Annotated in this window: 44 protein-coding genes, 2 tRNA genes and 2 rRNA genes (2 of these 48 only partly in view); 20 read left to right on the top strand and 28 right to left on the bottom strand. The window is 65.7% G+C overall.

The features are described 5' to 3' along the window. The 5 genes from LFT46_RS03480 to LFT46_RS03460 all read right to left on the bottom strand — a co-directional run. A 23S ribosomal RNA gene (locus LFT46_RS03480) occupies window positions 1–933 on the bottom strand; it reaches 2,197 nt to the left of the window's first position. Between the two features lie 505 nt (window positions 934–1,438). Further along, a 16S ribosomal RNA gene (locus tag LFT46_RS03475) occupies window positions 1,439–2,961 on the bottom strand. The 16S and 23S rRNA genes sit together here, the layout of an rRNA operon. Window positions 2,962–3,435: 474 nt before the next feature. Beyond that, window positions 3,436–7,128 (bottom strand): 1,4-alpha-glucan branching enzyme, encoded by a 3,693-nt coding sequence (locus LFT46_RS03470; RefSeq protein WP_236821253.1) that lies wholly within the window; start codon window positions 7,126–7,128, stop codon window positions 3,436–3,438. Between the two features lies 1 nt (window position 7,129). Continuing rightward, window positions 7,130–8,923: a maltose alpha-D-glucosyltransferase gene (gene treS, locus LFT46_RS03465; RefSeq protein WP_236801115.1), complete on the bottom strand. Its 1,794-nt coding sequence runs from the start codon at window positions 8,921–8,923 to the stop codon at window positions 7,130–7,132. Then, window positions 8,920–10,962, bottom strand: a complete 2,043-nt coding sequence (locus LFT46_RS03460) for an alpha-1,4-glucan--maltose-1-phosphate maltosyltransferase (protein WP_236821981.1) — start codon at window positions 10,960–10,962, stop codon at window positions 8,920–8,922. The genes treS and LFT46_RS03460 overlap by 4 nt, the downstream gene beginning before the upstream one ends. Window positions 10,963–11,152: 190 nt before the next feature. Here LFT46_RS03460 and glgP point away from each other — a divergent pair, with 190 nt between their 5' ends. Beyond that, the gene (glgP, locus tag LFT46_RS03455; protein ID WP_236821252.1) at window positions 11,153–13,771 is read left to right on the top strand and encodes an alpha-glucan family phosphorylase; all 2,619 of its coding nucleotides are present in this window, start codon (window positions 11,153–11,155) and stop codon (window positions 13,769–13,771) included. A 62-nt stretch (window positions 13,772–13,833) separates the two neighbouring features. Then, entirely contained in the window at window positions 13,834–15,621 is a 1,788-nt protein-coding gene (locus LFT46_RS03450) for a thiamine pyrophosphate-requiring protein (RefSeq protein ID WP_236821251.1), read from the top strand. A gap of 36 nt (window positions 15,622–15,657) precedes the next feature. Here LFT46_RS03450 and LFT46_RS03445 read toward each other — a convergent pair whose 3' ends face one another. The 8 genes from LFT46_RS03445 to LFT46_RS03410 all read right to left on the bottom strand — a co-directional run bounded on the left by LFT46_RS03445 (window position 15,658) and on the right by LFT46_RS03410 (window position 23,221). Further along, complete coding sequence (locus LFT46_RS03445) at window positions 15,658–16,014, bottom strand: barstar family protein (RefSeq protein ID WP_236801112.1); 357 nt, start codon at window positions 16,012–16,014, stop codon at window positions 15,658–15,660. 7 nt (window positions 16,015–16,021) lie between these two features. After that, the gene (locus LFT46_RS03440; protein ID WP_236821250.1) at window positions 16,022–16,510 is read right to left on the bottom strand and encodes a ribonuclease domain-containing protein; all 489 of its coding nucleotides are present in this window, start codon (window positions 16,508–16,510) and stop codon (window positions 16,022–16,024) included. A 52-nt stretch (window positions 16,511–16,562) separates the two neighbouring features. Next, entirely contained in the window at window positions 16,563–18,668 is a 2,106-nt protein-coding gene (gene glgX / locus LFT46_RS03435) for a glycogen debranching protein GlgX (RefSeq protein ID WP_236821249.1), read from the bottom strand. A gap of 102 nt (window positions 18,669–18,770) precedes the next feature. Then, a complete protein-coding gene (rlmB, locus tag LFT46_RS03430; RefSeq protein WP_236801106.1) occupies window positions 18,771–19,760 on the bottom strand; it encodes a 23S rRNA (guanosine(2251)-2'-O)-methyltransferase RlmB in 990 nt (329 codons plus the stop codon). Window positions 19,761–19,868: 108 nt separating this feature from the next. Further along, window positions 19,869–21,332: a cysteine--tRNA ligase gene (gene cysS, locus LFT46_RS03425; RefSeq protein WP_236821248.1), complete on the bottom strand. Its 1,464-nt coding sequence runs from the start codon at window positions 21,330–21,332 to the stop codon at window positions 19,869–19,871. A 21-nt stretch (window positions 21,333–21,353) separates the two neighbouring features. Continuing rightward, window positions 21,354–21,854, bottom strand: a complete 501-nt coding sequence (ispF, locus tag LFT46_RS03420; protein ID WP_236821247.1) for a 2-C-methyl-D-erythritol 2,4-cyclodiphosphate synthase — start codon at window positions 21,852–21,854, stop codon at window positions 21,354–21,356. Further along, window positions 21,851–22,633, bottom strand: a complete 783-nt coding sequence (gene ispD, locus LFT46_RS03415; protein WP_236821246.1) for a 2-C-methyl-D-erythritol 4-phosphate cytidylyltransferase — start codon at window positions 22,631–22,633, stop codon at window positions 21,851–21,853. The genes ispF and ispD overlap by 4 nt, the downstream gene beginning before the upstream one ends. A 105-nt stretch (window positions 22,634–22,738) precedes the next feature. After that, window positions 22,739–23,221: a CarD family transcriptional regulator gene (locus tag LFT46_RS03410; protein WP_011690592.1), complete on the bottom strand. Its 483-nt coding sequence runs from the start codon at window positions 23,219–23,221 to the stop codon at window positions 22,739–22,741. Between the two features lie 271 nt (window positions 23,222–23,492). Here LFT46_RS03410 and LFT46_RS03405 point away from each other — a divergent pair, with 271 nt between their 5' ends. Next, window positions 23,493–24,104 (top strand): hypothetical protein, encoded by a 612-nt coding sequence (locus LFT46_RS03405; RefSeq protein ID WP_236821980.1) that lies wholly within the window; start codon window positions 23,493–23,495, stop codon window positions 24,102–24,104. An 89-nt stretch (window positions 24,105–24,193) separates the two neighbouring features. Here LFT46_RS03405 and LFT46_RS03400 read toward each other — a convergent pair whose 3' ends face one another. Together LFT46_RS03400 and LFT46_RS03395 are read right to left on the bottom strand one after the other, a co-directional pair. Next, on the bottom strand, window positions 24,194–24,874 hold the full coding sequence (locus LFT46_RS03400; RefSeq protein WP_056330255.1) for a response regulator transcription factor: 681 nt from the start codon (window positions 24,872–24,874) through the stop codon (window positions 24,194–24,196). Beyond that, window positions 24,871–26,139: a sensor histidine kinase gene (locus LFT46_RS03395; protein ID WP_236821979.1), complete on the bottom strand. Its 1,269-nt coding sequence runs from the start codon at window positions 26,137–26,139 to the stop codon at window positions 24,871–24,873. Before LFT46_RS03395 ends, LFT46_RS03400 begins: the two co-directional genes overlap by 4 nt. A gap of 205 nt (window positions 26,140–26,344) precedes the next feature. On the opposite strand from LFT46_RS03395, the gene phoU reads away from it, so the two are divergent. Beyond that, window positions 26,345–27,007 carry a phosphate signaling complex protein PhoU gene (gene phoU, locus LFT46_RS03390; RefSeq protein ID WP_236801100.1) on the top strand — a complete coding sequence of 221 codons (663 nt, stop codon included), beginning with the start codon at window positions 26,345–26,347 and terminating at the stop codon, window positions 27,005–27,007. A 140-nt stretch (window positions 27,008–27,147) separates the two neighbouring features. On the opposite strand, the gene LFT46_RS03385 is transcribed toward phoU, so the two are convergent. Continuing rightward, a complete protein-coding gene (locus tag LFT46_RS03385) occupies window positions 27,148–27,894 on the bottom strand; it encodes a phosphoglyceromutase (protein WP_236801099.1) in 747 nt (248 codons plus the stop codon). Between the two features lie 101 nt (window positions 27,895–27,995). Between LFT46_RS03385 and LFT46_RS03380 the strand changes: the two genes are divergently transcribed. After that, window positions 27,996–28,856, top strand: a complete 861-nt coding sequence (locus tag LFT46_RS03380) for a class I SAM-dependent methyltransferase (RefSeq protein ID WP_236821245.1) — start codon at window positions 27,996–27,998, stop codon at window positions 28,854–28,856. Window positions 28,857–28,876: 20 nt separating this feature from the next. Here the strand turns inward: LFT46_RS03380 and LFT46_RS03375 are convergent, their stop codons facing one another. Further along, window positions 28,877–29,230: a DUF2516 family protein gene (locus LFT46_RS03375; protein WP_236821244.1), complete on the bottom strand. Its 354-nt coding sequence runs from the start codon at window positions 29,228–29,230 to the stop codon at window positions 28,877–28,879. Window positions 29,231–29,239: 9 nt separating this feature from the next. Next, window positions 29,240–30,430, bottom strand: coding sequence for a trans-sulfuration enzyme family protein (locus tag LFT46_RS03370; RefSeq protein ID WP_236821243.1), 1,191 nt, complete (start codon window positions 30,428–30,430; stop codon window positions 29,240–29,242). Between the two features lie 134 nt (window positions 30,431–30,564). Between LFT46_RS03370 and tmk the strand changes: the two genes are divergently transcribed. From tmk to LFT46_RS03335, 7 genes are all read left to right on the top strand, one after another. Next, window positions 30,565–31,272 carry a dTMP kinase gene (gene tmk, locus LFT46_RS03365; RefSeq protein WP_236821242.1) on the top strand — a complete coding sequence of 236 codons (708 nt, stop codon included), beginning with the start codon at window positions 30,565–30,567 and terminating at the stop codon, window positions 31,270–31,272. Further along, on the top strand, window positions 31,269–32,432 hold the full coding sequence (locus LFT46_RS03360; RefSeq protein ID WP_236821241.1) for a DNA polymerase III subunit delta': 1,164 nt from the start codon (window positions 31,269–31,271) through the stop codon (window positions 32,430–32,432). Before tmk ends, LFT46_RS03360 begins: the two co-directional genes overlap by 4 nt. Further along, complete coding sequence (locus tag LFT46_RS03355; protein WP_236821240.1) at window positions 32,429–33,997, top strand: alpha/beta hydrolase; 1,569 nt, start codon at window positions 32,429–32,431, stop codon at window positions 33,995–33,997. The genes LFT46_RS03360 and LFT46_RS03355 overlap by 4 nt, the downstream gene beginning before the upstream one ends. 105 nt (window positions 33,998–34,102) lie before the next feature. Further along, window positions 34,103–34,175 (top strand) — tRNA-Thr (locus LFT46_RS03350). Between the two features lie 595 nt (window positions 34,176–34,770). Then, entirely contained in the window at window positions 34,771–36,753 is a 1,983-nt protein-coding gene (locus LFT46_RS03345) for an amino acid transporter (RefSeq protein WP_236821239.1), read from the top strand. Window positions 36,754–37,008: 255 nt separating this feature from the next. Next, window positions 37,009–37,953 (top strand): polysaccharide deacetylase family protein, encoded by a 945-nt coding sequence (locus LFT46_RS03340; RefSeq protein WP_236821238.1) that lies wholly within the window; start codon window positions 37,009–37,011, stop codon window positions 37,951–37,953. Between the two features lie 119 nt (window positions 37,954–38,072). Next, on the top strand, window positions 38,073–38,711 hold the full coding sequence (locus LFT46_RS03335; RefSeq protein ID WP_236821237.1) for a hypothetical protein: 639 nt from the start codon (window positions 38,073–38,075) through the stop codon (window positions 38,709–38,711). Window positions 38,712–38,776: 65 nt separating this feature from the next. On the opposite strand, the gene LFT46_RS03330 is transcribed toward LFT46_RS03335, so the two are convergent. Beyond that, complete coding sequence (locus tag LFT46_RS03330) at window positions 38,777–40,018, bottom strand: NAD(P)/FAD-dependent oxidoreductase (protein ID WP_236801089.1); 1,242 nt, start codon at window positions 40,016–40,018, stop codon at window positions 38,777–38,779. Window positions 40,019–40,148: 130 nt separating this feature from the next. On the opposite strand from LFT46_RS03330, the gene LFT46_RS03325 reads away from it, so the two are divergent. The 6 genes from LFT46_RS03325 (at window position 40,149) to LFT46_RS03300 (ending at window position 45,628) form a co-directional block, all read left to right on the top strand. Beyond that, window positions 40,149–41,126: a hypothetical protein gene (locus LFT46_RS03325; RefSeq protein ID WP_236821236.1), complete on the top strand. Its 978-nt coding sequence runs from the start codon at window positions 40,149–40,151 to the stop codon at window positions 41,124–41,126. 65 nt (window positions 41,127–41,191) lie between these two features. Beyond that, window positions 41,192–42,277, top strand: coding sequence for a hypothetical protein (locus tag LFT46_RS03320; RefSeq protein WP_236821235.1), 1,086 nt, complete (start codon window positions 41,192–41,194; stop codon window positions 42,275–42,277). Between the two features lie 133 nt (window positions 42,278–42,410). After that, window positions 42,411–43,556: an SPOR domain-containing protein gene (locus LFT46_RS03315; protein ID WP_236821234.1), complete on the top strand. Its 1,146-nt coding sequence runs from the start codon at window positions 42,411–42,413 to the stop codon at window positions 43,554–43,556. After that, window positions 43,463–44,110 (top strand): phosphodiester glycosidase family protein, encoded by a 648-nt coding sequence (locus LFT46_RS03310; RefSeq protein ID WP_336885558.1) that lies wholly within the window; start codon window positions 43,463–43,465, stop codon window positions 44,108–44,110. The genes LFT46_RS03315 and LFT46_RS03310 overlap by 94 nt, the downstream gene beginning before the upstream one ends. Window positions 44,111–44,154: 44 nt before the next feature. Further along, the gene (locus LFT46_RS03305; protein WP_236821233.1) at window positions 44,155–45,237 is read left to right on the top strand and encodes a glycerophosphodiester phosphodiesterase; all 1,083 of its coding nucleotides are present in this window, start codon (window positions 44,155–44,157) and stop codon (window positions 45,235–45,237) included. Window positions 45,238–45,442: 205 nt separating this feature from the next. Further along, a complete protein-coding gene (locus tag LFT46_RS03300) occupies window positions 45,443–45,628 on the top strand; it encodes a hypothetical protein (RefSeq protein WP_236821232.1) in 186 nt (61 codons plus the stop codon). 234 nt (window positions 45,629–45,862) lie between these two features. Here the strand turns inward: LFT46_RS03300 and LFT46_RS03295 are convergent, their stop codons facing one another. The 9 genes from LFT46_RS03295 to LFT46_RS03255 all read right to left on the bottom strand — a co-directional run bounded on the left by LFT46_RS03295 (window position 45,863) and on the right by LFT46_RS03255 (window position 55,930). Beyond that, window positions 45,863–46,708, bottom strand: a complete 846-nt coding sequence (locus tag LFT46_RS03295; protein WP_236801083.1) for an aldo/keto reductase — start codon at window positions 46,706–46,708, stop codon at window positions 45,863–45,865. A 127-nt stretch (window positions 46,709–46,835) separates the two neighbouring features. Then, window positions 46,836–47,279 carry a hypothetical protein gene (locus LFT46_RS03290; RefSeq protein ID WP_236801082.1) on the bottom strand — a complete coding sequence of 148 codons (444 nt, stop codon included), beginning with the start codon at window positions 47,277–47,279 and terminating at the stop codon, window positions 46,836–46,838. Between the two features lie 8 nt (window positions 47,280–47,287). Further along, window positions 47,288–47,911 (bottom strand): bacterial proteasome activator family protein, encoded by a 624-nt coding sequence (locus LFT46_RS03285; RefSeq protein WP_236821231.1) that lies wholly within the window; start codon window positions 47,909–47,911, stop codon window positions 47,288–47,290. Window positions 47,912–47,988: 77 nt separating this feature from the next. Then, a complete protein-coding gene (locus tag LFT46_RS03280) occupies window positions 47,989–48,192 on the bottom strand; it encodes a YbdD/YjiX family protein (protein ID WP_236801080.1) in 204 nt (67 codons plus the stop codon). Then, on the bottom strand, window positions 48,192–50,489 hold the full coding sequence (locus LFT46_RS03275) for a carbon starvation CstA family protein (protein WP_236821230.1): 2,298 nt from the start codon (window positions 50,487–50,489) through the stop codon (window positions 48,192–48,194). The genes LFT46_RS03280 and LFT46_RS03275 overlap by 1 nt, the downstream gene beginning before the upstream one ends. A 140-nt stretch (window positions 50,490–50,629) precedes the next feature. Further along, window positions 50,630–53,479, bottom strand: coding sequence for a hypothetical protein (locus LFT46_RS03270; protein WP_236821229.1), 2,850 nt, complete (start codon window positions 53,477–53,479; stop codon window positions 50,630–50,632). Between the two features lie 5 nt (window positions 53,480–53,484). Next, window positions 53,485–54,222, bottom strand: coding sequence for an ABC transporter ATP-binding protein (locus tag LFT46_RS03265; protein WP_236821228.1), 738 nt, complete (start codon window positions 54,220–54,222; stop codon window positions 53,485–53,487). Further along, a complete protein-coding gene (locus LFT46_RS03260) occupies window positions 54,219–54,824 on the bottom strand; it encodes a PadR family transcriptional regulator (RefSeq protein ID WP_236821227.1) in 606 nt (201 codons plus the stop codon). Before LFT46_RS03260 ends, LFT46_RS03265 begins: the two co-directional genes overlap by 4 nt. A gap of 122 nt (window positions 54,825–54,946) precedes the next feature. Beyond that, the gene (locus tag LFT46_RS03255) at window positions 54,947–55,930 is read right to left on the bottom strand and encodes an NAD(P)H-quinone oxidoreductase (RefSeq protein ID WP_236801072.1); all 984 of its coding nucleotides are present in this window, start codon (window positions 55,928–55,930) and stop codon (window positions 54,947–54,949) included. Window positions 55,931–56,039: 109 nt separating this feature from the next. Between LFT46_RS03255 and LFT46_RS03250 the strand changes: the two genes are divergently transcribed. Further along, window positions 56,040–56,127: transfer RNA gene (locus tag LFT46_RS03250), tRNA-Ser, on the top strand. 443 nt (window positions 56,128–56,570) lie between these two features. Then, on the top strand, window positions 56,571–57,671 hold the start of the coding sequence (locus LFT46_RS03245; protein ID WP_236821226.1) for an ExeM/NucH family extracellular endonuclease. It continues 3,423 nt past the right edge of the window; only the first 1,101 of its 4,524 coding nucleotides appear in the window; its start codon is at window positions 56,571–56,573; its stop codon lies beyond the right edge, outside the window.

Below are 57,671 nucleotides of genomic sequence, written 5' to 3'. Positions count from 1 at the left end.
CGCTGCACCTAAATGCATTTCGGGGAGAACCAGCTATCACGAAGTTTGATTGGCCTTTCACCCCTACCCACAGCTCATCCCCTCCATTTTCAACTGAAGTGGGTTCGGTCCTCCACGACGTCTTACCGTCGCTTCAACCTGGCCATGGGTAGATCACTTCGCTTCGGGTCTAGATCACGCCACTCACACGCCCTATTCAGACTCGCTTTCGCTACGGCTGCCCCACACGGGTTAACCTCGCGACGTAACACTAACTCGCAGGCTCATTCTTCAAAAGGCACGCCGTCACCAGAATCAGACTGGCTCCGACGGATTGTAAGCACACGGTTTCAGGTACTGTTTCACTCCCCTCCCGGGGTACTTTTCACCTTTCCCTCACGGTACTGGTCCGCTATCGGTCATTAGGGAGTATTTAGGCTTATCAGGTGGTCCTGACAGATTCGCACGGGATTTCTCGGGCCCCGTACTACTTGGGATACTCTCACAGGCGGTACAAACACATTACGGTTACGGGACTAACACCCTCTCTGGCCGGCCTTTCAAAACCGTTCACCTATGCGCGCACATCACACCCCACCAGCCCGGCAGAACTGGTATGGAAAGTCCCACAACCCCGACCATGCAACGCCCGCCGGCTATCACACATGGAACGGTTTAGCCTGATCCGCGTTCGCTCGCCACTACTAACGGAATCACTATTGTTTTCTCTTCCTGCGGGTACTGAGATGTTTCACTTCCCCGCGTTCCCCCCACGCACCCTATGTGTTCAGATGCGGGTCACCAGGCAACTCACGCCCCTGGCGGGGTTTCCCCATTCGGACACCCTGGGATCACAGTCCGGTTATCGACTCCCCCAGGCTTATCGCAGATTCCTACGTCCTTCTTCGGCTCCTAATGCCAAGGCATCCACCGTGTGCTCTTAAAAACTTGACCACAAAGATCAAAAACATTTTCGAGAGAACCACAGAAACTGTCCCGCGCACCCAAAGGCACACGAACCAGATCCAGGTTCATAATCTTGGAAATTGCTTCTTATACAAGATGCTCGCGTCCACTATGTAGTTCTCAAACAACAACCCCACACCACACACCCCACACACAACCCCCCAAAAAAGGAGTCAAACACGTGCAGAAACGTCATGGCAGGGAAACCAGAAACAAACAAACCCGGCAAGACCCGAAAGCCTCCCCGGTCCTGTTGTCTCAGGACCCAACAGTGTGCCAAACACTAAACCACCCGGAAAACCCCCGGCCCACCGTTCCAGAACCACCAGGGTTCGTACTAAAGAAGACCACAAGACCAGACAGCCGCTATTTGTTGATATTCCACCCTTGAGCACCCGCCACGGAACAGTCGTCCGTGCAACGGGCCTTTACTCCTGACAACACACCCACCACCAACATGCATTGGCGACGGATCATTGTAGGTGCTCCTTAGAAAGGAGGTGATCCAGCCGCACCTTCCGGTACGGCTACCTTGTTACGACTTAGTCCCAATCGCCAGTCCCACCTTCGACAGCTCCCTCCCACAAGGGGTTAGGCCACCGGCTTCGGGTGTTACCAACTTTCGTGACTTGACGGGCGGTGTGTACAAGGCCCGGGAACGTATTCACCGCAGCGTTGCTGATCTGCGATTACTAGCGACTCCGACTTCATGGGGTCGAGTTGCAGACCCCAATCCGAACTGAGACCGGCTTTTTGGGATTAGCTCCACCTCACAGTATCGCAACCCTTTGTACCGGCCATTGTAGCATGCGTGAAGCCCAAGACATAAGGGGCATGATGATTTGACGTCGTCCCCACCTTCCTCCGAGTTGACCCCGGCAGTCTCCCATGAGTCCCCGGCACTACCCGCTGGCAACATGGAACGAGGGTTGCGCTCGTTGCGGGACTTAACCCAACATCTCACGACACGAGCTGACGACAACCATGCACCACCTGTAAACCAACCCCAAAGGGGAAGGACTGTTTCCAGCCCGGTCTGGTTCATGTCAAGCCTTGGTAAGGTTCTTCGCGTTGCATCGAATTAATCCGCATGCTCCGCCGCTTGTGCGGGCCCCCGTCAATTCCTTTGAGTTTTAGCCTTGCGGCCGTACTCCCCAGGCGGGGCACTTAATGCGTTAGCTACGGCGCGGAAAACGTGGAATGTCCCCCACACCTAGTGCCCAACGTTTACGGCATGGACTACCAGGGTATCTAATCCTGTTCGCTCCCCATGCTTTCGCTCCTCAGCGTCAGTTAATGCCCAGAGACCTGCCTTCGCCATCGGTGTTCCTCCTGATATCTGCGCATTTCACCGCTACACCAGGAATTCCAGTCTCCCCTACATCACTCTAGTCTGCCCGTACCCACCGCAGATCCGGAGTTGAGCCCCGGACTTTCACGGCAGACGCGACAAACCGCCTACGAGCTCTTTACGCCCAATAATTCCGGATAACGCTTGCGCCCTACGTATTACCGCGGCTGCTGGCACGTAGTTAGCCGGCGCTTCTTCTGCAGGTACCGTCACTTACGCTTCTTCCCTACTGAAAGAGGTTTACAACCCGAAGGCCGTCATCCCTCACGCGGCGTCGCTGCATCAGGCTTTCGCCCATTGTGCAATATTCCCCACTGCTGCCTCCCGTAGGAGTCTGGGCCGTGTCTCAGTCCCAGTGTGGCCGGTCACCCTCTCAGGCCGGCTACCCGTCGTCGCCTTGGTAGGCCATTACCCCACCAACAAGCTGATAGGCCGCGAGTCCATCCAAAACCACAAAAGCTTTCCACCAACCACCATGCGATGATCAGTCATATCCGGTATTAGACCCAGTTTCCCAGGCTTATCCCAGAGTCAAGGGCAGGTTACTCACGTGTTACTCACCCGTTCGCCACTAATCCACCAGCAAGCTGGCATCATCGTTCGACTTGCATGTGTTAAGCACGCCGCCAGCGTTCATCCTGAGCCAGGATCAAACTCTCCGTTGAAAACAAACAGACACAACCACAACCACCGGAAATAACGGCGACCACGGCTGCACAAAATTTGAAACCAGCCAAAAACACCATGCACACCACGGCGTGGCGGCACAGCACAATCAACCAATCACATTACATAATCGGTATCAACAAACTTGGCACACTATTGAGTTCTCAAACAACAGACACACCCGGCACCACCCAAACCAACGTTCAGGATCGCTCCGGAGCAACTTTTCAAACTTACCCGCTGGCATCCTGCGTGTCAAACCGGCGTCCGCGACCATCCTCAGCATAAGCTTTAGGGGATCGTGTTTTCCGTCTGACTCCGTGGAGCAGCGCGGAAATAAACTGTACCACCACTCTTCCGGGATTGCCACTCCACCCTGGACGGACGTCCTCCAAGCAGCTGAAAGGCCCGGAATCACGCGGATTCCGGGCCTTTCGCTCACTCAGAACCGGCTTGTTCAACGCCGGGCGGGATCACTCAGCCGATGCTGCTCCCGGCTTGAAGTAGGACGCACCAAGCGGCGGCAGCGTAACGGTCAAGGTGGCCGGCTGGCCGTCCTGTCCATGGTCGGTTGCCTTCAGTTCGCCTTCGTTCAGGACGCCCGATCCGCCGTACGTGGTGTGGTCCGTGTTGAGGACCTCGGTCCAGGCGCCGGCCGACGGGACGCCGAGGGTGTAGCCAACATGTGGGGCGCCGGAGAAGTTGATAGCGCACACGACCGGGTTGCCGTCGGCATCCCACCGGATGAAGGACAGGACGTTCCGGTCTGCATCGCCGCCGTTGATCCACTGGAACCCGGCGGGAACGTTGTCCTGCGTGTAGAGGGCCGGAGTGGATGCGTACAACTCGTTCAGGTCCTTGGTCAGCAACTGCAGTCCCCTGTGTGCAGGAATGTCCGCGAGCCACCAGTCCAGGCCGTGCTGCTCAGACCATTCGGCCTCCTGGCCAAATTCGGTGCCCATGAAAATGAGCTGCTTGCCGGGGTGCGCCCACTGGTAGGCAAAGAAGGCGCGGAGGTTGGCCAACTGCTGCCAGCGGTCGCCGGGCATCTTGCGGAGCATGGAGCCCTTGCCGTGCACTACCTCGTCGTGGCTGATCGGCAGCAGGAAGTTCTCCGTGAAGGCATATACCAGGGAGAAGGTCACCGTGCCGTGGTGCCACCTGCGGTTGTAGGGGTCCTCGGAGATGTACTTGAGCGAATCGTGCATCCAGCCCATGTTCCACTTCAGGCCGAAGCCCAGGCCGCCGTGGCTGGTGGGCGCGGTAACGCCGGGGAACGCAGTGGATTCCTCCGCGATCATGACAGCGCCCGGGTGGGTCTTGTACACGGTGGCGTTGACTTCCTGCAGGAAGGAGATGGCTTCCAGGTTCTCCCTGCCGCCGAAGCGGTTGGGCCGCCACTGGCCTTCCTGCCGGGAGTAGTCCAGGTAGAGCATGGAGGCCACCGCGTCCACGCGCAGGCCGTCGATGTGGAACTCCTCCAGCCAGTAGAGGGCGTTCGCCACCAGGAAGTTCCGGACCTCGGAGCGGCCAAAATCGAAAATGAGGGTGCCCCAGTCGGGGTGTTCGCCCAAGGCGGGGTCGGAGTGCTCGTACAGCGGCTCCCCGTCGAACCGGGCCAGGGCCCAGGCATCCTTGGGGAAGTGCGCCGGCACCCAGTCCAGCAGCACGCCGATGCCGGCCTGGTGGAGGGCGTCCACCAGGTAGCGGAACTCATCCGGGTGGCCGAACCTGGACGTGGGGGCGTAGTAGGACGTGACCTGGTAACCCCAGGAACCGCCGAAGGGGTGCTCGGCGACGGGCATGAATTCGACGTGGGTGAACCCGAGCCACTTCACGTACTCCACCAGTTCCTTGGCGAGCTCCCGGTAGCCGAGGCCAAGGCGCCAGGATCCCAGGTGCACCTCGTAGACGCTCATGGCGGAGTTGTGGGGGTCGCGGTTGGCCCGCGCTTCCATCCATTCGTTGTCCTTGAAGGCGTACGACGGCTCCACCACCCGGGACGCGGTCAACGGAGGAACCTCGGTGCCGAACGCCAGGGGGTCGGCCTTTTCAACCCAGTAGCCGCCCCGTGTCAGGATCTCGAACTTGTAGCAAGCCCCTGCCGTAACGCCGGGAATGAAAACTTCCCAGACACCGGAGGAACCCAGCGAGCGCATGGAGTTCTCGCGGCCGTCCCACGCGTTGAAGTCGCCCTTGACGCGGACTGCCTGCGCATTGGGAGCCCACACGGCAAACGACACACCGTTGACGTCGCCCAGCGATGACTTGTAGTGCTGGACGTGGGCGCCGAGCACCTTCCACAGCTTCTCGTGCCGGCCTTCGCCGACGAGGTGCAGGTCCACTTCACCCACGGTTGGCAGGTAGCGGTAGGGCTCGTCAACCGTCACCGGTTCCTTGCCCGGGTAGGTCACCGAGAGCCGGTAATCCGGAACGTGTCCCTGCTCCACTGGTTCCAGGACCGCAACCCACACGCCGTGGGCCTCATGCTGCATGGGAACTTCACCGGCCTGGGTGACCACGGTGATTGCTTCGGCGAGGTGCTTCACGGTCCGGATGGTGACATGGCCGTGGTCGTCCAGGTGCGCGCCCAGGACGGAGTGGGGGGCGTGGTGTTCACCGTTCGCGATCCTGCCCAGAGTGCCTTCATCCACGTGCAGGGGCACCCCCGGGCGGTCAGTTCGTGCTGAGCCTGTCATTTTGTTACCTTCCGATGCTGCACCGGCGGAGCCGCCGGCACCATTACTGCCCAGGAGCCGCCTGGAGGCGTTTACAGGAATCGCCACCCAGTCGGGCCTGTTCCGCATTTCATAAACAACTTCGTACAGCGCCTTGTCCAGCCACAATGCCACAAACAGCGGTGAGGTCCGATCCACCGTGCCGGGAATGACCCCGGCATACCCTGCCAGGAAAGCATCGGCGCAGTCGTCCACCCATGTGTCCGGGACCTGCGCGCCGTCCTGTTCGCGCTGCGCTGCTCCGGCTGCGTAGTCGAAGGACCGGAGCATCCCCACGACGTCGCGCAGGGGGACGTCCGGGACGTTACGTTCGGCAATGGGCCGCAGCGGCTCACCCTCGAAGTCCAGGATGGCCCACCGCGACTCGTCGCCGGACTGGCCGGTCACCAGGAGGATCTGGCCCAGGTGCAGGTCGCCGTGGATGCGCTGCAGCGGCCCGGCCGGCGTTTTGTCCAAGTTGGCCAGCAGCGCGTTCAGGGCATCGTCGTAAGGCCCGACGGCGGCACGGGCTTCAGCCCAGGCGGTGCGGACACGCTGGGCAACGGCAGGTCCTGCCTCCTTGCCGGGTTCAGGCTGGGCTGATTGCCCCAAAGCCTCCGCCAGGCGCTTGTGCACTGTCGCCGTTGCCGCACCAAGGGCCCGGGCTTCTGCCGTAAAGTCCCTGCCCGAGCGCGCGGCGTCCACCGCCAAGCGCCAGGCGTCCCGGCCGCCGGCGAGGAACTCGTGGGCCACGGCAAGCTCACCCTGGACATACCTGGTACCGGAGCCGGCATTACCCTCGGCTCCTTGCCCCAGCCACTCCCCCCTGACCCAGCCAAGGGTGGCTGGGACCTCGGCGGTGCCGGCCTTCGTTAGGGCGGCACCCACTTCAATCTCAGGGTTGGTGCCGTCCGAAAGCACCCGGAAGAATTTCACCATGGCGGCCGATTCGCCGTCGTCCACCATGACGGAGCTGTTGGACTGCTCGCCGGAGAGCACCTTCACAACGCCCTTGGCGGTGGGCAGCCGGTAAGGACCGTCGACCCGGAACCCCCTGGCGGTGCCGCTGGCGGCTTTCTCCTCCTGCCGGATTAGTTCCAACCACGCGCCCACGAAGTCGGGGTCGTGCACTGCGTCGTAGACCCAGGGGCGGGTGGGATCCATTCCCGCCGCGTTGCCCACCAGGGCCCGCTCCATCCCGCCTGCCGGTGCCGGCCGGAAGCTCAAGGGAACCTGGACCACGGCCGTCCGTACGCCGCCGTCGGGCCCCTCCGTGGTGACATTGAGGAGGAACACGGCCAGTGCTGCGTGTCCGCTGGGGTCGGTCAGCCCCAGGCTGCCTGCCTGGGAGACATCGAAATCGGGGGTTTTGACGGGAAACCACCGCTGCTGCGGCAGCCATTCCTTGAGCAGCGCGGTGAGGGCGGGAGTGAGGATTGGCTGATTCATCTCAGTTCTCTATCGACAGGATGGGCATGGCCTGGGTGTAGGGCGACGACGGGTTGGAACCCGCCGAGCGCAACCGGAGCCAGAAGAAATCGTGGCTTCCGATGGTCAAGGTGAGGCTGCCGTCGTCGCCGATGCCAGGGAAGATCTGGCCGCCGAAGACGTCACGGAGCCCCCGCCCGGCATACTCGGGGATGCGCAGTGTGGCAGCCACCGGGTGCTGGGAAAGGTTGAAGGCACAAAGGATGGTCTCGGCGTCGGCACCGGCAGGATTGCCGGCTGGCAGCTCCCTCAGGTACGCCAGGACAGCGTCGTGGTCTGCTTCCACATGTTTGAATCCGCCCAGCCCAAAGGCGGGGTGGTTCTTGCGGACGCTGAGGATCTGCCTGGTCCAGCGCAGGAGGGACCCTGAATGTGCGGCCTCCGCTTCCACGTTGGCCATGCCGTAGTTGTACACCAGGGACTGGATGGGCGGCAGGTACAGCTTTCCGGGATCCGCGTGCGAGAAACCGGCGTTCCGGTCCGGGTTCCACTGCATGGGCGTGCGGACGGCGTCGCGGTCCTCGAGCCAGATATTGTCCCCCATGCCGATTTCATCCCCGTAGTACAGGAACGGGCTGCCGGGAAGCGAGAGCAGCAGTGCGTTGATCAGCTCGATCTCGGCCCGTGAGTTGTCCAGCAGCGGTGCCAGCCGCCGCCGGATGCCAATGTTGGCGCGCATGCGTGGGTCGGGCGCGTACCACCCCAGCATGGCCGCCCGCTCATCGGCGGTGACCATTTCCAGGGTCAATTCGTCGTGGTTGCGGAGGAACGTTCCCCATTGGGCGCCCTCAGGGATATCCGGGGTTTCGCGCATTGTTTGGATGATAGGTGCGGCCTTTTGGTCCCGCAGGGCGTAATACAGGCGGGGCATGATGGGGAAGTGGAAAGCCATGTGGCATTCGGGCTCCTCCGCGGTCCCGAAATACTCCACCACCTCGTTGGGCGGCTGGTTTGCTTCGGCGATGATCACCCGGCCCGGGTAGTTTTCATCCACCATGGCCCGCAGGTCCCGGAGGAACTCATGCGTTGCCGGCAGGTTCTCGCAGTTGGTGCCCTCCTCCTCGTAGAGGTAGGGGATGGCGTCTGCCCGGAAACCATCGATTCCCTGGTCCAGCCAGAACCGGACCACGTCGAAGACGGCGTCGATCACCGCCGGATTCTCGAAGTTCAGGTCCGGCTGGTGGCTGAAAAACCGGTGCCAGAAGAACTGCCGGCGGATGGGATCGAACGTCCAGTTCGATTCCTCCGTGTCCACGAAGATGATGCGGGCGTCCTGGTACTTCTCGTCGGTGTCGCTCCAGACGTAGAAGTCACCGAAGGGCCCGTCCGGGTCCTTGCGGGATTCCTGGAACCAGGGGTGCTGGTCCGAGGTGTGGTTCAGCGGAAGGTCGATGATCACCCGGACGCCGCGGGCGTGGGCCTCTGCCACCAGGCGCTTGAAGTCGCTGATGGTGCCGAACTCGTCCAGGACGGAGTTGTAGTCGGAAATGTCATAACCGCCGTCCCGCAGCGGCGACTGGAAGAACGGGGGCAGCCAAAGGCAGTCAACGCCCAGCCACTGCAGGTAGTCCAGCCGGTCGATGAGTCCGGAGAAGTCCCCGGACCCATCGCCGTTGGCATCCGCAAAGGCCCGCACAAGTACTTCGTAGAACACTGCCTTGCGGTACCACAACGGGTCATGCTGCAGGCCGGGCGCATTTAGCTCGAACGTGCTCTTTGGGGTGAAGTGGCCGGAACTTTGCGGATTGAAATTCACTGATGCATTCTCCTCACGCTGAGGATGTGGGCGGGCTCCACGTGCGGATCCAGGCGCACGTAGTTGTACTCGCCCCATTCCCAGCTTTGGCCGGAGATCAGGTCATCCACATAGAAGCCGCCGCCCGGTGTAAGGTCCTGCGGGTCCAGTTCCAGGGCTGCCAGGTCCAGCGCCACGCTGCATTCCTTGGTGACGTGCGGATCCACATTGACCACCACGATGATGGTGTCCTTGGAGCCATCGGGCAGCGTCTTGTGCTTGGAGAAGACCACAGTGGACTCATCCGTGCTCTGGTGGACCGTCAGGTTCTGCAGGTCCAGCAGCGCCGGGTGGTCCCGCCGGATGTGGTTCAGCCGCGTGATGTACGGGGCCAGCGAGCGCCCTGATTCCGCGGCCGCATCCCAGTCGCGGGCCTTGTATTCGAACTTCTCGTTGTCGATGTACTCCTCCGCCCCGGGCCGGGCCACGTGCTCGAACAGTTCGTAGCCCGCGTAGACACCCCAGAGTGGGCTGCCCGTGGAGGCAAGCACCGCCCGGATCCGGAACGCCGCCGGTCCCCCATATTGCAGGTATTCAGTGAGGATGTCGGGGGTGTTGACGAAGAAGTTGGGGCGGAAGAAGGCCGGGGACTCGTGGCTGACTTCGTCGAAGTACGACTCGATTTCCTTCTTGGTGTTCCGCCAGGTGAAGTAGGTGTACGACTGCTGGAAGCCTGCCCTGCCCAGTGCGTGCATCATGGCGGGTCGGGTGAAGGCCTCGGCGAGGAACACCACGCCGGGCTCCGTTTTATTCACTTCGGCAATAAGCCATTCCCAGAACCAGACGGGTTTGGTGTGCGGGTTATCCACGCGGAAGATCTTTACGCCATGGCTGACCCAGAGCAGCACAATCCGCAGAATTTCCTGCGAAAGGCCTTCCGGGTCATTATCGAAATTGAGCGGATATATGTCCTGGTACTTCTTTGGCGGGTTTTCCGCGTAGGCAATGCTGCCGTCCACGCGCGTGGTAAACCATTCCGGGTGGGACTGCACCCAGGGGTGGTCCGGGGCGGCCTGGAGCGCGAGGTCCAGGGCTACTTCCAGGCCCAGCTCGTTGGCACGGGCCACGAAGGCATCGAAGTCCTCAAAGGAACCGAGGTCGGGATGGATGGCGTCATGGCCGCCCTCCTTGGCTCCGATCGCCCAGGGCGAGCCGGGGTCGTTGGGGCCCGCCACGAGCGTGTTGTTGGGGCCCTTGCGGTGCTGCAGTCCGATGGGATGGATAGGCGGCATGTACAGGACGTCGAATCCCATGGCGGCCACGGCGTCGAGCCGTTTTGCCGCGGTCCGGAAGTTCCCTGAGGTCCAGGTGCCGGTGTTGTGGTCCTTGACGGCGCCTTCGGACCGGGGGAAGAACTCGTACCAGGCGCCACGGCCGGCACGGTCCCGCTCCACCAGCAGCGGGTATTTCCGCGACACGGTCACCAGTTCGCGGATGGGCTGACGGGCAACGATGTCCGCGATTTCCGCGCTGAACCCGGCCCCGAGGCGTTCCTCGGTGCCGCGGGACTGGTCCGCGAGGACGTCCGCGGCACGCTGCAGGGCTGCCCGGTCCACGTCGTCCCGAAAGTCCTCCGCGGCGGCTTCGCCAAGCAGCTTGGCACCCTCCGCAAGCATGAGTTCGACGTCGATGCCGGCGTCGATCTTCACTTCAGCGTTGTGGTGCCAGGTGCCGTAGCGGTCGTGCCAGGCTTCGATGACGAAGGACCAGTTTCCGGTTTCCGACGGCGTGAGGATGCCTTCCCAGCGGTCGGTCCCCATTCCGCGTTCCCCGCGGGGCGGCGCAAGCCGGACGCGCTGGCGCTCTGCACCGGACGGGTCCAGCAGCACTGCGCTGACGCCGAGCATGTCATGGCCTTCGCGGAAGGCGGTGGCGCCCACCACGATCCCCTCGCCGGGCAGGGCCTTGGCCGGGAACTTGCCGTCCTCAACGACAGGCTGCACGGCGGTGATGGGAAAACGTCCGAACCGCAGGCCCTCGGTGATTCGGCGCTGGGGCATTTTGGTGGATGCTGCACTGGTTCCTGAGTTAGTCGTCACAGGCTTGACGTTAGCGAGAAATGAGCAGGATTGCTAAGCCTGCTCACTAAATCCGCCGTGCCGCGGCCAATTTCTTCATGCCCCTGTCATTTACCCAAAAGAAACCGAAAGCTGGTTCCGGCCGCGCATGTTGTCGGTTAGTGTGACGCAGGTGAAGGCAATCCGCAGGTTTACGGTCCGTACAGTCCTCCCCGAGCCCATTCGGCCGCTGGCCAGGCTGGCCAGCAATTTGCGGTGGTCCTGGCACCGCCCTACCCGGGAACTTTTCGCCGGCTTGAACCCGCGCCTCTGGGAGGAAAGTGGGCAGGACCCCATCGGTTTCCTGGGGATGGTCAGTCGCGAGGAGTTCCAGCAGCTCGCTGCGGACCAGTCCGTGGTGGAGCGGGTGCGCGCCGCCGAAAAGGACCTCGACCGGTACCTTGAGGAGCCGCGCTGGTACCAGGGGCTGGGCGCGGATGCACCCGCCTCCATTGCCTACTTCTCCCCCGAGTTCGGCATCACCGAGGTGCTTCCCCAGTATTCGGGTGGCCTGGGCATCCTCGCCGGCGACCACCTCAAGGCAGCCTCGGACCTGGGCGTCCCCCTCATCGGGGTGGGCCTGCTCTACCAGGCCGGCTACTTCAAGCAGTCGCTCTCCCGCGATGCCTGGCAGCAGGAGACCTACCCCGTCCTGGACCCGGACGGCCTCCCCCTCACCCTGCTCCGGGAGCCCTCCCCGGACGGCAACGGCAAGGCCCTGCAGGTCTCCCTCCCCCTGCCCAACGGCCGGCGCCTGCTGGCACACATCTGGCGGGCCGACGTCGGACGCGTGCCCCTGCTCCTCCTGGACTCCAACGTTCCCGGCAACGACGACGCCGCCCGCAGCATCACCGACCGGTTGTACGGCGGCGGCGGCGACCACCGGCTGCAGCAGGAGCTCCTGCTGGGGATGGGCGGGGTCAAGGCCCTGCGCGCCTTCCAGAAGCTGACCGGCTGCCCCGCACCGGAGGTGTTCCACACCAACGAAGGGCACGCGGGCTTCCTGGGGATCGAACGCATCCAGGAACTGATGTCCGGCGAACAGGCACTGACCTTCGACGAAGCGCTGGCCGCCGGGCGCGCCTCAACGGTGTTCACCACCCACACGCCGGTCCCGGCCGGCATCGACCGGTTCGAAATCAACCAGATCAGCCACTTCTTCCAGGCCGGGCTGGCCCCCGCGGTGCCGGTGGACCGGATCCTGGAACTCGGCCGGGAAAACTACGCGGACGGAAACCCCTCCGTCTTCAACATGGCCGTCATGGGCCTGCGCCTGGCCCAGCGCGCCAACGGCGTCGCCAAGCTCCACGGCGAGGTGTCCCGCGGCATGTTCTCCGCGCTGTGGCCGGGCTTCGACCACTCGGAGGTGCCCATCACCTCGGTGACCAACGGCGTCCACGTGCCCACGTGGGTGGACAGCCGCATCTCCAAGCTGGCCCGCGACCAGTTCGGCAGCGAGGCTGAAGCGCTGGGCAAGTGGGACCTCGCCTACAACGTCAGCGACGCCGATGTCTGGGCCCTGCGCCGGGAGCTGCGGGCTGCCCTGGTGGAGGACGTCCGGCGCAGGCTGCGTGCCGCATGGAAGAAGCGCGGCGCCGCCGACGCCGAGCTGGGCTGGACAGACAACGTCCTTGACCCGGACGTGCTCACCATCGGGTTCGCCCGCCGTGTGCCCACGTACAAGCGGCTCACCCTGATGCTGCGCGAACCTGCCCGGCTGAAGGCACTGCTCCTGCACAAAGAACACCCCATCCAGCTGGTCATCGCCGGCAAGTCCCACCCCGCCGATGACGCCGGCAAGAAGATGATCCAGGACCTGGTGCGTTTCTCGGATGATCCGGAAATCAGGCACCGGATCGCATTCCTTCCCAACTACGACATCGCCATGGCCAGGACCCTGTTCCCCGGCTGCGACGTCTGGCTGAACAATCCGCTGCGGCCTTTGGAAGCCTGCGGCACGTCAGGCATGAAGGCGGCACTGAACGGGTCCCTGAACCTGTCCGTCCTGGATGGCTGGTGGGATGAGATGTACGACGGCGAGAACGGCTGGGCCATCCCCACCGCCAACAACGACGCCTCGCCGGAGGAACGCGACGACATCGAAGCTGCCGCGCTCTACGAGCTGCTGGAAACGCAGGTGGCTCCGCGCTTCTACGGGAGCACGGTCTCTGAGGGCGCCGGGGCTGCGGGGCCGTCGACCACCAGGAGCGAAACGGTGCCCACCCACTGGGTGTCCATGATCAAGCACACCCTGTCCCACCTGGGGCCGCAGGTCTCGGCCGAACGCATGCTCCGGGACTACGTGAACACCCTGTACCGCCCCGCCGCGGATGCAGGCCGCAGCGCCACCGCCAACTCCTACGCCCAGGCCCGGGCGCTGGCGTCCTGGTCGGCAAAGGTCCGCGGCGCGTGGCCGCAGGTGCATGTGGAGCATGTGGACTCCGTGGGCGTTTCCGAGGACCCGCAGATCGGCGACACCCTGCAGGTCAACGCCTACGTGGCCCTGAACGCGCTCACCCCCGACGATGTCTGCGTGGAGGTGGCCTACGGGCGGGCGGAAGAGAATGACACCCTGGCGGACATCACCATGATGGAGCTGCAGGTGAAGGAGGACCTGGGCAACGGCCGCCATCTGTTCAGCGGTTCCCTGGTGATTGACCGCTCGGGGCCGTTCGGCTACACCGTACGGGTCCTGCCGCGGCACGAAGCACTGGCCTCCAAGGCCGAGCTGGGACTGATCGTCAACGCTTAGCCCCCGGGTCTGATGGGTACGGTTCCTGGCAGGCAGGCCAGGAACCCGACCCAGGAGGACCAATGACCGAACGTACGGTGGCCGATGTAATTGTGGAGCGCCTCACCACGTGGGGTGTGGACCGGGTCTTCGGCTACAGCGGCGACGGCATCAACGGGTTCATGGGCGCCCTGCGCCGCACCGAGGGCCGTGTTGAGTTTGTCCAGGCGCGGCATGAGGAGTCCGCGGCGTTCATGGCCGTGGGCCATGCAAAATACACCGGCGGCGTAGGAGTGGTTACGTCCACCCAAGGCCCCGGCGCCGTCCACCTGCTCAACGGGCTGTACGACGCCAAGCTGGACGGCGTGCCGGTGGTGGCCGTCGTGGGGCAGCAAAGCCGCACCGTGCTGGGTTCTGCCTACATGCAGGAAATCGACCTCATGGCGCTGTTCAAGGACGTTGCTTCCCAGTTCGTGCAGCAGGTCAGCACGGCGGAGCAGGTGCCCATGGTGCTGGACCGGGCCTTCCGGACGGCGAAGGCTACCTCCTCCCCCTGCGTGGTGATCATCCCGCACGACGTGCAGTCCGCGCCGGCGCCGGAGCTTGAACAGCAGCACGGCATCGTGGTCACCGCCCCGTCCTGGAGCGCCGCAGCCAAGACGCCGCGCGAAGAGGACCTTGCAGCCGCGGCCGCCCTGCTCAACTCGGCGGAACGGGTGGCGCTCCTGGTGGGCCAGGGAGCAAGGCACGCGCGCGAGGAAGTAGTGGCGATTGCCGAGAAGCTTGGCGCTGGAATCGCCACCAGCCTGCTGGGCAAGCCCTACGTGGATGAGACCCTGCCCATCGCGGTGGGAACCATGGGACACCTCGGCACCACGGCCAGCGCGCACCTGCTGGGCACCTGCGACGCTCTCCTGATTGTGGGCTCCAACGATCCCTGGACCGAGTTCTATCCGCCGCCCGGTGCGGCCCGTACCGTCCAGATCGACATCGACGAAAAGAAGATCGGCAACCGCTACCCCGTGGAGGTGGGCCTGGCAGGCGACGCCGCTTCAGCCCTTGACGCCCTCAACCAACGGCTGGAACACCGTCCGCGGACCCCGTGGCGCTCCGAGGTGGAGGAAGAAGTCAGCCGTTGGCGCATCCTGGCTGCAGACCGCGCCGCTGTCCCCGCCAGCCCTGTCAACCCGGAACGTGTGGTGCGCGAGCTCAATGGCCGGCTTCCCGAAGACGCCCTGGTGAGTGTCGACGTCGGGAGCTGCGTGTACTGGTACGCCCGCCAACTGACGCTCCCCCAGGGTGTCCCTGCCCACCTCTCCGGGACCCTCGCCAGCATGGGCTGCTCCATCCCGTACGGCATCGCTGCCAAGCTGGCGCACCCTGACCGTCCGCTGCTGGCCCTGGCCGGCGATGGCGCGATGCAGATGCTGGGCGTGGCCGAGCTGGTCACGGTGGCGCACCGCTGGCGCCAGTGGCAGGACCCGCGGTTCGTGGTGTGCGTCTTCAACAACCGGGAGCTGACCGAGGTTACCTGGGAACAGCGCGAGTCGGAGGCGGAGCCGCGGTTTGCGGCGAGCCAGGAATTGCCCGATTTTCCCTTTGCCGGCTACGCCGACCTGCTGGGGCTCAAAGGCATCCGGGTCGAGGATCCGGAGCGTCTTGCAGACGCGTGGGACCAGGCCTTCGCCGCGGACTGCCCCGTGGTGATCGAGGTGCTGACCGACCCCGAAGTCCCGCTTCTCCCGCCCTTCCCGGCAGGGCGGGAAAAAGCGGAAAGCATGCGGAAGGGCTTGGCGGCGGAGGACGACGGCGGCAGGGCCTCGGCACTGCTGGACACCTATGTTTCGCACGAGGAGCGCCCGCAGGGCTAGCGCTGGCGGCGCGGGGTTAGGGCATCAAGGTCTGATTCAGAGCAGCACTGCCGTGACGGCAAGGTCCTTGCCCGCGTACCGTTCGGCATCCTGCAGGATTTCGCAGATGATGCCGAACGACCGGTCGCTGCGGAACGGGGCGGCCACCTGCCACAGCACCGTGACGGGCGGATTGCCGTTGTCGGTAATGCTGTCGGCGAAGTCGTGGAGCGAGTCGTTCAGGGCATCGAGGTTCACGCCATAGTGTTCGGGAAAGCCCAGGACCTCGCCGAAGGTTTCCAGGACCGCGCGCTTGCTGTCCGCCGGCGGGACCACCACGCTGCGGCGCCCGGCGTCGGCAACCTGTTCCTGCAGTTCTTCCAGGGTCCAGGTGTCGCCGGAGAAGATTTTCATGGTTGTGCTAACTGCCTTCCGCTATGTACTTGAACGTTGCGTAGTGGTCACCCGTGTAATACTTCTCGCCGCCGTTCCCTGCCACGATGCGCCGTGCGCCCCGGTCCCCTTCGCCGGGCGTGGGGACGGTGTATTCGCGGTAGTAGCCCCGGTCCCTGGCCGGCAGGACCCGCTCGAAGTTGCCGAAGACCTGGTCATCCTGGCTGTACGGGTACGGGCCGCCCGCGCGGATCAGCGCCAGCACCCTGCGGCCTTCGACCGGGAGCGAGGACTCCCTGATTTCGGGCAGGCTGGACGGGTTGGCAGCGCGGTGGGGCGCAGACTGCTTCGCCGCCCCGGACGCAGCCGCGCCGCCCGGAGGGGACGCCTGGCTGGAAGCCGTTCCCGGCGTCGTACTTTCCGTCTGCCCGCCCAGTAGCCCGGCCCCGCCGAACGCCACCATGGCCAGCACCACCAGGGTGGTGATGAGCAAGGGAACGATGGAGCGGTTGCGCATTCGGGGTACCTGCCGGCTGGTCCTGGTTGTTCTGGGGCTGGGTAGTTTCTGGCTACGTGCGGTAGATGTTGATGGAGTTGGCCTCCGCGAGGTCCGTTTCCCCCGACGGCACCTGTATGCCCTGCCGCTCCTTGTGGCGCGGTGAGGTAGTCAGCCGAAGCTCGAACAGGCTGGGGGCCGGCCTCCCTGTGTTCGGAAGGGTGACCTGCACGTCCGAGGCGCTGCCGTTGACCACCACAAGGCCAGCAAGGTCGCCGCCGTCATCGCCGAGCAGCAGCTGCATGACACGTTGCTGCGGATCATTCCAGCGTTCGGCGGACATGGGCTGCCCGTCCTGGTCGAACCAGTACAGATAGGACTGCTCGTCCCGGACCGGGAAGTCGTGGGGCTGGGCGGCCAGGAACTCTTTGCGCAACCGGATGTACCGCTTGGTGCTGCGCAGCATTTCGTGTGCCTCCGGCGAGAGCGTCCAGTCCAGCCAGGTGATGTGGTTGTCCTGGCAGTAGGCGTTGTTGTTGCCCTGCTGCGTCCTTGCCAGCTCGTCTCCGGCAGTGATCATGGGCACCCCCAGCGAGACCATCAGCGATGCCATCAGGTTGCGCCTGGACTGGGCCCGCTTGGCCAGGATCGCACCGTTCTCGGTAGGGCCCTCCACACCGTGGTTGTAGCTGCGGTTGTCCCCGTGCCCGTCCCTGTTCTCTTCGCCGTTGTCCTCGTTGTGCTTGCGGTCGTAGGACACCAGGTCGTTCATGGTGAAGCCGTCGTGGGCGGTAACAAAGTTGACCGAGGCCAGGCGCGAACGGCCGGAGGCCTGGAAGAGGCCTGCGGAACCGGACAGGGCGTCCGCCAGCTTGGCCATGGTCCCGCCGTGGCCGCCGGAATCGATCGCCGCCCTGTCTGCCAGCCAAAAGGTCCGCACTGCGTCCCGGAAGTGGTCGTTCCAGTCCACCCACCCGGGCGGGAACTGGCCGGTCTGCCAGCCGCCGTAGCCAATGTCCCAGGGTTCGGCGATCAGCTTGACCTCGGACAGGACGGGATCGGCGGCGACGCCGGTGAGGAAGGGGTGCTTGGGGTCGAATTCGTTCGCCGCATTGCGGCACAGCGTGACAGCCAGGTCGAAGCGGAAGCCGTCGATGTGGAACTCGTCCACCCAGTACCGCATCGAGTCAGTCACCAGCTGGACCACCCGTGGTTCAGCAAAGTTGAGCGAGTTGCCGCAGCCGGTGGTATCGACGAACTTGCCGTGGCCGTCCACCCGGTAGTACGTGTCCTCCCCCAAGCCCTTGAAGCTTAGGACCGGCCCGTCCTCTCCGCCTTCCGCGGTGTGGTTGTAGACGACGTCGAGGATGACCTCCAGCCCGGCGGCGTGCAGCGCCTTGACCATGGCCTTGAACTCGTCCTGGACAGCCTGGGCACCGGCTTCCTGTGCCGCCTGGGTGGCGTACCCCGGGTGGGGGGCAAAAAAGGCAGCGGTGTTGTAGCCCCAGTAGTTGCTGAGGCCCAGATCCTGCAGGTGCGGCTCATCGATGTGGAAGTGGACTGGCAGCAGCTGGACAGACGTGATGCCCAGGCTGGTGAGGTGCTCGACGACGGCAGGATGCGCCAGGCCGGCGTAGGTGCCCCTCAGTTTTTCCGGCACATCCGGGTGCAGCATGCTCTGGCCGCGCACATGGGCTTCATAGACGATGGTGTTGCGCCAGGGAAGACTAAGGCGTTCATCGGTTCCCCAGTCGAACTCGGTGGCGGTGCGGACACTGGTGAGGACGCCGCCGCGCTGGTCGATTCCCCTGCCGTACGGGTCCAGCAGGAGGGGCTGCCTGCCCGAACCGTTCCCGTTGCCCGGGATAAGGGCCGGCGGCAACGGCCGGGTGTCCGATGACGGACGGAAGCCGTAGCGCGAGCCGTAGGGCATGTCCTCAACGATGCCGTGGTGGACGCCTTTTGTGATGTTGGCCAGGGTCTGGATCCGCCACTGGCCGCCCGGAGGGCAGTAGACGATGTCCAGGCTGGAGACGGCCGGCGCGAAGCAGGCAACGTTGGCCCGTCCGCCCGTGTGGTGGCGGGTGCCGCCGGAATCCGCGCGCGGAACGCTCACCCCAAGCGGAACAGCCGTGGAGGCGTCCATGGCGGATGTTGTGTCGAAAAGCGGCATGACCATCACCTAAATAGTAGCGGTCAGCAGCACTTGACCAGCCCGGACACCCCTGCGGCGCCGGCAACCTGCCCGGGATCAAGTCCCGGAGAAACTATCCCGCCGAAACTATCCCGCGGCGCGCTGGCGTGAGACCTCGTACAGCGAGATGCCCACGGCCATCGAGGCGTTGAGCGACTCCATGGCGGAATCGATGGGGATGGAGACAATCTGGTCGCAGTTTTCCCGGACCAGGCGGCTCAGGCCCTTTCCTTCCGAGCCCACCACGATGCACACCGGTTCGGTGGCCAGGGTGAGGTCCGGCAGCGAAACGTCGCCGTCGCCGTCGAGCCCCAGCACGAAAATGCCCATGTTCTTGAACTGCTTCAGGGCGTTGTTCAGGTTGGAGGCGCGGGCCACCGGGACGCGGACTGCGGCGCCGGCGCTGGTCTTCCATGCGGCGGCGGTGACGCCCACGGAGCGGCGCTCGGGCACGATGACGCCGTGGCCGCTGAACGCGGAGACGGAGCGGATGATGGCGCCCAGGTTCCGGGGGTCAGTGATGCCGTCCAGGGCGACGAAGAGCGGGGCGTTGGCAACGTGCCCCTTCTTCCACTTCTCCACGGTTTCTTCGGCCAGTTCGTAAGCGTCCTGGTACTCGTAGGGCGGGATCTGCAGCACCAGGCCCTGGTGGACGGCGTCATCCGTCATCCGGTCCAGCTCGGGCTTGCCGGTCTCCATCAGCGGAATGCCGCGTTCGGCGGCAAGCTTCAGGGATTCCTTGACGCGGTCGTCCATCTCGATGCGGATGGCCACGTGCAGTGCCTTGGCGGGGATGCCGGCGCGGAGGGCTTCAACCACCGAGTTGCGTCCGGTGACCACTTCCTCGGTGGCGCGTCCCTTGGGGCCGGATTTGGCGGCGCCGGCGCTGCGGGCACCGGTACCGCGCTTCGCGGCGGACCGTTCGGCGAGCTGCCGTGCCTTGTGGGCCTTGTGGTAGACGCGGTCCTCGGCCTTGGGCGTGGGGCCCTTGCCTTCGAGGGCCTTGCGGCCGTGGCCCCCGGTTCCGACGGTTGGGCCCTTCTTCGCTTTCACCGATCGGCGACCATTGTTGGCCATGATGTTCCACCCTTGATTGTGCTGACTGAGTCTGCATACCAGTCTACTGACCCGAAAAAAATCGGGGCTGGCCGCCGGTGAGTGGGGTTCAACCGGGCTGGGCAGGGTTCAGTCGCGCTTGAGGCTCCAGGTGGCGCCATCCGGGCCGTCCTCCACCACCACGCCGGCCTGGTTCAGGGTGTCCCGGATGGCATCGGAAGCCGCCCAGTCCTTTTCGGCGCGGGCAGCTGCGCGCGCTGCCAGTTGGGCTTCCACGAGGACCTCCAGCGCCTCGGCCTCCCGCGTGTTCACGGCTGCGGACCCGGCGACGGCGTTGAGGCCCAGGACGTCCGTCATGAGGACCACTGCGTGCATCGCATCCCGTGCGGCGGCGTCGTCACCTTCCGCCAGGGCAGTGTTGCCGGCCCGGACCGTCTCGTGCAACGCCGCCAGGGCGCGGGGAACGTTGAGGTCGTCGTCCATGGCTTCGCAGAATGCGTCGATTCCGGAGGAGGGGCCGTGGTTGCCATCGGCGATCCCGGCGTCGCCGCCGAACCGTGCCGCGGCCTTGGCCAGGAACCCGTCTATGCGTTCGACGGCGGCCGCGGCCTCCTGCAGCGAGGTGGGCCGGTAATCCAGCACCGAGCGGTAATGCGCCTGGCCAAGGTAGTACCGCACCACGCGTGGCGGGGCCAGCTCCAGCATCTCGGCAGGGCTGATGGTGTTGCCGATGGACTTGGACATCTTCTCGCCCTGGTAGGTCACCATCCCGTTGTGCATCCAGAAGTTGGCGAACGAATGGCCGGCCGCCTGCGACTGCGCCATCTCGTTTTCGTGGTGCGGGAAGCGCAGGTCCAGGCCGCCGCCGTGGATATCGAAAGCAGTGCCGAGGTACTTGGTGACCATAGCGGAGCACTCAAGATGCCAGCCCGGCCGGCCCTTGCCCCAGGGCGAGGCCCAGCTGGCGGTGGCCGGCTCTCCTTCCTTGGAGCCCTTCCACAGCGCAAAGTCGCGGGGGTCCTTCTTGCCGCGGGGATCGGCGTCGGGCGCTGCCTGCATGTCGTCGATGTTCTGCCGGGTCAACGCACCATACCGGTCCCAGGAGCGGACGTCGAAGTAGACGTCCCCGGAATCGTCAAGGGCAGGGTAGGCGTGGCCGCGCTCAATCAGCTGCTGGATCAGGGCGTGCATCTCGGGGATATGCCCGGTGGCCCGAGGTTCGTAGGTAGGGCGGGAAACGCCGAGGGTGTCGTACGCCTTCAGGAATTCGCGCTCGTAGCGGTACGCCAGCGCCCACCACTCTTCGCGGGGCACCTCCCCCGCTTCCGGGCTGAAGTCCGGCGCGAAGGAAGCCTCAGACTTGGCCAGGATCTTGTCATCGATGTCCGTCACGTTGCGGACGACGGTGACCCGCAGGCCCCGGTACTGCAGCCAGCGCGTCAGCTGGTCGAAAGCGATGGCGGAACGGATGTGGCCCACGTGCGGCATGCCCTGGACGGTGGCCCCGCAGTAATAGAGGCTGGCCTTGCCCTCGATGAGGGGGACGAAGTTCCGGACTTCGGCGGAGGCAGTGTCATAGAAGCGCAGGGTCACCGCTCCAGACTAGCCGATGGCTTAGGACTGCTGCGGGTACACCAGGGCGGTGGCTACCGCGGAGATGCCCTCTCCACGTCCGGTGAAGCCCAAGCCGTCGCTGGTGGTTGCCGTGACCCCCACATGCGCGCCCGCCGCTTCGCTGAGGACTCTTTGGGATTCCTCCCGGCGGGGCCCGAACTTGGGCCGGTTAGCCACGAACTGCACCGCAACGTTGCCGATCTCGAAGCCGGCTGCCCGGACAATCCGGGCTGCCTCGGCCAGGAGGGTGGCACCGGAGGCGCCGGCAAACTCGGGCCGGTCCGTGCCGAAGTGCGTGCCAAGGTCCCCGATGCCGGCGGCGGAGAACAGCGCGTCCGCGGCAGCGTGCGCCACGGCATCGCCGTCAGAGTGCCCGGCGAGGCCGCGTTCTCCGGGCCAGAGCAGGCCACCCAGCCAGAGCGGGCGTGGGGCGTCGTGGGGGGCGTAGGCATGGACGTCGATTCCCACGCCGGTCCGCGGGAGGACCATGTCGTGGCTCATCCTTCCACCCACCGGGCTCCGAGCGGGCCTTCCAGGAGGCCTTCGGCGAAGATCAGGTCCAGCGGAGTGGTGATTTTGAGGGACTGCGTTGATCCGCGGACCACGTGGACGGAAGTGCCGAGCATTTCAACCAGCATGGCGTCATCGGTGACAGCCGCGGACTGTTCCTCGTCCAAGGACTGTGCCGCCTGGTGGCCCTGCAACAGGGTGTCGATCCTGAAACCCTGGGGCGTCTGGACCGCGCGCAGTTCCTCGCGGCGGGCAGTCCCGGTAACAACCTCGGGGGCGAAAGCCGCGCCCTCCCCCGCGGTGGCGGCTACGGTCTTGACCGTGTCCACGACCGGAAGCGCGGGAATGACGGCATCTGCACCGGCGGCCAGCGCGTCGGACACACGGTGGAAAACCGACTCAGGTGTCAGTGCGCGCGCGGCATCGTGCACCAGCACCGCCTCGATCCCCTCCATCAGGGCAGCGATGCCGGCCCGGACGGAGTCAGCCCTGGTGGACCCGCCTTCGACAAGGCTCAGGAGGGGACCGCCGTCGGCGAGTTCTCCGCGGAAGTCGTCGCACAGCTGGCGCAGGCCCTGGTCCCCCGCGGGCAAGGCGACGCACACCTGCGTGGCAACCCCGGACGCGACGATGCCGCGCAGGGAATGCATCAGGATCGGCTCGCCGCCAAGCGGCACGGCCGCCTTGGGCATGCCATAGCCGAGGCGTTGCCCGGAACCTGCGGCCACCAGGATGACGGCTGTGACCAGGCGCGGAGGTGATTCACTCATGCGGACTAGCCTACGACGCCGGCACTTCCGGCGGGTGCGCGGGCACCGCCGGTGCGCCCAAAAAAAGAAGCCCCGGCGGCACTTGCGTGCGCCGGGGCTAAATTCTTAGGAAGCCAGGACCTCGTCGAGAACGCTTGCAGCCTTCTCCTCGTCGGTCTTTTCAGCCAGCGCCAGTTCTGAAATCAGAATCTGGCGGGCCTTGGCCAGCATTCGCTTCTCGCCTGCGGAAAGGCCCCGGTCATGATCCCGGCGCCACAGGTCGCGAACAACCTCTGCCACCTTGATGACGTCACCGGAAGCAAGCTTCTCCAGGTTTGCCTTGTACCTGCGTGACCAGTTGGTGGGCTCCTCGGTGAACTCGGCGCGGAGCACATCGAACACGTGCTCCAGGCCTTCCTTGCCCACTACGTCCCGGACCCCAACAAGGTCAACGTTCTCTGCTGGAACTTCAATGGTCAGATCACCCTGGGCCACCTTGAGCTTGAGATACATCTTCTCTTCGCCCTTGATGGTGCGCATCTTGATTTCTTCAATCTTCGCAGCACCGTGGTGAGGGTAAACTACTGTCTCGCCGACCTCAAATACCATGTGGACATTTCCCCTTTCCCGCTGACCAGTTTATCACGATTCAGGCATATGACCGGCCGGGGAAAGTGCCTGCAACCGCGAAAATACGCGGGAAAACGGCCCAATCAACCTCGTCCACCCTCTTGACGAATGCGCAGATTAGTGCATCAAGTGAGCGTTCCCATAGGGGTTGTGACACGGCCGAATCCTCGTTTGACCCTCTTTGCGGATAGGCTATGGCTGAAAAAGACTTCAAATTTCTTGAGGAGTACGTGACGTGCGTTCCACTGCGATGAACCGGGCCCAGCGCGGCAAACTGGCACTGACGGCTGCTGCCCTTGGCGCCAGCCTGCTGACCGCGGGCTGCGGTTACATCACGCCCCAGCAGACCAGCCATCAGTACTCCGCCTCGGACGGCATCCGCGCAGACCTCGGTCCCCTGCAGCTGCGGAACATCCTCATCGTCTCCACGGGCGAAAACGAGCCCGGCCGCCTCATCGGCGCCGTCTACAACTCTTCCTCCAAGGACGTGAAGCTCACGGTCAACGGCGCCAAGGGGTCGCAGACAGAGGTTCCGGTAAAAGCCAACTCCTACACCCTGCTCAACGAGAAATCTGATCCCGCCATCCTGAGCACCACCGGCGGCAAGCCTGGCTCCCTGGTGGACGTCAAGATCAGCGAAAACGGCACCAACGTCAGCAACACGGTGAAGGTTCCGGTCCTGGACGCCACCCTCCAGGAGTACAAGAACTACGTCCCCACCCCGAGCTCCTCGGCGACGTCTTCCTCTTCAGCCAGCGCAAGCTCCTCCGCCAGCACCAGCTCCTCCGCCAGCACATCGGCAGGGGCAAGCTCGTCCGCCAGCGCCACTCCGAGCGCAACGGCAACCGCCACCAGCCGCTAAGCGGTCACCGGGCCCGGAGGCCAACAAACACAACAAAAGGGAGGAGCCCACTGGGCTCCTCCCTTTTGTTGTGCCGCTGTCCGTCCCGTTTAGGGTTCGAACTTATAACCGAGGCCGCGGACAGTCACCAGGTAGCGCGGGGCGGAGGGATCGGGCTCGATCTTGCCGCGGAGCCGCTTCACGTGGACATCCAGGGTCTTGGTGTCGCCCACATAGTCGGAGCCCCACACGCGGTCGATCAACTGGCCCCGGGTCAGCACCCTGCCCGAGTTGCGCAGGAGCATCTCCAGGAGTTCGAATTCCTTCAGCGGAAGCAGGACCTGCTCGCCCCCCACGCTCACCACATGCCGCTCGATATCCATGCGGACAGGTCCGGCCTGGACCGTGGACGAGATCAGCTCTTCCGGCTCACCCTGGCGCCGCAGCACGGCCCTGACCCGGGCCACCAGTTCGCGGGACGAGTACGGCTTGGTCACGTAGTCATCCGCGCCAAGCTCCAGGCCCACTACCTTGTCGATCTCGGAGTCCTTTGCGGTCAGCATAATCACGGGGACGCTGGAGCGCTGTCGCAGCTGGCGGCACACCTCGGTGCCGGAGAGGCCCGGAAGCTGCAGGTCGAGCAGCACCAGGTCTGCGCCGTTGCGGTCGAATTCGGTGATGGCGTCCAGTCCGTTGTCCACCACCTCCACCTCGAACCCTTCTTTACCCAGCAAATAGGACAAGGGATCGCTGAACGATTCCTCATCCTCCACAATCAAAATCCTGCTCAAGCGTTGGCTCCTTGTTCTGTAGCGCCCGGTTCTGGTGCGCCGGCGGCGCGGGGTACTTGGGTCAGAGTTGGTTGCCCGGGTGTCTCCCGCACCTGCGCCGGCAACACTGCCGGCGCTCCCGGAACTGAAGGACCGCCGTCGCCCTCCTGCCCTTCCATTTCGGGCAGCCGGAGGGTAAAGGTGGATCCCTGCCCGGGCTGGGACCACAGCGTCACTTCACCGCCGTGGTTGGAGGCCACGTGCTTGACGATGCTCAGGCCCAGGCCTGTGCCGCCGGTCTGGCGCGACCGTGCCGCGTCCACCCGGTAGAAGCGCTCGAAGACGCGCTCCTGCTCCTCGGGGCTGAGCCCCTCCCCCTGGTCGGTCACGGAAATCGAGACCAGGCCTTCCCTGGAACGCCCGCCGATGCCGACCCGCGTGTTGGGGGGTGAATAGCGGATGGCGTTGTCAATGAGGTTCCGCAGGGCCGTTACCAGGAGGTCCTGGTCGCCGAACACCTTACCGTTGGTTCGTCCTCCCACCACGATGCTGATGTTCTTGCTCTCCGCGGGAAGCTGTGACCGATCCACGGCCTCGGCAATAACCGAGTTAATGTCCACGGGTCCGCCCTGCTGGATCACGCTGGCGCCCTGCAGACGGGAAAGTTCGATGATGTCCTGGACCAGGGCGGCCAGCCTGGCCGATTCCTTGTGCATGCGCTTGGCGAAGCGCCGGACGGCTTCCTCGTCATCGGCGGAGGATTCGAGTGCCTCGGCCAGCAGCGAGATGGCGCCCACCGGGGTTTTCAGTTCGTGCGACACGTTGGCGACGAAGTCGTTGCGGATCTCTTCGGTCCGGGTGATCTCAGTGCGGTCATCAGCGAGGAGGAGGATGTATTCCTCACCCAGCATGGCTGCCCGGACCTGGACGATGATGGTCCCCTGCCCCAGCGGTCCCCGCGGAAGCTCCAGTTGCTTTTCCAGGATGACGCCGTCCCGCCGGACCCCTGCCGTCATGTCCAGGAGTTCCTTGTGGACCACAGTATGCCCTCGGACCAGGCCGTAGGCGTAGGCTGCAGGGCTGGCACGGACCACACCATCCACGTCGTCCAGCACCACAAAGGCACGTCCGACGACGGCAAGCACCTCCGCTGCACCGGCCGGCAGCGCAGGCTCCTCGGGTTCGACGTCCAGCAGCTCACGCTGCTTCTCGCTGACCCGGTAGGCAAGCACGCCGAACGTGCCAAGCGCCAGGCCGATAAGGCCGGCGACCAGACCAATGAGCATAGGATCCACAGCTCCACTTTATGCTCTTGCCTGGAGCCGTCCGCCGTCTTTGGAGCCATCCGGCAAACGGTTCAACTAACGTTCATCTGTGTGGGCATAATCGTTCACCGGACGATGCCAGAGTTGCTGGTTAGAGCGCCCAACGGCGACACGATTCCTGCTGCCCTGGAGCGGCCGGCGGGAGTTCCAAGGAAAGGACGCCTACGTGCGTAAGGTTTTTCAGGAAGAGCTCACCCAGGTCGGTGACCAGCTGGTGGAGATTTCCCGGCTGGTCAGCGAAGCGATGGCCAAGGCCACTACCTCCTTCCAGGTAGCGGACGTGGACCTCGCCCAGGACGTCATCGCAGCGGATGCGCGCATTGACTTCCTGCAGAACAGCCTGGATGAGCGGGCAATCGACATTCTGGCGCTGCAGGGTCCAGTCGCCAGCGACCTGCGCATGATCGTAGGTTCCCTCCGGATGAGCGCCTCCCTCGAGCGCATGGGCGACCTGGCCCGCCACATCGCCCAGCTGGCCCGCCTCCGGTACCCCTCCACGGTTATTCCGGAATCCATGACGGACACGTTCAACCGAATGGCCGAACTGGACCAGGAAATCGCTGACAAGCTGACCGTCCTCCTGGAGAGCCGTGACCTTGAGGTGGCCCGGGACATCCTCAAGGCCAACACCGCCATCAACGATTTGCACTTGAGCGTCTTCAAGGCCATCGCGGCACCCGATTGGTCAGGCTCCCCCGCCACCACCGTGGACGTGGCCCTGGCCAGCCGTTACTTTGAGCGGTTCGCTGACCACGGAGTTTCCGTTGCCCAGAAGGTGACCTACCTGGTCACGGGCGCCTGGCAGCCGAACGCCACCGAGCACAGCTAAGCCCAGTAGAACGACGACGGCGGCTGGTCACCTGAGGTGACCAGCCGCCGTCGTCGTTTCACCTTTGACGCAGCGCGTTCTTCGGCCGGAGTGCGCCTAAGGGAGGAACGACCGAGCACCCGGCGAAGAACCGCGAAGTCTTACTTTTTGCCCTGGTTGGCGACGGCCAGGATGGCCTGCTCGGCGGCCTCGGGATCGAGGTAGGTGCCGCCGGGCTTGATCGGCTGGAAGTTTTCGTCCAGTTCGTACACCAGCGGGATGCCCGTGGGGATGTTCAGCCCGGCGATGGCCTCATCGCTGATGCCGTCCAGGTGCTTGACCAGTGCGCGCAGCGAGTTGCCGTGCGCGGTGACCAGGACGGTCTTCCCGGCCTTGAGGTCTTCCTTGATGTCCGATTCCCAGTAGGGCAGGAGCCGCACCAGGACGTCTTTCAGGCACTCGGTGCGCGGGAGGGCGTCGCCCAGGTCCGCGTAGCGGGGATCGTGGGCCTGCGAGAACTCGGAGTCATCGGACAGGGGCGGCGGCGGGGTGTCGTAGGAGCGGCGCCATTCCATGAACTGATCTTCACCGAACTCGGCCAGGGTCTGGGCTTTGTCCTTGCCCTGCAGCGCGCCATAGTGGCGTTCGTTCAGGCGCCAGTCGCGCTTGACGGGGATCCAGCCGCGGTCGGCCTTGTCCAGTGCGATGTTGGCCGTGTTGATGGCCCGCTTCAGCAGGGAGGTGTAGAGGATGTCAGGGAGGATGTTGTTCTCCACCAGCAGCTCACCTCCGCGCGCTGCTTCCGCACGGCCCTGGTCGTTCAGGTCAACGTCCACCCAGCCGGTGAACAGGTTCTTGGCGTTCCATTCGCTGTGGCCGTGGCGCAGCAGAATCAGCTTGTAAGTCATGATTTTCATCCTAGCCGAGCAGTGTTGCCGCCCGCCCAGCGTTACAAGGCCGGCCCGCAACCGCGCTCACAAACCTCGGCCGGCGAAGATAGGGTTGTGCGGTGGTTCAAAAGGCTGAGCGGGTCAATGCCCCGCAACTTTCCGGCAGGTCCTCCGCCGCCAGGAAGGGGCGGCCGGTGGGCAACGTCACCCGCGGCACCACCAACCCCAACCGGATGCGCCGGCTGGACCGCTGGCTGGCAGGACCGCAGGCGTGGCGGCTGAGGAGGGCACCCGAGCCGCTCGTGGTGGACCTGGGCTATGGCGCAACGCCGGCCACCGCCGTCGAACTTCATGAAAGGCTCGCCGTGATCCGGCCCGACGTACGCGTCTGCGGGATCGAGATCGAGCCGGAGCGCGTCCGGGCGGCGCTTCCGCTGCAGCGTCCCGGACTGACGTTCCACGTCGGCGGCTTTGAGCTGCCTGTTTCCGGTCGCCCTGTCCTGGTCCGGGCCTTCAACGTCCTGCGGCAGTACGAGGAAGCTGACGTCCCGGGCATTTGGCGGCTGGTGCAGGAACGATTGGCTCCGGACGGCCTGTTCGTCGACGGCACGTGTGACGAGATTGGGCGGCGCGTGACGTGGGTGGCTCTGGACCGGGACCGGCCCCTGTCCCTCAGCATCTCGGTCCGCTTTGGGAGCTTCGACCTGCCATCCGACGTGGCCGAGCGGCTGCCCAAAGCCCTGATCCACCGCAACGTCCCCGGTGAACCGGTGCACGCTTTCATGCAGGCAATGGACCGGTCGTGGCTTGAGAGCGCGGCGCTGGCCTCATTTGGTAACCGGCAGCGCTGGGTAGGCATGTGCCGGAGCCTGCGCGCAGCGGGCTGGCCGGTCCAGGACGGGCCGGCCAGGTGGCGGCTGGGTGAGCTGACGGTGGATTGGGAGGCAGTGATGCCCTTACATCATGCGGTCAGCCGTTGAATGGGCCGGCGCCGGTGGGATCACCAGGGGCCGTAGGGGCCCATGTTGCGGCTGCCGCCCCGGCCGGCGTCTTTCACTGCAGGCCGGACGTCGGCCAGGTAGACGGAGGCTGCCACGACAGCGGCCAGCCCGAACAGGCCGAGGGTGCTGAAGATGCCTCCACCGGTGCCCAGCAGCGAGATCAGGCCCACGGCGGTGGCACCGCCGGTGAGGGCAAGCCAGAAGGTTTTGGTCCGCTTTCCGGTAGCTTCGAAGGCGTTGGGCCGGTGGCGGAGGCAGTCCACAAACGCCCACAGCTCAAGCCCCAAGGCCACCAGGCCAAGGATGAAGAACACTGCCTGCTCTACGAGCGCGATGATTATTCGACCGTCCACAAACCCAGCCTAGCCGCCCAGCGTGTCCAGCGCCTGCTTAAGGTCAGCCCAGAGGTCCTCAACGTTTTCCACCCCTACGCTAAGGCGCACCAGGTTCTCAGGCACGCTGGTGGGTTCGGCCGAGTGCCGGCGCCGGCGCTCGATGAGGGATTCCACCCCGCCCAGGGACGTGGCAGGCAGCCAGAGTTCCAGTGCCTGCACGAGTTTGTCAGCGGCGTCGGCGCCGCTGAGTCCTGCGGATGGCGCCACCTGGATACAGATGATGGAGCCGAACCCCTTCATCTGCTCCTTGGCGCGGACGTGCCCGGGGTCGGTGCTGAGGCCGGGGAAGCGGATCGATTCGATGGCGGGGTGCGCCGCAAGGCGTTCCGCCAGGACCATGGATGACTCCTGGGACCGCTCGACGCGCAACGCAAGGGTCCGAAGGCCGCGCAGGGCCAGCCATGCTTCAAAGGGTCCGGCAATAGCACCGTGGATGATCCGGTGGTGGAGGAGCGCGGCGCGGATGTCCGGGTTGGAGGTGACGAGCGCGCCGAGGACAACGTCGGAATGCCCGGCCAGGTACTTGGTCACCGAGTGGAGGACGACGTCGGATCCCAGCGACAGGGGCTGCTGCACCAAGGGGGTGGAGAAAGTGTTGTCCGTAACGACGATTGCGCCGGCGGCATGGGCGGCCTCTGCAACGGCGGACATGTCGGCAATTCCGAGCATGGGGTTGGTGGGGCTTTCGAGCCACAGCATGGCCGCGGCCTTCGCGGACGGTCCCTTAGGGGCCAGGGCTGCTTGAACGGCATCCGTATCGGCAATATCCACGGTCCGGAGCTCGATGAAGCCCTTTTGGGCGAGTTCGGAGGCCATCACCAGCGAGCCGGAGTAGCTGTGGTTGGGCATAACCAGGACTCCCCCTGCGGGGATCAGCGACAACGCAGAACTGACCGCGGCGAGGCCCGATGCGTACAGCAGGCCGGGCAACTCGGATCCTTCCAGCTGGCCCAAGGCCTCCTCGAAGGGGTCCCAGGTGGGGTTGGAATAGCGGCCGTATCCCCGGTCGCCATCACCAAGGGGGCCCGTGCCGAAATAGGTGGAGGAAAGGGTGATGGGAGGGTTGACCGGCTGGTCCCTTTCCCGCGGCGGCCGCCCGGCCGCCACCACCACGGTCTCGGGTGACAGGGACGCGGCTTGGTGCTCGGAAAGACTCATGGTGAAAAGCGTACTGTTCCTGTTTGATCCAACGTCAAAGCAGTGACGTTTTGTGGGCGGCGCCCCCTCCACCTGTCCTGCACAGGCACTGGGTGGAAGCCGGAAATGTCCGCCTGCCTCGGTAGGCTTAAGAAGTGAACAAACAGAAGGCCGGATTATTCATCGCGTTCGAAGGTGGCGATGGCGCCGGCAAGTCCACCCAGGCGGCCCGCCTTGCCGCCGCGCTGGAGTCCCGGGGCCACACGGTGCTGCGCACCCGTGAACCCGGCGGCACGCCCATTGGGGAAAAGCTGCGCTCGCTGGTACTGGATCACGGCAACGGCGAGATTGACGCCCATACGGAAGCCCTCATTTTCGCGGCTTCCCGCGCCGCCCACGCCGCCCAGGTTATCCGCCCGGCACTTGGCCGTGGCGAGATTGTGCTGACCGACCGCTACATCGACTCTTCGGTGGCATACCAGGGGGCCGGCCGCAAACTCGGCCAGGACGCCGTCCAGTCCCTCAACGAGTGGGCCACGTCCGGTCTGCAGCCGCACCTTACGGTCCTCCTGGATGTTGACCCCAAGCTTGGCCGGCGGCGCCGCACTGCAGGCCAGGCAGCCGAAGACCGACTTGAATCCGAAGCTGACGAGTTCCACACGCGGATCCGGGGCGCCTTCCTGGACCTCGCGGCGGCCCGCCCCGCGTCGTACCTGGTCCTCCCTGCCCACCTCCCGGTTGACGACCTGGCTGCGCAGATCCTGGCCCGCGTGGAAACCTTGCTTGATGCGCCGCCCCTCGCAGCGCATGCCCACGCACCGCAAGGGGCGGTACCTGCAGCGGGCGACGGCGGTGGCGCGTGACCGTCTGGGATGACCTCCAGGGCCAGCCCGCCGTCGTCGAACAACTGCGCCAGGCCGCAAGCGGCGAAAGCCTGACGCACGCTTGGCTGTTCACGGGGCCGCCGGGTTCCGGCCGCTCGAACGCCGCCAAGGCCTTCGCCGCCGCACTGAACTGCGACCAGGAGGACGTCGGCCTCCGTGGCTGCGGGCAGTGCCAGGCGTGCCACACGATCCTGGGTGAAACCCATTCGGATGTGACGTTCGTGCGCACCGAAAAGGTCACCATCACCATCGATGAGGCCCGGGAACTGGTGGCGGCGGCAGGTAACCGGCCATCGTCAGGGCGCTGGCGGATCATCGTCGTGGAGGACGCCGACCGCATGGCCGAGCGGACCACCAACGTACTGCTCAAAGCCATCGAGGAACCCACGCCGCGGACTGTCTGGATGCTTTGCGCGCCGTCCCCCGCCGACGTCCTGGTCACCATCCGCTCCCGCTGCCGTAGCGTCGCTTTACGGCTGCCGCCGGCCTCGGACGTTGCAGCCCTGCTGGTGCGGCGTGACGGTGTGGACCCTGCCCTTGCGGAGCAGGCAGCCCGGGTAGCGCAGAGCCATGTAGGCATTGCCCGCCGGCTGGCCAGGGATCCAGCGGCAAGGGAACGCCGGCTGGAAACGGTCCGTTTTCCGCTCGGCCTCCGCGGCGTCACAGCCGCGGTCATGATGGCGGACAAGCTGGTGAAGATCGCCACCGCCGAGGCCAACAGCTCCAACGAGGAGCGGGACGCAGCGGAGAAGGCCTCCCTCCTTGCAACGTTGGGAGCGCCCGAATCGGGAGCCCTGCCCCCGGCCATGCGCAGCCAGCTGAAACAGCTCGAAGACGACCAGAAACGGCGGGCCAAGAGATCCATCACGGACTCCCTGGACCGTACGCTCACCGATTTACTTTCCTTCTACCGCGATGTGCTGATCATCCAACTCGGGAACGCCGTGGAACTGGTCAACGTTGAGCTGAGGAGGGAGCTGGAAGAGTTCGCCGCCCGCAGCACTCCTGAGATCACCCTGGCCCGCATGGACGCCATTAACAAAGCCCGCGAACGCATCACCACAACCAACGTTGCCCCGCTTCTGACCATCGAGTCCATGGCGGCCAGCCTGATCCAGCCCTCCAAGGAGACCCGATGACTGCCCGCCCCCTGTCCGCACCCCACAGGTCCCTGGCGGTTGCAGTCCGAGCCGCGGGAGCAATGGCCCTGGCCGTGGTCCTGGCCTCGTGCAGTCTCCTCAACAGCGGCGACAAGAACCCCCCGGAGGCGGCCACTGCCAAGGCCGACCCCTCGATCGTGGCGTCCGCCCCCGCGGGCCTGGAAAAGTTCTACTCGCAGGAAGTCGTATGGCAGCCCTGCGAAGGGGAATTTCAATGTGCCAAGGTGACCGTCCCCCTGGACTATGCCAATCCTGGCGGCGACACCATCCAGCTTGCCGCTTTGCGGGCGTCCAGCACCGGAAAGAAAACCGGCAGCCTCCTGGTCAACCCCGGCGGCCCGGGCGCTTCCGGCTACGACTTCATCAAGGACGCAGCCGCAACCCACTTTTCAGCCGGCGTACGCAACGCCTACGACCTCGTCGGCTTTGATCCGCGCGGCGTCAAGCGCTCCGCTCCCGTAACCTGCATGACCGACGCAGAACGTGACGCGGCCCGTGCCAAGGTCTATGCCCTCGAAACCGACGCCGGACTGGCCGCGGCGCTGGCCGACAACAAGGCGATCGCTGACCAGTGCGCGGCGCAAACCGGCCCGGTCCTTGGCCACATCGACACCGTCAGCGCCGCCAAGGACCTGGACGTACTCCGGGCCGTGGTGAACGACACCAAGCTGAACTACCTTGGCTACTCCTACGGCACGTTCCTGGGCTCCACCTACGCCTCACTCTTCCCGGACAACGTGGGTCGCATGGTCCTCGACGGGGCTTTGGACCCGTCCATCAGCAATGAGGACCTGACCAGCGGCCAGGCCCGGGCCTTCGAAAAAGCGCTCCACAGCTACGTTGCCAGTTGCCAGAAGCAGGGCAAGTGCCCCCTGAGCGGTGATGTCGATTCCGGAGTGCAGCAGATCCGGGACCTGATCAACGCTGTGCAGCAGACTCCCCGCACGGCCAAGGACGGCCGCCTGGTCAATGCCACCATGTTCGTCAGCGGCCTCATCACCCCGCTCTACAACGACCAAAGCTGGCCGGCCCTCACGCAGGCGCTGGAGGCGGCGTTGTCCGGAGACGTGAGCCTCATGCTCCGGCTGGCCGACCTGGGCGCGGACCGCGGCTCCGACGGAAAGTACACCTCCAATTCAACGTTCGCCTTCAACGCGATCAACTGCCTGGACTACCCCATGGTGTCGGATGCCGCAGGCATGCGCGCCGAAGAGAAGCGGTTGGAGCAGGACTCCCCCACCCTCGGCTACTTCTTTGCCTACGGCGGGACCACCTGTGCGGATTGGCCCTACGAGAACCTCCGCACCCCGGCACCTGTGGAATACAGCGGTGGCTCCCCCATCGTGGTCATCGGGACCACAGGCGACCCCGCAACCCCCGTTGACTGGGCAGCCTCACTGCGCAAGCAGCTGGGCAACGCCTCCCTGCTGACGTGGAGGGGTGAAGGACACACCGCCTACGGCCGTGCCAACAGCTGCTTGGAGGATTCGGTGGACAACTACCTGGTGGGCGGCAAGGTGCCGGCCGACAATACGGTCTGTTGACCGCCCCGGCAGCCGCCGCGCGCCCCATTTTGACCGGGGCGAGGAGACTCTATTACAGTTGACTCTTGCATGAGGCGCCCGGTTCTGCCGGGGATTTTGTGCGGTGCTTCCTTAGCTCAGTCGGTAGAGCGTTTCACTCGTAATGAAAAGGTCATCAGTTCGATTCTGATAGGAAGCTCGGGATAAACCCCGGACAGCCCCTGGTTCCAGGGGTTTCCGGGGTTTTTCGCTGGTTAATGGTCTGCCTGGGCTCCTGGTACACCGTCCGCTTTGGACCGGATAAACGCCTGGTCCTCGCGGGATATGGCTGCTTCACCGTGCTGCCCCGTTGCTAAGTTCTCCCCGGTTTCCTTGGAAATTACCGCGACAATCGTCCTCGGCAGGATCTGGCATCCCGGGTTGTCGGTCAACCACTTCCTGGTGGCCGGGTCGAGGCGGCTCCAACGGTCTTTGAGATTCATAGCCGGCTGCTGTCTCCCTGATCTAACGAGCAGAGCCCCAGGCTCTGCGGCGGGCACTCCGCCCGCCCCAACCCACTAGTAAACGCCGGACCTGCTGGAGGGCACAGGGCCTTAAGTCTCAATCTCCGGCCGGACCTCCGCGGACAACCGGCTGCAGGGTGGCCATGCAAAGGCCCGGCGTTAAGAAAGCGTCAAGATTATCCCGCTCCTTCCCGCCCCGTCCCATGCCGGTGCTAATCTCGCCGGTTACGGGCAGGGGCCACCCCATGAAGGCTGCCGCTTATGCCGGGACCAGCAGAGGGGAGATGTTCCATGACTGCATCTATCCAGCACTCCGTACCCGAAAGCGTTCCCCGCCCCTCGCACGATGCCACGCCCCACGGGCCCCTCGTCCGTTGGCTGCTTGAAAACCGCGTCCACCAACCTGAAGGCCTCGAAGCCCCTGAGCGGGAAGAGGGACAGCAAAGCTGGTGGAAGGTTATGTGCCTGACCGGCGTTGACTACTTCTCTACATTGTCCTACCTGCCCGGAATCGCCGCTCTTGCTGCGGGTGCGCTGTCTCCGCTGGCGACACTGCTGATTGTCGCGCTGACTCTTTTGGGCATGCTGCCCATGTATCGCAGGGTGGCCGCTGAAAGCCCCCATGGGCAGGGCTCAGTGGCCATGCTTGAAAAGCTGCTGCCCTTCTGGCGGGGCAAGATCTTTGTCCTGGTGCTGCTCGGGTTCGTAGCCACATCCTGGATCATCACCATCACGCTTTCCGCAGCCGATGCCACCGTCCACCTGCTCGAAAATCCCTTCCTTCCGCCCGCCCTCAAGGGCCAGGCCGTACCCATAACCGTGCTGCTGCTGGTGATCCTTGGCGGAGTGTTCCTGCTGGGCTTCTCCGAGGCTGTCGCCGTCGCTATACCGCTTGTCGGGGTCTTCCTGCTGCTGAACGGCGTCGTTATCGGTTCAGGCATCGCTGACATCGTCGCCGATCCCGCGCTGCTGAATTCATGGAGCGGGGCGTTGACCGCCCAGGGAACCGGTTCGGGCGGCATTGCAGGACCTGCGCTGCTGGCCTTTCCCCTGCTGGTCCTGGGGCTGTCGGGTTTCGAAACAGGGGTCAGCATGATGCCCTTGATCGCCTCCACAGGCGCCACGAGTGAAGAGAAGCTGCGGGGGCGGATCCGAAACACCCGCAAGCTGCTGACCACTGCGGCACTGATCATGAGCGTCTACCTGATCGGCAGCAGTTTCGTGACCACCGTCCTAATTCCCAGCGAAGCATTCCAGCCGGGCGGGCCGGCCAATGGCCGTGCCCTCGCATATCTGGCCCACGAACGCCTGGGCAGCGGTTTCGGGTCCGTGTATGACATCAGCAGCATCCTTATCCTCTGGTTCGCGGGGGCGTCGGCGATGGCTGGGCTGATCAACATCGTCCCGCGCTATCTTCCGTCCTATGGCATGGCACCCGAATGGTCGCGCGCAGTCCGGCCTGTTGTGCTCGTCTACACCACGGTCAGCATCCTGATCACCGTGGGGTTCAAGGCGGACGTCAACGCCCAGGCCGGCGCCTACGCAACAGGAATCCTTGTGATGATGGTTTCCGGAGCCATAGCGGTGACGATCTCGGCGATCCAAAGGAAACACCGCGGAGCCGCAACCGGCTTCAGCGTGCTGACACTGGTGATGCTCTATGCACTGGCGGCCAATGTGCTCGAAAAGCCGGACGGCATCACCATTTCCGGCTTCTTTATCCTCGGCATTATCACCGTGTCACTCGTATCAAGGGTCAGCAGGACCACCGAACTCCGCGTCGACAGGATCGAATTCGATGCGGCTGCGCGCCGGTTCATCAAGGAGTCCCTGGACTACGACGGGCGGCTGACCCTGATAGCGAACAAACCGCAGGCGCGCGACGTCGCCGAATATGACCAGAAGACGGCAGACCAGGACGACAGCAACCCAACCCCTTGGACTGCCGACGTCATCTTCCTTGAGATTGACGTCACCGACCCCTCGGGATTCAGCAAGGTGCTGGCTGTCAGGGGCGTCGAGGTAGGGCACCACAGGGTGCTCCGCGTGCAGAGTCCCGCCGCACCCAATGCCATCGCAGCCATCCTGCTGGCACTGCGCGATGCCACGGGTGTGATTCCGCATGCCTACTTCGAGTGGTCTGAAGGCAACCCGCTGGCACACCTGATGCGCTACTTGCTCCTGGGTCAGGGCGATACTCCCCCAGTGGTCCGCGAAATCCTCCGGCGGAACGAACCCGATCCCCGTCGGCGTCCCGGGATCCACGTGGGATAGACGGTGTCTTTTTGCCCGCGACGACTGATTATTACGCCCGCCGCTCCGGCTATCCATCGAGGTTCAGGAAACGGCAAGGCAGCCAAGGTATCCTCCCGGAGTGACTCCCCGCTTTCAGGCCGCCGTTCCGGGCGCCACGGCCTGCACCACTGCCTGTCCGACGGGCAGCCGCCGTACGGCATGTGCCACCTCCGGTTGCTGCACGGAAGCTGACCGGACCCCTGCCGCAGCCAAGCCCCGGCGGGGGGCTTGACCGTGGAACCGAACGCGCCCCGGCACCTGGGCCAGGACGGCAAGGGCCCCGGCCGCAGGACGGTCCTGCTGGCAGCAGTGCTCACATTGTCGGCCGCCGTTCCCGACCTGCAGTCCCGTTCGAAGCCCTCGGAAACGCAAGGCAGCGCCCGGGACAGCGGTGGGGCAGACCCGGTCGCCTCCCCGGTGATGGATACAGGCCCCGACGGTGACGAGCCTGCACCCGCGCCTGCCACGCCACCGCCACCGCCCGTACCTTCACGCGCGCAGATCGTCGACACCTACGGGAAGCACCAGCCCCACTACTGGGGCCTGGAGGCTCCCGGCGTCCTGACGCGGCTGCCGTCCGGCCCCCAGGGCATCGCCCTCACCTTCGACTTTTGCGGCGGTTCCGGCGGCAGCGGCTATGACCAGGCGCTCGTCGATGCCCTGCGCCAGCGTCACGTTCCGGCCACGCTCTTCCTGAACTCGCGGTGGGTCACGGCCAACCCCGCCACGGCCCGGCAGTTGGCAGCAGATCCACTTTTCGAAGTTGCCAACCACGGGACCTCGCATAAGCCGTTGTCCACGACCGGCAACACCGCCTATGGAATCCCAGGCACAAAGAACGCCGGCGAGGTCTACGACGAGATCATGCCGAATGACGGCGTCCTGGCCGGCATCACGGGCAAGCGCCCCAGATACTTCCGCCCGGGCACCGCCTACATGGACGACGTCGCTGTGGACATCCTCGGCGCGCTGGGAGTGAAAGCGGCAGGCTTCAGCATCAATGGCGACGGCGGCGCAACGTTTCCAGCCGCCGTCGTCGCCAAAGAGGTGGGAAAGGCCCGGCCAGGCGACGTGGTCATCTGCCACGGCAACCATCCCAACAGTGGAACGGCGGAAGGCGTAAAGCAGGCGGTGGACAAGCTGCTGGCAGCCGGAATGTCCTTCACCCACCTGCCCTGACGGCACCCCCCGTGCTGGTGGCGGGCTGCGTGCTGATCCGATACGTTGACAGGAAAGCCCTGTCCAGCAACGGGCGGCTGGACCGCGGTCCGACCGCAGCCAAACGTTAGGAATTGCTCATGCCGGAACAGCACAACACTCCTGCCATCGGATGGCTCCCTGCTTGGGCAGACCTTCACGGACGCTCCGCAGAAGCTGTGAACGCCGGGTTCGTCGTCGGGGGAGGCACAGGAGATGAGCCCCAAGGACAGGAGTATGTGGCGGGCTGGGCAGGTGGTGATGCGGAGGAGCTTGCCGCCAAGGCAGCAGGTGAGGGCGCGAGCCTGACCCTGCTTTGCGCTGACGCTGGAAATGCTGGTGACCTGGCCCCCGGTGGTCTCGCCCGGGTGTCAGAGAGGATTCTGCTTATGGCCCCCACGGCGGAGTTGAATACGGGAGTGCAACTGCCGGAAAACTCCCAGGTGGCCCTGGCACCCATGGAAACCTACGACGCCGTCGAAATCACCGTCTTTGACAGCCCGGTGGCCCGGGGCCGTGTCCAGGTGCGGGACGACTTCGCCGCGGTGGCCATCACGGAAGTCCCGGAAGGGCCGGAAAAGGAGACGTTTGAGCGCGGGCTCTTCGCCGCCATGGCAGAGGAGGCTTTTCTCCACGGCGCCGAGTACCTGCACATGGTGGTTGAGGCGGACGCTGCCGGCCCCTATGAGGCATCCGGGTGGACTGTGGCGGGCCGGCTGGTTGGTTTCGGGAAGAGCTAACGACGGCGGTTCGCCCGGGCGGCGCGAAAACAGGCCCGAGCAGGCAGGAGGGGGCGGGCAGGTAGCTAGTCCGGCCTGCCCACCACCACTTGGGCAGGGCTGTGGGTTACGTAGCCATTGGCCCAGGAGAACAGCGCCCGGACTTTCTGCTGGAAGCCAGGCAACAGGGCAAGATGCACTGCCAGCCACGAAACGAACGCCAGCGGGCCCTGCAGTTGCAGGCGCCGGCGGCCGAGTTCCGCCACGGCTGCGCCGCGTCCCACCATCGCCATGTAGCCCTTGTCCCAGTAGCGGAAAGGCTCCCGCACGCCGCCGGTAAGGTCCGCATAGATGTTGCGTGCCGCCCACTTGCCCGACTGCTGTGCCACGGACCCAAGCTGCGGCAGCTTGTTCCCATCAGCGTCGGTGATGTTCGCCGAGTCGCCCAGAACATAGACACCCTCGAGGTCAGGGGCTGTCAGGTCTGGTTGCACGTCCACCCTGCCACCCCTGCCCTGCTTCAACCCGGACTCGGTGATGATCCGCCCCGCCTGCAGGCCGCCGGCCCACACGACGATCCGTCCAGGGATGACAGTCCCGTCCTTGAGCGTCACCCCGTCAGGCCGGACGTCCCCCACCGCGGTGCCCATATGTAGCTGGACACCCAGTTTTGTCAGCCGGTCCCGCGCGTACGCCTGCGACTTTTCCGAGAAAGCAGCCAGCACGTTGGGAACCATGTCCACCAGGTGAACGTGGCACCGGGCGGCCAGCCCGGGCGAGAAGTACTTCGGCACAAGGTACTTAACGTTCTCTGCCAGTGCGCCGGCGGTCTCCACCCCGGTTGGGCCACCGCCCACCACAATCACGTCGGCGTTTACCGAGGGTTCCCGGTCTGCCTCGTCCATGACGGCAGTGATGGCGGCGCTGAGCCGCGTTGCGTCCGCCACCGAGTACAGGGGGTAGGCATGCTCATCGGCGCCGGGGGTGTTGAAGAAGTTTGGCACCGCCCCCGTGGCGATGACCAGGACCCGGGACCGGTAACTTGAGCCGTCGGCGGTGGTGACCGTGCGGTTGGCCGCATCGATGGCGGTGACCTCCGCCGTCAGGACGCGGACGTTGTTGATCTTGCGGAACTCGGACCGGAGCGGCCGGGTGACCGCCGAAACCCCGATCTGGGATGCGGCCACTTGGTAGAGGAGCGGCTGGAACTGCTGGTAATTGTTGGCATCGAGCAGCAACACCCGGACGCCCTTGCGGCCCAACTCCTCAGCCGCCGTCTTTCCGGCAAAACCGCCGCCAACCACGATGACCTGATATGAATCGTCCATTCGTGCAACATACCCCTCCCGGCGGTCGAGTAACAGGGTGGTGTGCCGGGACGTTGTGGCGTGCGTCTTGTCCCGGTCCGGGCGGGGGAACGTTAAGAAGCCCGCCCCTCCCGGCACCTAAGATGGCGGCATGGATGACGCAGCCCTGGCGGACATTGCGGACCGGCTCTACGCCGGGCCGCTGGACGACTTCGTCGCGGCCCGAACGACCGCCGCCAAGGAGGTTGCGCGCCAGGACAAGGGCCTGGCTGCAACAGTCCGCGGCCTGCCCAAGCCGTCCGTAGCCGCATGGGCCCTGAACATGCTTGCCCGGAACCGGCCGGACGTACTGGACGGGCTCAGCGACCTCGGGGCCCGCATGCGGGCCGCGCAGGTGTCACTCGACGCTCCCTACCTGCGCGAACTGGGCCGGGAGCGCCGCACCATGCTGGCTGACGCCGTCGACATCGCCCGGTCTGTTGCCCGGGAGCAGGGCCGTTCCATCAGTGACGCAATGGCCTCCGAAGTCGAGGAGACCCTCCGGGCCCTGACAGCGGACGAGGGCGCAGCCAATGCAGTGGGCAGCGGGCGGCTGCTGAAGGTCCTGTCCGCGGACGGCGTCAACGACGTCGACCTGGAGGGGGCGGTGGCCCTCCCCGGGCTGCTTCCTCCGGCAACGTCTGCCCGCCCGGCGAATGCTCCCCTTTCCGCGCCGAAGGCAAAGGCAGCGGCGAGGACACGGACGACGGCGGAACGCACCTCTCAGCCAAAGCCCACCAGGCCGCGGCTTGAGGCAGTGCGGCAGACACCCCGGCCAGCCTCGCCGCCGGCGCTGGAAAAGGCAAAGGCGGCCCTTGCCGAAGCCCGGGCTGCCGAAGAGGAGGCGACACGCCTGGCCGGTGAACTGCAGGACCAGGAGGAGCAGGCAAGGGCGGACATTGCGCAGCTGCAGCAGGAAACGGTTGAGCTTCGGAGCCGGCTTAAGGCCGCCGAAGAAAGCCTGGAGCGATCGCGCAAGCGGCTTGTGGCGACCTCTGCCGAAGCGAAGCAGGCGGCGCGGGCGGCAGACAAAGCCAACCGCACCGCGGTGCTGGCGCAGGAACGCGTGCTCCGCCTAAGCAGCAACTAAGGGGCGCACGAGGTAGCCAAGCGCCTCCTCTCCCGCAGGACGTTCACGGGACCTACTCTGGAGCTATGGACGCCGCAGCAGCCCAGGCCTTTGCGATTCCGCCGGCAGCAGTTCGCCGCCCCACCACAGCCCTCGAGGACGCCATCACACTGGCCGCCGGCGTCTGGCTCCTCATTGGAACCTATGTCGACGGCTGGGCCCATAACAACCTCCGCAACCTCGAGACGTTCTTCACCCCGTGGCACGCAATCCTGTATTCAGGCTTCGCGGCCTGCGCCGTCTGGATCGCGTCCCTGACGTGGCGCCGGCACGCACCCGGCACGCGGTGGCCTGAAGCGGTCCCCGCCGGTTACGGCTCTGCTGCGGCCGGGGTGGCCCTTTTCCTGGCCTCGGGGGTGGGGGACTTTGCCTGGCACTCCCTGCTTGGCATCGAACAGAACATCAGCGCACTGTTCAGCCCCTCCCATCTGGGGCTTGCCACCGGCGGGTTCCTTATCCTGTCCGCACCGTTCTCGGCCGCGTGGCAGTCACCCGGGAGGACGTGGCCCCGACTGGTGCCGGCATTCGTCAGCGCCATGCTCGCCGGAATGGTTGCGGCCTTCATCCTCCAGGAGTTCGCGGTCTTCGCCCGCCACGGGCTCATTCAGACATACACCAGCGCTGCCGGGACGCCGACGGCCGTGACGGGGCCGACGTCGGCGGGCATCATGATCTCGCTGGCGACCTTCCTGGTCTCCACGGTGGTGCTCTTTGTTCCCGTCCTGCTGTTGTCGCTGCGGTGGAGCCTGCATCCGGTGATCCCTGCTGCCATGACGGTGGTCCCCTCTGTAGCCCTGCAGGTCATGGTGGCACTGCGGGACGCCTGGCTGCTACCGGTGGCCCTCACCGGCTCCGTCCTGGTGGGAGTGGTGTGGGCGGTGGTGCGACCGGCACCGGACCGTCCCGGCAGGTTGATGACTGGGGCAGGCCTCTCCCCAGTCGTTTTTTGGGCACCCTATTTCGCCGGTGCGGCGCTCCGGGACGGTGCGCTCAGCTTCTCCCCCGAGATCTGGAGCGGAACGCTCGTCTGGGCAGGCCTGGCAATGCTGTCACTGGCCGCGCTGGCCCTGAAGGCCAGGGAAACTGCCATGGGGAACGGTCCAGCCCGGTGAATCCTCCCCCCACAGCCGACAGCTTGGAGTATTTACGTCCGAAAGATGCAGTTCACCAGCCCGCCACGACAGGTTAGTTACCGACTAGTAACTTGAGAGCTCCTGTTGAGCCCAAACCTGAAGAGGCCCCACAATGAGCTCCGAAACTACCGGACGCGTACTCACGAGGTACGCGTCCCGGCACAGCCGTACGGCCATCACCGCGCTGGCTGTGTCCCTCCCCTTTGTCTTCCTTGCCCCGGCCGGCGCCTCCACCTCGGCGGCGCCCGCCACTCCGGCTCCGGCTCCGCAGACCGTCGCCACGTCGCCGCCCAACCACTTGGACCTCGGTGCGCAGGACCTGCCCGAAACCCGCACCGTGACCGACCTCGCCCCCGGGCTGACCAAGACCTCCATCAGCCGCGGCGCCCCCAACCAGGACTTCTTCTGGACCGCTGAAGTGGCTGTCCCGTCCGTTTCCCCGGACCCGGACGCCCCGGCCTCGGCACTGTCCTCCCAGGCGCAAGCCCAGATAGTTGCCGACAAGCTTAACGCGGTCGGCGTCACTGCGCGGGTGGAGCACGTCCAGTCACCGCAACTGGCCGACGCCGGCGGCGACCTTGGCTACCGGGTCCGGGCCGGACAGTTCCCGGTGAAGGCCGACGGATCCCCCACCGTCGACCGGATCAAGGCAGCCGGGTACAAATCCTCCGTCATCTACACCGGCTGGGACGGTGATGCCGGCTCGAGCGAGGATGACCGGGGCCCTTGGAACCTGCAGGTACTGACCATCGACCCGAAGGAATTCCGCGGCGACCTCACCTCGACGTTCGGCCCTAACCTCGAAGAGCGTGAAACCACCAGCTCACTCGCCGCCGCTGCGGGGGCCCTGGCGGCAACGAACGGCGGCTATTTCGTCATGGATCCCCAGGCAGGAGCCCCGGGCGATCCCGCAGGCGCGGCAGTCCACGACGGAAAGATCCTCAGCGAACCCGTCGCCGACCGGCCCTCGTTAGTCATAGACAAGAACAGCACCTCCATCCAACGCCTCCACTGGCACGGCTCCGTCACCGTACCTGGCCAGGCCGGAGAACTTCCCCTGGACGGAATCAACCGGGTCCCAGGGCTTATCCGCAACTGCGGGGGCACCGACGACACCCCACCAACCTGCCGCTGCATGACTTCACCTGCACGGACGCGGACGAAATCGTCTCCTTCACCCCCGAGTTCGGTCCCGCGACGCCATCCGGGCCCGGACTCGAAGTCCTCCTTGACGCCCATGGCACCGTTACCTCCGTAAACCACATCCGCGGCACTGCCGTCCCCTCCGGCGGACAAACCCTGCAGGCCATCGGAGCGGACGCGGATAAACTCGCTGCCCTGGCTGTCCCTGGTTCAAAGCTGAAAGTCGGCACCGACCTGCTCGACGAGGGTGGCAAGGCCTTGAAGACCGGTTCCACGACGGACGTCGTCAACGGTGGCCCAACCCTGGTTCAAAACGGCCGGCTCAACGTCACCGCCCGCCGCGACGGCATGGTCCGCACCAATGACAGCAACAGCTTCTTTTACGGCTGGGTCCACAAGCGCAACCCCCGCACCTTCGCCGGCACGGACGCCCATGGCCGCACCCTGATCGTAACCGCCGACGGCCGCCAAACCACCAGTCTTGGGTTGAGCATCAAAGAATCAGCCGACGTCGCCCGTTCCCTCGGAATGGTCAACGCCATGAACCTCGACGGCGGCGGATCCACCACCATGGTCCAGGACGGCCGCGTCGTGAGCTCGCCCTCCGACGCCACTGGCGAACGCCCCGTGGGCGACGCTCTCGTCATACTGCCCGGCCGCAAGCCGTAACCTTCGCCGGCCCCACATATACACATCACAAACTTTGGAGAACCATGAAGTACACCAAGCTGCTGACCGCGGCAGCCATCACCGCGGGCCTCGCCCTGGGAACAGCCCTCCCGGCGCAAGCTGCCGATACCAACCCCAACGGCACTGAAAACCATTTTGATCTCCAGGCGCACCGTGGCGGCATCGGCTTGACCGTCGAATCCACGCTGGCTTCCTTCGCCAAGGGCATCGAGAGCGGCGTGAGCACCTTGGAACTGGATCTGCAGATCACCAAGGACGGCCGGGAAGTCATTACCCACGACCGGAAGATCAACGGCCAGAAGTGCCGGGACACCGCCCCGGTCACCCCCGGTGACCCGTCGTACCCTTACGTCGGCAAGTACATCAAGGACCTCACCTTCGATCAGGTGCGCAGCATGGACTGCGGCTCCTTGACGCTGCCCCAGTTCCCCGGCCAGCAGGCGTCCCCCGGCGCAAAGATGCCGACCCTGGCCGAGGTGTTCGACCTCGCCAACCGTTACCGTGCCAGCCAGGTCAAGTTCAACATCGAAACCAAGGTTGAAGCCGGGGCACCAGAGCAAACCGCTCCGCGCGAACAGTTCGTGAACGTCGCCCTGCGCGAAATCAAGGCCGCCCACATGGAGGAGCGCGTCTCCATCGAGAGCTTCGATTGGGGCTCGCTGCGCCTGGTGAAGGAACGCGAACCCGGCATGCGGACCGTGGCGCTGACCAACAAGGACTTCCTGCAGGCCGGACAGCCGGGCAAGTCACCCTGGCTCGGCGGCATCGACGCGGACGACTTCGCCGGGGACCTGGTGGACGCTGCTGCCTCCCTGGGTTTCGACGCCATCTCCCCCGTCCACGGCACTCCCCAGAACGGAACCGTCACCGACCCCGGCTACGTGCCCTACGTGACAGCCGATATGGTGAACCGCGCCCACGCCAAGGGCATGCAGGTCATTCCGTGGACCGTCGATGATAAACCCACCATGCGCAAGCTCATGGACGACGGTGTTGACGGCCTGATCACCGACTACCCGAACCGGCTGCGCGAAGTGCTGGCAGAACGATCCCTGAAGCTGCCCAAGCAGTACACGCTGGAACCCGGTGCGTCCGCAGGGAACTGACCACCCGGACAGTCCTTGGATCTGAGCGTTCAGATCTGCGACTGCGCAGTCTGGACCGGGCGTGATGTGAAGCCGGCCGACAGGGTTGCGGAACCCTTCAAGCAATTAGAGGCATGGGGAGTGTTGTTCTTGACCTTTGGGTCCGTATCCCAACACGCGGAGGCTGGTTCCTAAGAATGTCAGACCCCGGTTGCACACTGGATTCATGGAAAACCAAGCTGTGCAGGAATTTCACGTAACGTACTTCGACGCCGACTGTGGCCGGGCCCGGTCCGAGGTCTTCGAGACGCTCGAAGAGGCCGAGCGCTTCGCCTGCCGGCACTGCCACGGCGAAGACAACTGGGCCGTGGTGGACGCCATCACTGTGGAGCACATCCAGGCCGCTGCCTAAACCAGGTCGTGCACCACCGGCGCCCGGCATCCGCGGCGCCCACCGGGGACCCGTCGACCACAAAAGACCATCAGGCTGCGCGGCCACAAACCCAAGCACCGGCGGTCTTAAAAGCACCAGCCCGTGCTGCCTGGCGATGGCCGGCAGCACGGGCTGGTGCTTTTACTCTGGCTGGATTCCGCGCTCCGCCTTGGTCGGGTGCCCATCGCGCGGCGCGCGGCGCGCCGTCGCGGGTTACGCGAAGTCGGAAACCGCGGGATCGGCACCGATGCGGCCTTCGCCGCTGGCGGTGCGGTCAAGGTTGTTGATCGCTTCAACATCCTCTGCGTCCAGGGACACCTCAAGGGCTGCGAAGTTCTCCTTGATGCGCGACTCGGTCACGGACTTGGGGATCACCACGTTGCCGATCGCCAGGTGCCAGGCGATGACTACCTGGGCGGGTGTGGCCTGGTGTTTGGCGGCGATGGACGCGATGGTGGGATCATTCAGCAGCTCGCCACCCTGGCCCAGCGGAGACCACGCCTGGGTCAGGATGCCCTTGGAGGCTCCGAACTCGCGCAGTTCACCCTGGTTGAAGTAGGGGTGCAGTTCGATCTGGTGGATGGCGGGAACCACGCCGGTTTCGTCGATGATGCGCTGCAGGCCCTCGACAGTGAAGTTGGAGACGCCGATGGACTTGACCCGGCCGCGCTTCTGAAGCTCGATCAGCGCCTTCCAGGTGTCAACGTACTTGTCCTGCTTGGGCTGCATCCAGTGGATCAGGTAGAGGTCCAGCGTCTCCAGGCCAAGCCGGTCCATGGATTCCTCGAAGGCGGCGAGGGTTGACTCGTACCCCTGGTCCGCGTTCCACAGCTTGGTGGTGATGAAGATCTGCTCCGGAGAGAGGCCGGAGCTGGCGATGGCGCGGCCCACGCCGGCCTCGTTGCCGTAGATCTTGGCCGTATCGATGTGCCGGAAGCCGGCTTCGAATGCCTGGCGGACAACCTTTTCAGCCACGTCGTCCTCAACCTGCCACACACCGTAGCCGAGCTGGGGAATCGTGTTTCCGTCGTTGAAAGTCAAAGTTGGTGAAAGAGTCATGGTTTCATCCTGCCAAAACAGCGCCACGAAACGCGCTGGATCCGCGGCTTGTCAGCCAGCCGCGTAACCCCAAAATTCCCAACCAAATCGGGAATATTTTCACGCCGCTGCCAACGGCGGCTGCCGGCTATTCCCCGCGAAGCTGCCTCTCGGCGTCATCAACCTGCTGGAAGACGGCCTCGGCACGGCGGCGTACGGACGCCGCTCCCACGGGCACGGGACCGACGGCGAGCCGAAGCATCGCTGCGGCTTCGGCCGTGGTGGCCAGCGAGTTTCCGGCCTTGGACAACGACCGGTGCACGTTGGCCAGGGCAGCAGGTATGTCCAGGCCTTCGCTGGGCGAACGGCGCTGCGCCTCCACGCACACCGCACGCACCCGGTGCAGGAGGGCGGCAAGTTCGTTCGCAATCTCCACCAGTTCGGCGTACAGCTGGTCATCCTCCACACCCTCGAGCACCTGGTGGAAGCGGTCCAGTCCCCTGTGGAAGCGGTCGTGGGCGCGGCGCCACAACCCCTTGCCCAGTTCCGCATCATCCTTGCGCCCCTGCCGGGCGGCGCTGAAAAAGCCCAAGCGGAACCTTAGAGGTACTGCCCCGGACCGTGGTCCGGTTCATCACTGGGGCTGGGCCGCGAGGCACTGCCGGGGCGGGCGCCCGCCGGTGCCCGCTGCGGCTCACCGTTCTCACCAATCACGACGCCGGGCGCAATCATGGTGCCTGGCGGCAGCTGGCGCATCTGCATCTGCGCGGCGGCCTGCTGCTGGGCGGCGTGCTGGGCCGCAATGGCGGTCTGGATACCGTGGAAGAGGCCCTCGAGCCAGCCCACCAGCTGGGCCTGGGCGATCCGGAGCTCGGCGTCCGAGGGCGTGGCTTCGTCGGAGAAGGGCAGGCTGATCCTGTCCAGTTCCGCCACGAGCTCCGGTGCCAGCCCGTCCTCAAGCTCTTTGATCGAGCGCTCATGGATGGCAGCAAGCCGGCCACGCGCGGCGTCGTCCAGCGGCGCCGACTTCACCTCCTCAAGGAGCTGGCGGATCATGGTGCCGATCCGCATGACCTTGGCGGGCTCGTCCACCAGGTCCTGCAGGTTGCTGCCCCGGGGCTTGCCGTCCCCGGATGGATCCTGCACCGAGTCCTGCGCGTCGTCAACGGGAGTGCCTTCCACCGGGAGGTCCTCAGCTGCCTGAGTGTCTTTGGGATCGCTCATGCGTTCATACTCTCACGGCCTATCCGCCCGGGGCCCGCCAGGAAGCTTCCTGGCGGGCTTGTCCGCTGCGGGCACAATCAGCAGCACCGGCCCTGCGGGTTGCTGTCCTGGCGGTCGGTCCGGTCCCGCCAGAACTCCCGCTCACTCAGGGGTGCCTCATGGTGCCCGGCCGCCCTGTGGTGTTCCAGGTACTTGGCGTAGGCGTCGGCGCCCATGACGCCGCCCAGGTAGCGGGCGAAGCCGCGGAATCCGCTGGCCACCAGGGCGATGCCGCTGCTCATCAGTGCCCGGCCCGTTCCAGGCGGGCGTCGGCGGGTACTTTCTCCCACTCGGCGGCCAGCTCACGTTCGGCGGTCGTCGGCAGCAGCCCCGCGGGGGCGAAGACGCGCGACGGAACGAACGGGTCCTCGTTGTCCTTGGTGGCTGTCCCGGCCGCCCTGTCACGGAACGCCTTGACCGTGGCCAGTACCGCCGTCGCAATCACGATGATGCTGAGCACCACGAAGATCACGGACAGCCAGCCCTGGATGGCGGTGTTGCGGACGACGGCCTCCATGGCGGCCACGGACTTGGCGGTGCCGAACTCGGTCTTGCCGTCTGCCAGCGCCTTGCTGAAGGCTGCGTTGTTGGCGAAGTACCCCACGGCCGGGACGGGCGAGAAGATCTTCTGGTAGCTGGCCGTGATGGTCACCACCGCGGCGAAGGCCAGCGGCAGGGCCACGATCCACAGGTACTTGAAGGTACCGCGCTTGGCGACGATGGCCAGGCACACGGCCAGGGCAATGGCGGCCAGCAGCTGGTTGGCGATGCCGAACAGCGGGAACAGGGTGTTGATGCCGCCCAGCGGATCGGTGACCCCCATCAGCAGCACGGCACCCCAGGCAGCGACCATGATGGCGGTGCAGAGCCAGGCGCCCGGCCGCCAGGAGGCTTCCTTGAACTTCGGGACGAAGTTGCCGATCGAGTCCTGCAGCATGAACCGGGCAACGCGGGTGCCGGCGTCCACAGCGGTGAGGATGAAGAGCGCCTCGAACATGATGGCGAAGTGGTACCAGAAGCCCATCAGGGCCGTGCCGCCGACGAACTGGTGCATGATGTGCGCCAGGCCCACGGCCAGGGTGGGGGCGCCGCCGGTCCGGGACACGATGCTCTGCTCGCCCACGTTCCTGGCCGTCTCAGACAACAGGTCCGGGCTGATGTTCACCCCGGCCAGGCCCAGGCTGTTGACCCAGGTGGCTGCAGTTTCAACGGTTCCGCCGGTCAGGGCAGCGGGAGCGTTCATGGCGAAGTACAGGCCGCGGTCGATCGAGATGGCGGCCACCAGGGCCATGATGGCCACGAAGGATTCCATGAGCATGCCGCCGTAGCCGATGTACCGGGTCTGCCGTTCCTTTTCCACCAGTTTGGGGGTGGTGCCGGAGGAGATCAGGGCGTGGAACCCTGACAGCGCGCCGCACGCAATGGTGACGAACAGGAAGGGGAACAGGGCGCCGGAGAACACCGGGCCGTTCTCCCGGCCGGCGAACTCGCTGAAGGCCGGAACGGTGACCTCGGGCCGGACCACGATGATGGCCAGCGCCAGCATGACGATCACGCCGATCTTCATGAAGGTGGAAAGGTAGTCGCGCGGTGCCAGCAGCAGCCACACCGGCAGGATGGCGGCGATGAAACCGTAGATGATCAGGCCCCACGCGATGGTCACCTTGTCCAGGTGGAACACGGCGGCGCCCCACTCGGTCTGGGCCACCAGGCCGCCGCCGATGATGGCGGCCATGAGCAGGACGAAGCCGATGATCGAGACTTCCATGACCTTGCCGGGGCGCAGGTACCGCAGGTAGACGCCCATGAAGAGGGCGATGGGGATGGTCATGCCCACGGAGAACACACCCCACGGGCTCTCACCCAGGGCATTGACGACGACGAGCGCCAGGATGGCCACGATGATCACCATGATGAGCAAGGTGGCGATCAGGGCTGCCGTGCCACCGATGACCCCGAGTTCCTCGCGGGCCATCTGGCCCAGGGACCGGCCGCCGCGGCGCATGGAGAAGAACATGACCAGGTAGTCCTGGACCGCGCCGGCAAAGACCACGCCGACGATGATCCAGATCGTGCCGGGAAGATAACCCATCTGGGCCGCGATGACCGGGCCCACCAGCGGGCCGGCACCGGCGATGGCGGCGAAGTGGTGGCCGAACAGCACGTTGCGGTCCGTGCGGACGTAGTCCTTGCCGTCGGCCTTGTACTCGGCCGGGGTGGCGCGGCGGTCGTCCGGCTTGGTGATGTACCGCTCGATCACCTTGGAGTAGAAGCGGTAGCCGATCAGGTAGGTGCACACGGAGGCGAAGACGAACCAGATGGCGTTGACGGTTTCACCACGGACGATCGCCAGCATGAACCAGGCGACGCCGCCCAGCAGGGCAATGGCGGCCCAGAGTGCGATCTTGGCCGGGGTCCATTTCCGGTCCTCGGCCTCGAGCCGGGCCTCGTCCACGGCGGGCGGAGGAAGATCCGGGTCTGTGGCCAGTCCGCCCTCCGCCCGGGATCCGTTTTTCCGTTGGTCAGGCACTCCGGCCATGTCTCCTCCTTGAGAGTTTTCACACTTCTGCCACGGGCACCCTACCAATGCGGGCCAGTCATAAAGCGGCCGACGGCGGCGCGGCGCCCGGCCATGCGGTGAACGGCACTGACCCGGCGACGAACGAGGGGGTCTTCCTGCTAGGCCAGGCCGCGCCGGGACAGCGGCAGGCCGGAGCGCGTGCAGGCCCATGCGAGCGATGCACCCGCCAACGGAACGGCAACCACGAGGGCGAGCAGGTGCAGCCAGGGGACCTCCACTGCGGTCCGCATGTCCGTGGCCAGGACCAGCAGGAGAGCCGGCACTGCCCCGGCCAGCGCCCCCAGCAGGGCGCCGACGCCACTGGTGAACAGGGCCTGGGAACCCGCCAAGGCCCTGCGCAGCCGGGGTGACGCGCCGACCCCGGCAAGGGTGGCATGGTCCGTGCGGGCGTCGGCCAGGGACAGGCCACTGGTAATGCCCGCTGCGCTGAACGTGATGAGCGCCGCGGCGGCCACGATGGACCAGGTCATCCACTGACTGCCCTTCGTGATGCCCGGTTCCGCCTGGAAGGGCATGCCGGGCTGACCATAGACGGCAGCGGCTGCAGCGGAGGCTGCATCCGCCTCAGCCTCCGACGGATACTTGGCCAGCTGCACCAGCAGTCCGGTTGGTGCAGGGCGCAGGTCAAGGCGCGCGGCCGTTTCGGGCGAGACAGCGCCGTAGTAAGGGACCGCGACGCGCGGTTCGAGCACCACCGCGTCCAGGGCGCTGCTCCTGACCACCGAAGGGACAGTGCCTGGCCCTGAGGGTGCGGGCTGGTGGGTCCGCACATCCCGCGCTTGGAGCACCGCCTTTCCGTCAGTGACGAAAACGGGGTTGGTCACCACCATCCCCCCGGCCCTCAGCACCGCGATCGCCTCCGGGGATGCGTCCCGGCCCAGCGCCGCGCGGATGTCCTCTGCGCCGCCCACCAGGATGGCCCGGTCGGACGGCTGTTCATTGACCATGGACCCGCGGCACCGCCAGTCCCCCGGGTCTACGAGCCTTCCCTGCGGTGTCTTGGGGCACTCGTTGGCCTGCGGTCTGGCCAGTGAGAAGACCAGGCAATTTGAGGTATCCGTGCGTGCCGGGAGCGCTGGGTCGGCGGGACCTTCCGGACAGCTGCGCAGGCCTTCAGGAGCCGTGACGAGCCGGGTCGATTCGACAGTGCCCAGGGCCTCCGCCAGCGCGGAGGAGAGTGCGGATGCATCCACCTGCCGGGGTGGCTGCCTGCTGCCGTCGGCCGCCGGCGGCGGGTCCACTGCCAGGGGCACATACGCCTGGTTTTCCAGCCCGCTCCAATAATGCCCTGCCCGCAGTCCCGCCTGCTGGCTGGCTGAAAGCACCAGGGCGGCGCTTGCGAGGGTGGCGGCTGCCAGCACCGCGGCGACGGCGGGCACGCTCCGGCCGCGGTTCCTCGCCGAGTCCCGCGCGGCCATCCGGAGGGAGAGGGACAGCCATTGGGTCCGGGACGTCAGGCGCAGGATCAGCCAGCCTGTCACCAGCACCAGGCCGGTAACCGCGAAAACCGCACCCGCAATCAGCATCGTGACCACCAACGGCAATTGCTCCGCCTGCCGGTCCGGGTCCCCTGTGGAACTACCCAGAAGCCAGCCGGCTGCCAGCAGGCCCGCGGCAAGTGCCAGTGCCACGCCGCCGGCCACGGTGGTGCGCGTACTTTTTGGTGCCGGCGTCCGCCCGGATTTCAACGCGCCCAATACCGCCTGCCGGGACACCTGGCGGGCGGGGACCAGCGCAGCCAGGACGCAGGCCGCCAGGCCCATGGCCATGGCGACGGCGGTCAGCAGGAAGTCCGGGTGCAGGCCGGCGAGCCGGACAGAACCGGTGGAGCGAACCACCTGGACGACGGCTGCAGCGGCTCCCAGCCCCAGCGCGGCGCCAACCGCAACGGCAAGGCTGCCAAGCCACAGTCCGCCCGCCGTGACCACAGTCCCGATGGTGGCACTTTCCGCCCCGGCAGACGCCAGCAGCGCCAGCTCGCGCACCTGGCCTTTGGCTCCGACAGCGAAGGCGGCACCGGCCAGCAGACCCACCTCCAGGAGCGCGAGCGCCCCGACAAGGCCGAACGTGGCGTAGACGGCAACCGCGGCCGATGAGTCATCCCGCGGCGGTGAACCGGGCACCCTGCGCTGCTCAAGGGGCGGCGGATTCAGCACCACGCTCCGGGAAAGCACGCCCACCCCTTTGCTGTTCGCTTCCCTGACCTGCTGCCACCTCACCGGCTCCGGTCCCACCACGTAGTAGGACACGGACTGGCGGTTCAACGGCCCTTGCTGGACACCGGGAGGCACCTGGCTGGACTGCAGGTACAGGAAGCTGTTGCTGTCCGCTGCCCCCGCGTCCCGAATGGTTCCTACGGGAACAAAGGTTCCTGCCGACGTCGTAAATTCCATGCCCAGGCTGAGGTGGAAGCGCGCCAGCAGCCCGGGCGAGGCCAGGACCTCCGTGGCGGTCTGGGGCGCCCGCCCATCCAGGAGCGTGAACTTGCCGGCGAATGCCGGGTTGAGCGGGTCCACTTCCCTGCCCTGCAGAGAAACCAGCGCGTCGCCCACAGCGGTGGTGAGCGGCAGCATCCGTTGCCGCAGGACCTCATAGCCGGCCGGGATAACGTCGAGGGGGTCCGTCCGCTGGAAGTCCGGGTCGAACCGGCCCGTGCTGGAGGCGACCACGGCGTCATTGGACGGGTCCTGCAGGGAGTCCCCGCTGGGAACCGGCAACACACTGAACCGCGCCTGGGTGTTGCCCAGCTCGTACCGGACGGTCTCCCCGGGTGTGCGCTGGGAACTCTGGTAGAGCGTGGCGGCGCCGGTCAGCCCTGCCACGGGCAGCATGATCAGCAGGATGATGAGGAGGGACCGCCCCTTGTGGCGTGCGATGTCGCGGCGGGCCAGCCTGAGGGCAAGCCGGTGGCTGCTCCGGCGCCAGCGCGGCACCGGAGCCAGGTCCATCGGCATCAGAGTCCGGCCTGCGTCAGCAGCATCGTGGGATCATGCATGGCGGCCGCCTGGTCAATGATGCGCCCGTCCCTAAGGAAGACCACCCGGTCCGCCCAGGCAGCGTGCCTGGGCTCATGGGTGACGAGCATGACGGCGGCACCGGCGTCGGTGCGGGACCGCAGCACCTCCATGACCCCCTGGCCCGTCGTGGAGTCGAGCGCGCCGGTGGGTTCATCGGCCAGGATCAGCCGTCGCTTGCCCACGATGGCGCGGGCGATGGCCACGCGCTGCTGCTGGCCTCCGGACATCTGGTCCATGAAGCGGTCGGCGAGTTCCGGGATTCCCACCTGCCGGAGCGCATCCGCGGCCTGCCGGTGCGCCTTCCTGGCGGAAGTTCCATCCAGCTCCAGCGGCAGCGCCACGTTTTCCGCGGCGGTAAGCGTAGGGACCAGGTTGAAGTCCTGGAAAACGTAGCCAACGGCCCGGCGGCGCAGGCGGGCGAGGTCATTCAGGCCCAGCCCGGCCAAGGGCGTGGACTCGACGTAGACAGCGCCCGACGTCGGCCGGTCCAGTCCGCCGGCAAGGGCCAGCAGGGAGGACTTGCCGGAGCCAGACGGGCCCATGACCGCGACGAACTCCCCCGCGCAGATGGTGAGGTCAACGTCGCGGAGTGCGGCGACCGCCGTCGCGCCTTCCCCAAAGGTCCTGCCGACCTTGGCGAGTTCAAGGACCTGCTGCGGCCCGCGGACGCTCACCGGCGGCTGTCCGCGTTGAGCGGGGCGTCTTCCGTGGCCCCGTTGGGCGTCTTCCGCGGGGCACCCGTGGCGGCGGCCTGGGCCTGCTGGACCATCCTGGCCTCGCAGAGGTCCAGCCAGCGGACCTCCGCCTCGGTCTGGAAGATCAGCGAATCCAGGACCAGCAGCCAGGCGGTGTCGGCAGCCCGCTGGTTGGCCGCCGTGTCACGGCGCGCCTTGGTGTAGTCCTGCAGGGCACGGATGGAGGCCACCCGCTGGGCCTGGATGATGGCCTGCACATCCACACCGGGCAGGGTGACGGCGAGCGCGAGCTTGATGGCCAGCTCATTGCGCGGCGGGTTGTTCCGCTCCACCGGGGCCGCGAACCAGTTGCGTACCTCTGCTTTTCCGGCGGGGGTGATGTTGTACACCACGTGCCCTTCGCCGTCGTCGCCTTCCTTGGCCACCAGGGCGTCGCGTTCCAGCCGGTCCAGGGTGGTGTACACCTGCCCGATGTTCAGGGGCCACGTGGCTCCGGTGCGGTTCTCGAACTCGACCCGCAACTGGTAGCCGTAACGCGGCTGGTCCTGCAGCAGGGCGAGGAGGCTGTGGCGAATGGACATTTTGCTCCCCCGGGCTAGTCACTGTCGGTATGCACAGGCCCCCAAGACCCGTGCATACCGCGTATGGTCAGCCTAACGCGCGCATACCCTTTGCGCAATACCGGGTATGCATCCGAGGGTTGTTACATAACCAGCAGGACCTTGCCCACATGGTCGCCGCTGTCGAAGTAGCGGTGGGCCGCCGCAACCTGGTCCATCGGGAAGGTCTTGGCTACCAGCGGGCGGATCCTGCCGTCGGCCACCAGCGGCCACACGGCATCGCGGACAGCGGTCATGATGGCGCCCTTTTCCGCCACCGGCCTGGGCCGCAGTGCGGTAGCCACCACGGCAGCCCGCTTCTTCAGCAGCAGCCCCAGGTCCAGCTCGCCCTTGGCCCCGCCCTGCAGCCCGATCACCACCAGGCGGCCGTAGTCAGCCAGGGCCTCCACATTCTGCTGGAGGTATTTGGCCCCCACCACATCCAGGATGACGTCCGCGCCCTTGCCGTCGTTTTGGCGTCGGAGGCTCTCCGGGAAATCTTCCTCTTTGTAATTGATGGCAATGTCCGCGCCGAGGAATGCCTTGGCAGTGCTGACCTTTTCCTCGGTGCCCGCCGTCGTGGCCACCTTGGCACCGAACGCCTTGGCCAGCTGGATGGCCATGGTGCCGATCCCACCGGTGGCGCCGTGGATGAGGACCGTTTCGCCCGGCTGCAGCTGCGCCGTCATGATCAGGTTGGAGTAGACCGTGGCAGCCACTTCAGGAAGGGCTGCCGCGGTGACCAGGTCCACCCCCTCAGGCACGCGCAACACCTGCTCTGCAGGGACTGCCACCTGCTGGGCGTAGCCACCGCCGGCCAACAGGGCCACCACCTTGTCCCCCAGTGAGAAAGGCTTGCTGACGCCGGGGCCGAAACCGGCAATCCTGCCGGAAACCTCCAGCCCGGGGACCTCGGAGGCGCCGGGCGGCGGCGGGTAGAACCCCCGGCGCTGCTGCACATCGGCCCGGTTGAGGCCGGCAGCCACCACATCAATCAGCACCTCACCCTGGCCGGGCACCGGGGCATCCACGTCCCGGACTTCCAGCACCTCCGGGCCGCCCGGCTCCGAAATGTAGATGGCTTTCATGGACCTCTCCCGTTCCTGACTCAAAATCCTGGCTGCAACCAGTGTGCACCGGACACCTTCCCCGGCCTGTTTTGTTGCAGGCAAGTGCCTATGAAACACTACTAGCTGAGGAAGGTTGTCCGAGCGGCCGAAGGAGCTGGTCTTGAAAACCAGTGTGCGGTAACCCCGTACCAAGAGTTCGAATCTCTTACCTTCCGCAAGGGAACCCCTGGCAGCCGGTGACGGCGGCCAGGGGTTTTTTGCTTTAACGCCATTCCCCCGCCGCCACGGACCCCGCCTGCCGACCATGCCGTGTTGCCGGCACGTAAATTCTTTGGACTAACCCCCTGCCAAAGCCCGGCCGGAAAGCTACCCGCGGGTATCGTTTGTGATTAGCGGCACACCCGCGGGTGCCCGCATCATCACTCCCGCAACAGCACCTTCGGTACGGGTTGGGGAAGCCCGTCCCGGAGGCGGGGCGTTCCGCTGGGGAACGTCCCGCCGAATGCACGCTCCAGCCACCTTGCGTTCATTCAGTGCTGTTGTCCTGAGCCGGACACCCACTTGACCAGGAGCAGGATCCGGGCGCCACGCCCGGGTACAACCTGGACGCACCCCGCCGGGCCACCCACCCGGGACACCTCAATGAAAGTAAGAGCGGATGCATCAAAAAACATGGAAGTTGACGCTGGGCACAGCGTTGTCGGCGGGGCTTATTGCAGCCCCACTGGCAACCGTCCCGGCAGCCGCGGAGGTCTCAACCGCGGCCGGCACCTCCCCCGTTGTGATCAACGAGGCCTACCTGAGCGGCGGCAGCATCGGCGCCGCCTACAAGAACAAATTCGTGGAGCTTTACAACACCTCCGACGCTCCCGTTTCGCTTGACGGCTGGTCGGTCCAGTACCGCTCCGGTGGCGGCACCGCGGCACCAAGTGGAGTGGCCGCGCTATCAGGATCCATCCCGGCCGGGGGCCACTACCTGGTGCAGGGCGGCAGCAACGGTACCAACGGCGCCGACCTGCCCAAGCCCGACCTCGTGGCAGGCGCCCTTAACTTTTCCGGCGCCTCGGGCACCATCGTGCTCGCCAAGCAGCCCACCGCCGTCGGACTTCCCACCGGTTCCGTGGTGGAGACCGCAGGCGTAGCCGATCTCCTGGGCTACGGAACCTCGAACACCTTTGAGACCCAGGCAGCCGCGGCGCCCACCTCAAACACCGATGTGAGGAGCCTCAACAGGACCGCCGGCGCGGACAGCAACAGCAACGCCGCGGACTTCACCCTCAGCGCCACCATCACGCCGACGTCCTCCGGCGGCGCAGCTCCCGCTCCGGATCCGACGCCGGCCCCAGACCCGGTTGCCAGGACCATCGCCGAAATCCAGGGCACTGGTACAGAAAGCCCCCTGACCGGCGCCACCATCACCACCAAGGGCAAGGTCACGGCGGCCTTCCCCACCGGCGGGCTCAACGGTTACTACATCCAGACCCCAGGCACCGGCGGCGACCTCACGGCCACCAACCATGCCGCGTCCGACGGCATCTTTGTCTACTCCCCCGCCACCGTGGGTTCGGTACGGGCAGGCGACTACGTCCAGGTGACCGGCACCGTGGCCGAGTACTTCGGAATGACCCAGCTCAACGTCACGGCGGCCGCTGGCCTGACGAAGCTCACCGACGCCGCACCCGAGGTCAAGGCCACCGCCTTCACCCTCCCCGCCACGGAAACCTTCCGCGAATCGCTGGAAGGCATGCTGCTGGCGCCC

The sequence above is a fragment of the Arthrobacter sp. FW306-07-I genome, from assembly GCF_021800405.1.
Classification (GTDB): domain Bacteria; phylum Actinomycetota; class Actinomycetes; order Actinomycetales; family Micrococcaceae; genus Arthrobacter.
Note: the sequence above shows the minus strand (reverse complement) of the source record. Positions and strands in the feature narration are given on the sequence as shown.

What these genes read in the sequence shown, in the direction of transcription:
- LFT46_RS03470 (WP_236821253.1), bottom strand. Translation starts at nt 7,128, where the DNA reads ATGAATCAGCCAATCCTCACTCCCGCCCTCACCGCGCTGCTCAAGGAA.
- LFT46_RS03460 (WP_236821981.1), bottom strand. Translation starts at nt 10,962, where the DNA reads ATGCCCCAGCGCCGAATCACCGAGGGCCTGCGGTTCGGACGTTTTCCC.
- LFT46_RS03450 (WP_236821251.1), top strand. Translation starts at nt 13,834, where the DNA reads ATGACCGAACGTACGGTGGCCGATGTAATTGTGGAGCGCCTCACCACG.
- LFT46_RS03445 (WP_236801112.1), bottom strand. Translation starts at nt 16,014, where the DNA reads ATGAAAATCTTCTCCGGCGACACCTGGACCCTGGAAGAACTGCAGGAA.
- LFT46_RS03440 (WP_236821250.1), bottom strand. Translation starts at nt 16,510, where the DNA reads ATGCGCAACCGCTCCATCGTTCCCTTGCTCATCACCACCCTGGTGGTG.
- glgX (WP_236821249.1), bottom strand. Translation starts at nt 18,668, where the DNA reads ATGGTCATGCCGCTTTTCGACACAACATCCGCCATGGACGCCTCCACG.
- rlmB (WP_236801106.1), bottom strand. Translation starts at nt 19,760, where the DNA reads ATGGCCAACAATGGTCGCCGATCGGTGAAAGCGAAGAAGGGCCCAACC.
- ispF (WP_236821247.1), bottom strand. Translation starts at nt 21,854, where the DNA reads ATGAGCCACGACATGGTCCTCCCGCGGACCGGCGTGGGAATCGACGTC.
- ispD (WP_236821246.1), bottom strand. Translation starts at nt 22,633, where the DNA reads ATGAGTGAATCACCTCCGCGCCTGGTCACAGCCGTCATCCTGGTGGCC.
- LFT46_RS03410 (WP_011690592.1), bottom strand. Translation starts at nt 23,221, where the DNA reads ATGGTATTTGAGGTCGGCGAGACAGTAGTTTACCCTCACCACGGTGCT.
- LFT46_RS03405 (WP_236821980.1), top strand. Translation starts at nt 23,493, where the DNA reads ATGAACCGGGCCCAGCGCGGCAAACTGGCACTGACGGCTGCTGCCCTT.
- LFT46_RS03395 (WP_236821979.1), bottom strand. Translation starts at nt 26,139, where the DNA reads ATGCTCATTGGTCTGGTCGCCGGCCTTATCGGCCTGGCGCTTGGCACG.
- LFT46_RS03385 (WP_236801099.1), bottom strand. Translation starts at nt 27,894, where the DNA reads ATGACTTACAAGCTGATTCTGCTGCGCCACGGCCACAGCGAATGGAAC.
- LFT46_RS03370 (WP_236821243.1), bottom strand. Translation starts at nt 30,430, where the DNA reads ATGAGTCTTTCCGAGCACCAAGCCGCGTCCCTGTCACCCGAGACCGTG.
- LFT46_RS03355 (WP_236821240.1), top strand. Translation starts at nt 32,429, where the DNA reads ATGACTGCCCGCCCCCTGTCCGCACCCCACAGGTCCCTGGCGGTTGCA.
- LFT46_RS03345 (WP_236821239.1), top strand. Translation starts at nt 34,771, where the DNA reads ATGACTGCATCTATCCAGCACTCCGTACCCGAAAGCGTTCCCCGCCCC.
- LFT46_RS03335 (WP_236821237.1), top strand. Translation starts at nt 38,073, where the DNA reads ATGCCGGAACAGCACAACACTCCTGCCATCGGATGGCTCCCTGCTTGG.
- LFT46_RS03330 (WP_236801089.1), bottom strand. Translation starts at nt 40,018, where the DNA reads ATGGACGATTCATATCAGGTCATCGTGGTTGGCGGCGGTTTTGCCGGA.
- LFT46_RS03325 (WP_236821236.1), top strand. Translation starts at nt 40,149, where the DNA reads ATGGATGACGCAGCCCTGGCGGACATTGCGGACCGGCTCTACGCCGGG.
- LFT46_RS03320 (WP_236821235.1), top strand. Translation starts at nt 41,192, where the DNA reads ATGGACGCCGCAGCAGCCCAGGCCTTTGCGATTCCGCCGGCAGCAGTT.
- LFT46_RS03315 (WP_236821234.1), top strand. Translation starts at nt 42,411, where the DNA reads ATGAGCTCCGAAACTACCGGACGCGTACTCACGAGGTACGCGTCCCGG.
- LFT46_RS03305 (WP_236821233.1), top strand. Translation starts at nt 44,155, where the DNA reads ATGAAGTACACCAAGCTGCTGACCGCGGCAGCCATCACCGCGGGCCTC.
- LFT46_RS03300 (WP_236821232.1), top strand. Translation starts at nt 45,443, where the DNA reads ATGGAAAACCAAGCTGTGCAGGAATTTCACGTAACGTACTTCGACGCC.
- LFT46_RS03295 (WP_236801083.1), bottom strand. Translation starts at nt 46,708, where the DNA reads ATGACTCTTTCACCAACTTTGACTTTCAACGACGGAAACACGATTCCC.
- LFT46_RS03285 (WP_236821231.1), bottom strand. Translation starts at nt 47,911, where the DNA reads ATGAGCGATCCCAAAGACACTCAGGCAGCTGAGGACCTCCCGGTGGAA.
- LFT46_RS03280 (WP_236801080.1), bottom strand. Translation starts at nt 48,192, where the DNA reads ATGAGCAGCGGCATCGCCCTGGTGGCCAGCGGATTCCGCGGCTTCGCC.
- LFT46_RS03275 (WP_236821230.1), bottom strand. Translation starts at nt 50,489, where the DNA reads ATGGCCGGAGTGCCTGACCAACGGAAAAACGGATCCCGGGCGGAGGGC.
- LFT46_RS03270 (WP_236821229.1), bottom strand. Translation starts at nt 53,479, where the DNA reads ATGGACCTGGCTCCGGTGCCGCGCTGGCGCCGGAGCAGCCACCGGCTT.
- LFT46_RS03260 (WP_236821227.1), bottom strand. Translation starts at nt 54,824, where the DNA reads ATGTCCATTCGCCACAGCCTCCTCGCCCTGCTGCAGGACCAGCCGCGT.
- LFT46_RS03255 (WP_236801072.1), bottom strand. Translation starts at nt 55,930, where the DNA reads ATGAAAGCCATCTACATTTCGGAGCCGGGCGGCCCGGAGGTGCTGGAA.